This window comes from Gluconobacter sp. ESL1110, assembly GCF_058107395.1.
The window spans coordinates 108,378-163,676 of the sequence record NZ_JBYLUK010000010.1 but is presented as its reverse complement, the minus strand read 5'-3'; the positions used below and the strand labels follow the sequence as shown (position 1 = coordinate 163,676).

Sequence of the window (55,299 nt, the reverse complement as noted above, 5' to 3'; positions counted from 1 at the left end):
CACTGGGCAGATTGGAGATCAGGTCCAGGGGGCTGCTCGTAGGGCTCTGCATTTCAATGTAATTCTGCGTCACGGTCTGTACGGCCCGGGCCGCTGTTTCGACCCGCATCATGCCGCCGCCCGGCTGGTGGCGCGTGCCTGTAACGCTGATGGACTCCTTGCCAGCCTCAACCGTCTGTGTGTTGTGGTGCTTGTGTCTGACGGGTTCTGTCGTTGGCGTAGTTGCCGCCTGGGCAGCCGGCGTCAGGACGGACAGGCTGCTCAGGAATGTTGCTGCTGCGAGAGATTTCTTTCCTTGTCCGAAAAGAGCGTTAAGCGGAACGGATGTTCCGGGACGAATGGAACGCAGGGGAGAGAAAGCGCAGGAAAGCATGTCGAGGACTCGTTTTACGGAACGGCAATGGTTCGATTTCGTTACGAAACAGTTAAGCCAAGATAAAGGAGGCAATGATAAGAACATTCCAAAGAAAAAATTGATAGTTTCAATCTTTGTCAGGAAAATTCTGATGTTCAGGGCGTGCGGCGCTCCAGAAACGACCGTGCCGAGAGGACGCTGATGAACGAGATGATCGCTGTCAGGATCATATAGAGAGCCGGGACATGCGAGAGTCCGGTCCAGGACAGAAGAGCCGCGTTTGTGAGGGGGGCTAGACCGCCGAACAGCACAACACCGAAAGAATATCCCATCGTCAGGCCGCGCCCTCTGCGTTCCCTTGGGAAGAGCTGGCCGATGAAGCCGTCCAGAGCAGCGAAATAAAACAGGCCGCTCAGATTGAACAGAAGGGGCATGAGCAGAACTGTTGCAGGAACAATTTTGATTAACTGGAAGGCGGGAACAGGCAGAAGTGTCAGGAAGGCGCAGGACCATAGCATTGGTCTGACACTGTGTGTTCTGTCAAAACGGTCTGCCAGTTTCCATCGCAGCGGGGTGAAGAGAAGTTGACCACCATATGTGAGTAAAGGGGCCAACGATGTGCTGAGACCGGATAGGCTGTACTGACTGCGGGCATAGTGAGGCATGTAAAGCCCCAGATACGTAATGCCGCTACCAAGCGCGACAGAGCCCATGATGAGGGCTGTCCGGAGAAGTGTATCGGGTTGCAGGAATGGTGTCGGTGCAGAGTAGGGGCGTGCTGGTATTTCGGAGTTTTCCGGCTTCAGCATCATGCGCAGGATCAGGCCGTTTATTCCTGCCATAGCACCCAGACCCGTTGCGATCCTGAAGCCAAACATATCGAATATCGCAGGGGAGAGCGTCAGTTGGAGGGCTAAAACGACGATTGCGGCGCAGAGTGAAGCCGTGATCTGCCCTATAGCCTGCCAGCTTGCGGCCCGGGCTTCATGTCTGGGCGCGTGTTCGATCAGATAGGATGTAGCGCTTCCGAATTCGCCGCCCAGTGAAAAGCCATGAAGCAGTCTTGCCAGGATGATCAGGGCGGGAGCGGCGATACCGATGTCCTGATAGGATGGCGTAAGGGTGATGAGCAGACTGCCTATGGCCATCAGGAGGATGCAGACCATCATTGTGGAGACGCGGCCGCGCCTGTCTGCGTAATTTCCAAGAACCACGGCGCCCAGCGGCCTCGCCAGAAGAGTCAGACCAAATGTGGCGAGGGACAGGCCAATCTGGGACAGGGGCCAGTTGGCTGGGAAGAACGTACGGCCTATTGACGCTGAAAAATACGCATAAATGACGAAGTCATAATACTCGATGATATTGCCGATAATGGAGGCAATCACCGCCTGATTGGGTTTGCGTGATGGCCATGCGCCTTTCATCCGGCGTGCGGACTACTGAGAGACTGAATCAGGAACTGGATGAACGACCGCAGTGTCGGGGCACTGTAGCGCTCCTTGTGATACAGCAGATAAATCGGGCGGGAAGGGAGTGTATACTCTGGGAGCAGAGCCGTGAGCTTGCCCTCCCGGATGTCTTCTCGGACCAGATCGGACGGCAACATGGCAATACCCATGCCTGACAGGGCTGCCCGTCGCATGGCTTGTGTGTTGTTGAACAGCCCTTTGCGCTGCATCTCGATGGCGACATGCCCCTGCGGACCTTCAAAATGCCACTCGCGTCGTGCCCAGTGCCAGGGGGAGGCAGGTGTGTAGGAAAAAGCGAGAGCATCGTGTGCGGCAAGCTGGTGTGGGGACAGAAGCTCTTCGCGTCGGGCGAGATAGGCAGGCGAGGCACAGAGCGTCATCGTGTAATCGGCCAGTCGACGGCAGATCAGGGAAGAGGGTTCCGGCACTCCCAGACGGATGGCAATGTCAAACTTCTCATGGGTCAGATCGACGCTGCGCTCTGTCAGGACAAGGTCCACGTCAACCGCGGGATGTTCGTTCAGATAGGCTGCAATGCAGGGCGTAATGCTTTGCGTGCCGTAAGTGACGGGTGCGGTGATGCGGAGCGTCCCTGCGGGAAGGCTCTGGGCAGCTTCGGCCATACGCTCGGTTTCGTCGAGCATGCTGAGAATTTTCTGGCATTTGGCGAAGTAGACTGACCCAAAGGCCGTCAGGCTCTGGCGTCTGGTTGTGCGGCGCAACAGGCTGGTTCCAAGCCGCTCTTCAAGAAGGCGCACATAGTTTCCCACCATTGTGGGTGAGATGCCGCAACGTTCTGCGGCGGCTGTCATGCTTCCTGTTTCGACGACGGCAATAAAGGTCGTCATGGCCTGGAAAACGTTCATTGCAAACCAAAGATTGATAATGATCGCACTATAACAGCATTTATTGGGAAGATCTAAGACCGTAACGGTTTGATAGAGATCTCTCCGCTCCCAGAAACTAAAGGTTAGCAGTGTTTATGCGTATCAGAAGTGCGGCTCTCTCCCAAAGAAAGGTTTATGCCCGGACCTCTGGTCTTGTGGGACTGCTGGGAGCAACCGCGCTGGGCCTGAGTGCATGCGCGCATCATCTGCCGCCTGTGTCTTCTGTCGCGCAGCCATCCGTCGCCAGCACATTCATGGCTGCGACAGCCAATCCCATGGCGTCCAGAGCGGCTTCGGATGTATTGGCGAAAGGGGGGAGTGCTGTGGATGCCGCCATTGCGGCACAGATGGTTCTGGCTGTGGTGGAACCGCAGGCATCTGGCCTTGGTGGAGGGTCGACCATCCTGTATTGGGATCGGGGTGCAGGGAGCCTGAGTTTTTTTGATGGCCTGGCCAGCGCACCGATGCGGATGCCGCGTGATTTCATGCATGACCAGAATGGCGTTCGTATTCCGGAAGCCAAGCTTCAGCGGAGCGGGCGTGTCGTTGGCGTTCCTGGCACACTGCGGACATTGGCCCTGCTGCATGACCGTTACGGCAAGCTTCCATGGGCGGATCTGTTCCAGCCTGCGATTGCTGCGGCCCGTGATGGTTTTCCGCTGGCAGGCTATCTCCATCTCGTTCTGACCGAGCGCCCTGAACTGGCCCATGAACCACAGTTTTCGGCCTATTTCGATGCAGAGGGACAGCCTCTCCCCAAAGGAACGCTTTTGCATAATGCTGCTCTGGCAGGAACATTGGAGCAGGTGTCCAGGCAGGGAGCCGAGTATTTCTACACGGGTGATTTTGCGAAAAAGCTGTCAGCAGCAGTGGCCAGTGGCCCATACCCCGGCACACTGACCCCGGCAGACCTGAAGGCATACAAGGTTCATGAACGCACGCCGCTGTGCGTGACGGCGTTCAATCGTCGGATCTGTTCTTCCGCTCCGCCTGTTGCCGGTGGATTGTCTGTATTGCAGCAACTGGCCATTCTGGATCGGTTGAAGATTGGCCAGTATGCGCCGGGCAGCGTTGAAGCTGCACATCTGCTTCTGGAAGCCTCCCGTCTGGCTGAGGCTGACCGGCGCAAATATGCCGCTGATCCGGACTATACCCGTGTCGATACGGCTGCGCTTCTTGATCCGTCTTATCTGGATGGCCGCGCAGCGCTGGTCGCGAAGGGACAGGCCGCGGATCGTGTGACGGCAGGGACGCTCAAGGGAACGCTGGCGCTTCTGCCATCCTCCGACCCGATGACCGTGCCAGCCACGACGCATCTTTCCATCCGTGATGCGTCTGGCAATGCGCTCTCTTTCACGACGACGATCAACCTCAATTTCGGTTCGGATATTGTTGTGGATGGCGTGGTGCTGAACAATGCCATTACGAATTTTGCCGGCCATCCTTTTGTGAACGGTTATCCTGCCGCGAATATTGCAGCACCGGGAAAGCGCCCCATCACCACGATGTCGCCGACGATCGTCTTCGGACAAAACGGTCAGCCTGAAGTGATTGTCGGGGCAGGGGGCGGTGCGCGGATCATTGATTCCGTTGTGCAGACGCTGGTGGGGTATCTCGCCTGGGGGCAGAATATCCGTACCGCGATCGAGCAGCCCCGTATCGGTGCCCAGAACCATGCCGAGGAACTTGAACAGGGGACGTCTGCTGCCGGGCTGGCCTCGGCGCTGAGTGCCATGGGACATCACCCCAAAATCGACGTCATGAACGCAGCCGTTCAGGGCATTACCATCAGCCCCGAGGGCCTCAAGGGCTGGGGCGACCCGCACCGTGACGGCGTTGCCGTCGGTCAGTAATATCTGCCTCGATCTGCTGGAGACACTCATGAAGCTTTCATTCCGTTCGGCGCTTTGCGCTGCAACCCTTCTGTCCCTCTCGGCCTGTGCGACACCGTCCCAGCCGGAAAAGCCGCAGGTGGCTGCCGAGGTTGACCGGGATCTTGGGGATGGCGGGGTTAGTGATTTCTACACACCTCCCGCGCAGGTGCCTGCAACGGTTGGTCAGATGATCCGCACGCAGGACATCACAGACCGTCCGCTGCCGGAAAACGCCGCCAAGGCTGTGCGGACGCTTTATACGTCCATCAGTGGCGTGAATGCGCCCGATCCAGTGACGGTTTCCGGACAGATCATTTTCCCGAAAGGGACGCCGCCGAAGGGTGGATGGCCGGTTGTGGCATGGGAACACGGCACAACAGGTATTGCGGATATCTGCGCGCCCTCCTGGAGAGGTTATCTGTCGCGTGACCGGGCTTATCTGGATCACTGGCTGAAGGCTGGTTTCGCGGTCGTCGCCAGTGATTATCAGGGTTTGGGTACGCCGGGCCCGCATCCGTATCTGATGTATCGTCCGGAAGGATACAGTGTTCTGAATGGCCTGCGGGCTGCGCTGATGCAGTACAAGGGAACGCTTCAGAACCGCATCATTCTGGTGGGCCAGTCACAGGGTGGCGGTGCAGCCCTTGGAACGGCGTGGCTGGCTCCGCAATATGCGCCGGATCTGCATGTGCTTGGAACGGTTGCGACCGGCGTTGTGACACAGTTCAAGCTGCCTGAGCATCCGAAGCACACGCCTCTGCCGCGGCTGAATGTAGAGCCGCCCCACATGGCTGCGGCGTTCGGGATCCTGACGATCGAAGGGTCTCGCAAGAGCCTGCATCCTGACGTCGATGTGCGTGCGAACATGACGGAGAAGGGCAAGGACCTGTCTCATCAGGCCCGTCAGTCCTGCCTTGGCGATCTGTTTCGCTATACGGAAGCGCACGATATTACGGAAGATAATGCCTATGCGGGGGATACATCCCGGCTTGAGGCAGATTTCCAGGACGCCTTCACCATTCCTGGTGCTCACATGACCATGCCGGTGTTTGTTGGTACGGGACTTGCGGACAACGAAGCCGGTGTGGCCCAGCAGTATAATGCCGTTGCTGCCATGTGTGATGCCGGGACGAACGTGACGTGGAAGACCTATTCGGGGTTGACCCATAACGGTGCCGTCAATGGTTCAGCCGAAGATTCCGTTCCGTTTGCATTGGCGCTTCTGAAAGGACATCATCCGAAAGGAAACTGCGGGACGATCAAACCCGTTTCCACAGTGGAGAAGGCGCTGCCGGGAATTCGCTGGAACAACTGAGAACTCTGTCGGCATAGACGTTTTCGCCGCAGAGGAGGGAGACGGGTATGTCGACGCTTGAAATCTGTGTTGAAGATGCCGTCGGCCTGCGGACGGCGCAGCGTCCCGGAGTGACGCGCATTGAACTTTGTTCTGCTCTGGCACTTGGTGGCCTGACCCCTTCTGCGGGACTGATGCGTCTGGCAGGCCAGTCCACAGTGCCGGTCTATGCCATGATCCGTCCGAGAGAGGGCGGCTTCGTGTTTACCGCTGAAGAAATCGATCAGATGCTGGCGGATATTGATGCGGCTCGTGCTGCGGGTCTAGCGGGGGTCGTTCTCGGCGCATGTACGAGCGATCGTACCCTTGATGTGCAGACGTTAAAGCTACTGTCTGATGCATGTGGCGGCATGGGACGAACACTTCATCGCGTTTTCGATCTCACCCCTAATCCACTGACGGCAGTTGATCAGGCTGTCGATCTGGGGTTTGAGCGTATTCTGACGTCTGGTCAGGCGGTGATTGCGCCCAAGGGGCAAGCTGTTCTGAAGAACATTGTGAATCATTCGGCTGGCCGTATTGAGATTATGGCGGGCAGCGGTGTGCGTGTCGGGAATGTCCGGGAACTGGTTCAGGAAACGGGCGTCACGGCCATCCATGCGTCGTGTCGAGGGCCATCGGTGGGTCAGGCCTGCCGCGTCTGGGAACTGGGGTTCGGGCGTCTTGCGTCAAGAACCAGCGGTAAGATCATTGACCAAATGCTGGCTATTTTGGCGGAGGATGCCGCCCTTCCCGTGGCATAATGCGCTCAGGGATGTTTTCTAAGGGCTGCCTGAAGCTGGAGCGGAGTGTTGGTCACCAGAATATCAATGGGCAGGGACCGTGCATGCTGTGCGCCATCTTCTGGGGACATGATGTCTGTCACGGCAGTTGGTCCCAGAAGATCCGTTATGATGATGGCTCCGGCCTGATGCGCTGTTCTGAATAAAGACGGTTTTGAGGTCTTCGGAATGTAAGCTGCGAACCGGCGGGGTCCTGCGATTTGGCGGTAAGTTGCGAGGTCATCTGGTGTTGTGACCAGCACGGAGATCAAGGCATCCGGATCAGCTTTGAAGGCCTCGCGAGCCTGTTTCTCCTGAAATGTGAGAACGACCACCCGGTCTGAAAGGTGCTGGCGCCGGACGGGTTTCAGAGCATCAGCAGGAGGAACATCTTTGATATCCAACATCAGAAGGACGTCTGGCGTTCTGGCGGCCCAGTCAAGCACGGCGTCATAGGCCGGAATGTGCTCCTGTGTTGGACCAGATGCGTTTTTCAGGGCCAGTTTTTGAACATCTGCCGGGTTGAGTGCCGCAAGAGAACCATGTCCCGTTGTGGTGCGATCCACGTTCTGGTCGTGCAGCAGGACAATTCGGCCACTGGCATCTGTCGCCAGATCAATTTCCATCATGAACGGACCGACCTGATGTGTGCGGCGCATCTGGCTCAGGCTATTTTCGGTTTCCGATGGATTAGTCCAGCCTCGATGGGCACAGATCAGGGGAGGCGGCGTTGTCAGAACAGCTTGCAAGGACTGAGCCATGGCAGTGGGCACGACTGACAGGGCTGTCAGCGCCACAACTCCGTTGAAGATGACATTTCGGCGCTTCATGACGGAAAACCCTGGTAAAAAGACGTGCCGGAAAGAGAAGTCATGGTTCCCCTGAACGCCCGTTCTGGTCAGGGTCAGTCGGAGCCATTAGAACGTGAGTTAAATAGTCTTAGGGAAAGATCCGGAATGACCTCATCCGTCGTGCTATATGGCATCAAGGCCTGCGATACCATGAAGAAGACGCGCGCATGGTTGGAAGAGCGGGCTATTCCGTACACTTTCCATGACTATAAAAAGGATGGGATTTCGGAAGACATCCTGAACGCCTGGATCTCTCAGGTTGGCTGGACCAGTCTGCTCAACAAGGCTGGTACGACGTTCCGTAAACTGTCTCCTGAACAAAAGGACGATCTGACGGAAGACCGCGCTGTTGCCCTGATGCTGGCACAACCTTCCATGATCAAGCGTCCAGTTCTGACGCGCGACGGAACGGTTCTGCGTATCGGGTTCCGCCCCGTAGATTATGAAGAGACGTTTGAGGCCTGAATCGGGAAAGGTCAGAGCATCAGGTTGAGAGCTCTGATCTTGCGGTGAAGCGTTGAGCGGCTGATCCCCAGTGTGCGTGCGGCAGCACTGATATTGCCTTGTGTGGTTGCTAATGCGGAACGGATGACGTGAACCTCTGCTTTGCGGAAGCTGAGTTCGTCTTCTGAGTCCAGGAAGCTCATAAGAGCGGGCAGATGCTCCAGTTCCCCTTCTGGCCAATGCATCCGTACACGACTGGAATGTGTGGCGCCCCGAACATGTCCGTCCCGGTCCAGGGCCACAAGGGGCGTGGAGCTTTCCGTGGCAAGGCCGAGCGTAATGATGGTGTCGTTCGGAAAGAACTCCCGGAACAGTTTTTCTTCGATCTGACGGGCCGTTGTGATCATGGTTTCCATCAGAAGGCCTGAGAATGGCATGATGTCATTGCCTGCAAATGAGCAGATATTCAGGACACCAGCCAGCTTACCATTGGCATTGTAGAGCGGAGAGGCAATTCCAGTCAGATTGCGGAAGCATAGACGCCAGTGCTGGCTTTGCAACACCATGACCGGCCTTTTCTCCTGCAGGCATGTGCCGATGCTGTTTGTCCCGGCATTTTCCTCATCCCACAGGGCTCCGGCCTGAAAGCCCCAGCGGCGACATCCCGTCAGATCATCCCGACTTGTCTGCCGGGACAACACGACACCATTTGCATCTGCCAGCATGACGGTGAAACCGAGCGCCATGACCAGTGAGTGCAGGCGCTCCATTTCCGGCAGGGCATGCTGGATCAGCAGGCGGGTTCGATTGCTGATGAAGCGGAGTTCAGGCGCGCTGAGAAGGCGTGTTTCCCAACGTTCTGCAGGGTCCAGATTATAATTGGTCGAGCAACGATCCCATGAGTCGGAAAGGCCTGGCTGTGGAGTCATTCTGTTCATGATGGGCCTCCAACATGCCCAACTGTCCCAAAACTGCGACAGGTGCGAGGGATGCAGTCACATTCGGGTGAAAGTTGCGTGATTGAGGATAGCCCCCGGACTGTCCCAGCGGGAACAAGGCAACGAGAGCGTAAGCCTGACCAGATGCTGTTGCTTCCCCAAGAGGTTCCAAATCTGTGAAGGCTCTCACTTTTCTGACGAAACGCTTTGAGCAGGGGGATGGGTTCATGGATGAGAAAAAAGCTTTTCACGGCAATCATCCGGTCAGCAGGCTCAAGCCTGCGAGCCAGTTTTCCTCGCTCGCAAAGCTATTTGGGGCACGGACCATATCCTGCCTCCAGAACAATTAAGAGAGACAAACTATTTCAGAAGAAGTGGTTTTCCATTTTCAGAAGAACAGAGGTGTCATGTCTTCTTCTCTCCAGAGGGTGCTCTCGCCAGTAACCTCTATCCTGCTCGCACTTGTCGGGCTTTTCCTGCTGGGTGGGGGTGGTTACCTGCTCGTACTTGGTGGGTCCTGGTTCTACGCGCTGATGGGCGTTGTCATGCTTGTGGCAGCGGTCGTTGGCCTGAAGAACCCGGCTCAGGCAGGACGCATTTTCGCAGGCCTGCTGCTGGTTGCGACGATCTGGTCCGTCATTGAAGTCGGTTTCAACATCTGGGGCCTTGAAGTCCGTCTGTTCACGCTGATCGGCATTGCCTGCTGGATGATGCTGCCGTGGGTCTGGCGTTCGGGTGCATCCTGGATGTCTGACAAGCGTGAACTCGTTGGTTCTGCTGCTATTGCGGTTGTAGCTCTGGTTGCAAGCTGCTTCACGTCCTATTCCATCGACGGCACGCTTCCGGCTGACCGTATGGCGGCTGCCAATCAGGTCGATGAGACGAGCAAGGGAACGCCTGCGTCCGACTGGCCGGCCTATGGTCGTACGGTTGGCGGTGATCGCTATAGCCCGCTGGGCCAGATCACACCGGCCAATATCAGCAACCTGAAGCGTGCCTGGGTGACCCGCACGGGGGACGTCCAGAAGGCTGACGAAGGGACTGTCGCTGGCCCGGATCAGGGGCATGAGTTCAACCTCGAAGTCACGCCAATCAAGGTCGATGACACCCTGTATCTCTGCACGCCGCACAACTGGGTCATGGCCCTTGATGCTGCAACCGGCAAGGTGAAGTGGAAGTTCGATCCGAAGCCTGCGGCTGAAGATCTGGCGGCCAACGTCTATCTCGCCTGCCGTGGTGTTTCCTACTACAAGGCTCCAGACGACTATACGGCTCCTGATGGCTCCAAAGCCTGCCAGAAGCGTATTTTCTCCCCGGTCGGTGACGTTCGTCTCCTTGCTGTCGATGCGGAAACGGGCAAGCCCTGTGAAGACTTCGGCGAGCATGGTTTCATCTCCCTGCGCCAGTATCTGGGTCATGTGCCGCATGGCTTCCACTTCGTGACGTCTCCGCCGCTGGTGGTGAAGGATCGTGTGGTTCTCGGTGGCTGGATCTTCGATAACCAGGCGAACTTCGAGCCGTCCGGTGCAATCCGTGCGTTCAACCCAATTTCCGGTGAAATCGAGTGGGCCTGGGACGCTGGTCACAACCCGGAAAACTGGAAGCCCGGCCCGAACGACGAGCTGACGCGTGACACCCCGAATGCCTGGGGCGTTTACACGGCAGATCCGGACCTCGGCCTGCTGTATATCCCGACGGGTAACTCTCCGCCGGATAACTGGGGTGGCACACGTCGTCCGTTCGACGATGCAACCTCCAGCGCAACCATTGCTCTCGACATCGAGACGGGTGAGCGTCGCTGGACCTTCCAGACTGTTCATCATGACCTGTGGGACATGGATCTTCCGATCGGTCCGTCCATGGTTGACCTGCCTGGCCAGAACGGTGAATCCATTCCGGCTCTCGTCCAGAGCACGAAGCGTGGTGAGTTCTTTGTTCTGGATCGTCGTACCGGCAAACCGGTTCCGGGTTACCCGGTTGAGGAACGTCCTGTTCCGACCGCTGGTGTTGCACCGGACGACCATGTGACGCCGACGCAGCCTTTCGCTGTCGGTCTGCCGTCCCTGACGCCGCCTGACCTGAAGGAAAGCGACATGTGGGGCGCGACGCTGCTGGATCAGATGATCTGCCGCATCCAGTTCCGTCAGTCCGCTTATGAAGGTCAGTTTACGCCGCCGCATGTTGGTAAGACGACGATCGTCTATCCGGCATTCTATGGTGTGGTTGACTGGCAGGGTGCATCCATCGACCCGCAGCGCAAGCTGCTGATCGCCAATGCCAGCTACCTGCCGTTCCGGATCCGTCTGGAAAAGCGTAATCATGCTGAAGCTTCCGGCATTCTGCCGAAGTGGGATGGCAAGGGTGACAAGCCGGAAGCCAAGGGCGATGCTCTCAGTGTCTCTCCTGACTACGGTACGCCGTACATCGCTTACACCAGCCCATGGCTGAACCCGCTTCAGATCCCTTGCAAGGGCCCGGTCTGGGGTACGGTGACGGCAATTGATCTGGTGACGAAGAAGATCGTCTGGCAGCATCCTGTCGGCACGACGCGCGACACGGGTCCTTTCCGGACGCATAACAACCTTCCACTCCCGACCGGCATGTACAACATCGGCGGCAGTGTGATCACAAAGGGTGGCGTATCCTTCATGGGTGCGACGGCTGATGATTACCTGCGTGCCTTTGATGTCTCGACCGGCAAGGTGATCTGGCGTGACCGTCTGCCGGCTGGTGGACAGGCAACCCCGATGTCCTATCAAATGGGCGGGAAGCAATATGTTGTGATCGCCGCTGGTGGTCATGGGGGTCTTGGCACCCGCAGCGGTGACTATATCATCGCCTACACGATTGACGGACAGCAGGGCGCAGCCGCGAACTGATCTGACCGCGTTACCGTGGAGCGCGTCTCTTAGGGGAGGCGCTCCACATTCAATACTTCTCCAGCGGAAATAAATGTCATGGTTCGCACGATCTGGTCCGGAGGGTGTCTCCGGGCCCTGAGTATCCTATTGCCCGCGTCATCCCTTCTGCCAGCCGTTGCGGCCCATGCAGCCGATATTCCGTTGGCCATCATTGGGCCTCACGAATACGATCTGCCAGTCGATTTCAAGCCGTTCAACGTCCTGGTGCAGTATGGTGACGGGAATGCTGCGGGTAATACCTATGACAGCGGCGGTCGCCGCCAGCCAACTGGTGGAAGTCATACTTGGGCAGGCATGACCAAATATGTGCATTTCCGAAGCTTTGATGCGATCCCGCATGTCGGATTTGCGTTTGAAGTCATTCAGTCGGAAAGTTTTGTGCTGGCGCAGGGCACAAATTATGGAGGTCTGGGTCCAACCATCGTAGGGCCTGCGGTCTGGTTCAAGCCGAACGCGCACAGCACCTTTGGTATCCAGACTTTCATGCAAACGCCGGTCGGCACCCGAGATGCGCTGTCTCCGAACTACTGGTCAAACCTGTCCAGTTTTATGTTCGATTATGAATGGAAGCATTTCAGCTTTGATGGCGATTTAGGTGCAATCGTAGCTTCTACCAAGCATAAGACGGGCGAACACAGCTTCTCGCCGGGGACGGTTTTCCATTCCAACCTGCGCTTTAGCTGGAAAGCGAGCAAGATTGTTGAACCATTCTTCGCGTTTGACTGGCAGAATACTGCCGGAATGCGTGATAATACGGCAAATAGCTGGGTAAGTGAATCCAGTGGTCGTGAAGTGGCGCTTGGCGTGGGTGCTATGGTCAACATTTCCAAGCGCGTGTCACTGACCGGGCGGTATTCACACTCCGTTGACGGTCGAAATGTGCCTGAGACGAATGCTTATTACATGAAGCTTGTTTATCTCTGGTGAGATCTGTTTTTCTGTCCGGCTTTAGAACCGGACAGACGCATGTTTCAAATATGAAGCGCCCGGCGTGCAAGACGGCAGGCGGCCAGATCCCACGCCGCACATCCGACACTTTTGAAAAATACTGGTTCTTCCGGTTTCTTCTCTCCTGTTAGATAAGCCGCCAGAGGCTTGACCTGTCTCCAGTCTTTGCCTGCCTGAAGGATATCACCAGCTTCAGAGGGGGCTCCGATAGGGTCATCCACAATACAGGTGCTTCCGTTGACGATGGTCGGACCAATTTCAATCATTTCAGGCCGATAAGCACCAACGCCAATCACCAGTCGGGTAGAAACCGGAGGCTCATCATAGAGAACGCTCTGACTACTGGTGACGGTTATCACGACATCCGGCTCAAAGGGTTCCAGAGGGGCAACGCGAAGTTGTAGCGCTGGATATGCGTTGCTTTTTATGAGGGTGCTGACGCGCTCAAAAGATCGGCCCTGAATATAAACGATGAGACCCGGATAAAGCGTATTCAGGGCTTCAAGATGGGCTTTGGCCTGTACGCCGGTGCCAATGAGAAGAATTGTTTCCAGCACTAGGGGGCGGAAGCACTCCAGCCCAAGCATAGACATCGCAGCGGTGCGACGTTCTGTTGTGGTAACGCCATCCAGCGAGAAAAGAAAACGCCCGTTAATGGCATCCATGCACGTGACCTGGCCCTGAATGGCCGGAAGGTTCCTCGCTGCATTGTCCGTATAAAGCGTCAGTAATTTCGTCGCGATAATATCTGGTGCGCAGGCGACCATGGACATGACCGCGCCAGTGCGATCAAGCGTTGGGACAACCATACGTTCAGGGCAGGAGATTTGATCGTTATGATAATCCACGACTGCTTGGCGAAGCACTTCCACGAGATGAGAAAATGGAAGCAGCTTGCGTGTTTCAGCGGCGGTCAAAGTCTTCACGGGGCACCTTCCTGTTCTTGCTTGGGAAGGTGCCCGGTTCGGAGTTAAAAATGAAGAGGGTGGGGAAGTCGGTTTGGATCAGGCGGCGATTTTGGGTCGGAAGCGAGCTGTCGAGACATCGCATTCATAGGCTGCAGCAACGGAATGGGGATCAAGCGCCAGTTCGTCCACCGCATCCAGGATACGCTCGACCTTTGCATCATCCATCAGTACGCTGAAGTTCAGGCGCGTCCATCCCGGTTTTTCGATTTCCTGCCCGGAGAGAATGGCCTGACGGATTGCATCTGACGCAGCTTCGTCAATATCCAGCAAACGATGGGCGTAGGGGCCGGCACAGGCGCAGCCGCCGCGGACCTGAATGCCATAACGGTCGGACAGCATCCGCGTGAAAAGCTGCTGGTGGATGAGGCCGCCGGTTACGGTATCGCGGATCTGGAATGAGAAAATCGGCAGGGCTTTTGCCGTAGCGTGACCGAGAATCCTGATATTTGGATTTTTACTCCAGTGCGCGATAGCCCGTGCCCGCAGTTCGGCATTGCGTTCATCCATGAAGCTCTGGCCAATCACATCCTTGACGATGAATGCCAGTGCTGCGCGGATATCGCCAATGACGTCGGGTGTTCCACTTTCTTCAAGAGTGGCCAGACTGTTTGAGTAATCATGGTTCCAGGGAGAAACGAATTTGACCGTCCCCCCACCCGGGAGGACAGGACCACATCGCGTAACGGCGTCATTGCGAACGATCAGAATGCCAGAGGCTGCAGGGCCACCAATGAACTTGTGGCAGGAGACAACAACGGCATCCTTCTCCACGGCTGTTCCGGGTTTCATGTCGATGGGCAGATAGGGGGCGGCACCGGCATAATCCCAGATCGAAAGCGCGCCATGTGTCTTCAGGAGGGCCGTGACAGCGTCCACGTCCGTCATGATGCCGGTGACGTTGGATGCAGCCGAGAACGAACCGACTTTCAGACGCCCTTCGCCGCAGGAGGTCAGGGCTTCTTCAAGAATGGCCAGATCCGGGCCACCTTCTGCGGCTTCCGGGATCTCGATGATTTCGGCACCGCTTTCCCGCCAGGGCAGAATGTTGGAATGGTGCTCGTAGGGGCCGATGAAAATGACCGGGCGATTGCCAGCCGCACAGCGGGCGGGAATTTCCAGAAGATGCACAAGACGGTTCAGACCGGCGGTGGCGCCGTTCCCCATAAAGATGGTTGTGAACCGATCTTCTGGCGCATGGCACAGATGGGCGATCGTGGCGCGGGCTGAATTGCGCATCCGGGTCATGTATGCGCCACACAGTGAAGCTTCAGTGTGGCTGTTGGCGTAGTAAGGGAGGACTTCGTTCATCACGAAGGTTTCGACCTGAACCAGTGCGCGGCCCGATGCCACATAGTCTGCATACAGCATGGACTGCACGCCAAAGGGGCTCATGAACTTCGTGCCATCTCCAAGCACGCCCTTGCGCAGGGCATCTCGTCCTGTTGCGCGTAGGGTTTGCTCGAACTGCGCCAATGCTGTTGCGCTGTTTTCAAGACTGCCGATCGTTTCCATGGTCCCTGATCCTTCCCTAATCCAATAAAAAAATACCTCACCGGAATGGGGAAAAACCGCACCTTTATTGTAGACGGAAAGAGGTTTTTTGTTGTCATTTACATTGATATGAGCAGAATCATCGATCAAACGGACCGTGCCATTCTCCGTATCCTCCAGAAGCAGGGTACACCCTCCCAGCGTGAACTGGCTGAACAGGTCGGCCTGTCACAGAATGCCTGCTGGCGTCGTCTGAACGCCCTGCGGGAGAGCGGAATTATCAGCCACGACACCGTGCGCCTCAATGCGCAGGCGCTGGGGCTAACATTGACGGTTTTTGTGCTGATGAGGACGCGGCACCATTCACGCGAATGGTTTGAAACGTTCCGCAAAGTGGTCGTTTCGATCCCAAACATCGTTGATTTTTACCGGATTGCCGGTGAGTATGATTACCTTCTCAAGGTTGTGGCCTGTGACATGAACGATTTTGATCGTGTCTATCAGCAGATCATCAGCAAGGTCGAGCTGGATGCCATTACCTCATACATGACCATGGAAACCCTGGCGGATAACAGGGATCTTCCGGTCTGATATATTACTGACAGGGATCTTTCATGACTGAACCGGACCAGCTCGCCCAAAGCCTGAGAACACGGCATATTGTCATGATTGCTCTGGGTGGCGTGATCGGTGCGGGTTTTTTCATCGGCTCATCAGCCGCTCTCTCAATGGGTGGTCCGGCGGTCATTGTGTCATATGTTCTGGCGGGACTTCTGGTCTGGCTGGTCAACAGCATGATGCGGGATCTGGCGTCTGTTACGCCAGGGCGTGCGTCGTTTCTCGGGCAGATCCGTCACGCTCTTGGAGATCGTTTTGGTTTCGTGGCGGGTTGGACGTACTGGCTGACGTGGGTGACGGTCATTGGTGTGGAAGCGATTGCTGTCACGTCTATGCTCACACCCTATATTCCCGTTCCCTATGCCGTTCTGGAACTTCTGGTTCTCAGTGCCATGACGGCTGTCAACCTGCTGTCCGTCAAAGGTTATGGCGAATTCGAATACTGGTTTTCAGCCATCAAGGTTCTGGCCATCATCGTATTCAGCGGGATCGGTTTCTGGGCGCTTGGGGTTCATTCCATTCCCGTGAAGGAGAACCTGTTCAGTCATGGCGGTGTTCTGCCGCACGGCCTTCTTGCTCTTCTGGCGGTTATTCCAACCGTATTGTTCTCCATGGGTGGAAGCGAAATCGCGACGGTGGCTGCGGTTGAATCCGACAATACGGAGCGGAATATCGCGCGCGCGACCCGCACCATTCCCTTGCGGATCGGTGTTTTTTATCTCGTCACCATTTCGCTGATCCTGTGCCTCGTCCCATGGACCGATATTGTGCCGGGACAGTCTCCGTTTCTGCTGGTGTTAAACCGGTTTCATGTGCCTTTTGCGGCACTGGCTATGGGGATTGTTATTCTTGTCGCGGCTTTGTCGAGCCTGAACTCCGGGATCTACGTGACATCCCGTATTTTGTATGAGCTTGCAGAGACAGGCGATGCACCATCCACTTTTCTGGTCGTCGAACCTAAAACGCAGCTTCCCCGTCGTGCCCTTCTGGTAAGTGTAGGATCATCCATTTTTGTTGCAGCAACGGCTGTTCTGTCGCCGGGTCTGATCTTTGCTGTTCTTGTCAGCCTGACGGGCGGTTTCATGCTGTTCAATAACGCGCTTCTTGTGTTTGGACGCCTGAAAATCATGCCCCGGAAACCTGCTGGCGCCTATGTTGCCTTGGCTCTGATTGCCATGGCGATTATCGCCATGATGATCCAGCCCGAGACGCGCTCACAGATCGAGATGGGTGCCTTTGCGATTATAGTAATTCTGCTGGCAGAGCGCTTTCTGCCCCGGGCTAAAAGCCTTCAGAACAACGCCCCCTGAGCTGGCGACAATGGAACGTCCGCGCCTGTATCCTTCAAAATCCAGGCGCGAAGAATGGCCAGAATAGCCTGCTGCTCATCCTTGGTCAGAGGCTTGCCGGAGCGGATGCCGTGCCATTTTGAAAGGCAGCCACGGCAGCATGACCCGGTGGCGTGCTGGGCAATGAAAATGGGGTGGCCGCGCATGGGCGTTTGTTTTCCATCCTGCGCAGGGAAAGCCGGAGCAAGTCGATCCCGGATGAATGTCGCGCCATGCTCCATGACGGCATCAAGCCCGCGGCTTTCCAGATATTGCTGCGCCTGTTCATCCAGGTGGAACCGGGCACGGAACCGGGATTTCTGAAGTCTCAGGAGAAGCTCTTCGGGAGAAGAAACGCTCAAGGAGGACCAACCTTCTGAAAATACGCAAAAAAAATGTTGTGAGGGCGCTTTCACCCTCTGTAAGAACATCTGTTCTTACTCCATATGGTGCCGGATGGACGCTTTTCCGAGACGCACCCGAACTGATTCTGCATCTGGCGATATGGCCAGCCTGCCGGTCCTGTCCCCGCTTCAGGTTCAGGATCTGTTCACAGCCCGTCTGGACGAGATTTGTGGCCAGTTCGAAGAGTGGGGCTTTCCGCTTGTTGTTGCCGGACAACTGGGTGATGTCGCACCGAATGCTTACCGGAAATACTATCAGCTTCCCTTAATCGACCCGCAGCTTGGAACCTCTATTTTGCTTGAGGCGACCAAGTCCATTTTGGCCGTGGCAGATGTTCGCGCAGGTGACTATGTACGGGTGACGGGCTTTTTGAGAGCGCGACATCTCAGGGGACAGGTGGCTCTTCGGTTTGAAGCGTTGGCGGTTGACCCTTACGATCCCGGACGACAGAAGGTTGATCGCGCTGAAAAGTCGCTTCTGGATGTTCTTCGGGGATTGAGCTGGGAGTTCCATCCGTATCCTGAGCGGCGGGAGGCAAGGCTTCTGCTGATTCACTCTGCGTCCTCCAATGCTCTTGTGGCGGAAGACTTTCTTCAGGGTCTCGGAGGCGGCTGGCGATCAGAACGTATTCGGTCTTTGCCGGTAGCCATGACGGACCCGCATCGGATTGCTGATGCTATTGGGACGTGTCGGGAAGACATTATTGTTCTGATCCGTGGTGGCGGAGATATGTCAGAATTTGCGGTGTTTGAGCATCCACTCGTTCTGGAAGCACTGGCCACCTGTCAGGCGCACCGGGTTCTGGGTGTGGGACACACCGCCAACCGGACGCTGGCCGAGCGTCTCGTCGACCATGCTGCCACGACGCCGGCTGATGCAGGGCATTATATTCGCAGGATGAGCGGTCGCCTCTGGCAGCAGCAGGAGGAAGCGCGCGCACAGCAGGAAGAAATTGTCGCCCTGCGAGAAAGTGCTGCATCCATGGCGGTGGCGCCACCTGGTCCGGCTCTGGGAACAAGGCTCAGAAATGCTCTGATCTTGCTGGGATTAGGGGTGCTACTTGGTTGGCTGCTCCCAAGGTTTTTCTGATCTTTGGAAAGCCCCATCTGTCTTTGGATAACGCCTGCCTCGAAAGGCCGAGGCAGGCGTGTCAGGCTGTGTGGAGTAGCAGGCGGGAAAACTCTTGCGTTGGCGGTGTTAGCGAACGTCGACCCGAATCACAGGGTGCGTGACTGAACCGTCTGCCACAGCGTGCATTTCGATCTGGATTGGTTGTGCCCCTGCCGTGTTGATCCGATGGGCGACGGGCTGCAGATCTGACTGAGTTGCTTCAGTCATGGCTTTGGCCTGTGCTGCGGGATCGTTCTGTAACGGAACCAGAAGCTGCACGATGAACAGAACGTTTTCCTTACGGGCAAGAGCTGCTTTCACAGCCTTGTCCACGGCAGGGCCATATTCTGCTTCCGGCGTTCCGCCCTCAATCTGCAGGAACGGGGGTTTGGGTTTGGGGGCTGGCGGGGCGGGGGGGATATACGGACGGGGTGGTTTTCCAGCCTGTGGGTTGAACGTGCGCTGATCGATCAGCTGGCAGCCAGCCAGCAGGGGAGTCACCAGCAGGATGCTTCCCGCCAGAAGAAGGGCACGTGGAGCCATGATGCCTCGAAAGGAACGAAAATTGCGGAGAATTGCAGCCATATTGTGCGGGACCGTCGCAGGAACGGACGGTTTGGGCAAGATTAAGCGCATCAAGTTCATGAAAAACTGTGCCAACCCCCTGTTGCTTCTTTGTAGCGATGCTATGGATGATGCCCTTTCGTCAGAATAGCGGAGTAGGCAGGCATGGCGGTAAAAATCGCAATCAACGGTTTCGGACGTATCGGACGTCTCGTTCTGCGCGGCATCATCGAGAGCGGCCGTACGGACGTTGAAGTCGTAGCCATCAACGATCTGGGTTCGGTAGAAGCAAACGCTCACCTGCTGGGTCACGATAGCGTTCATGGTCGCCTGCCGGGCAAGGTCCGCGCGGAAGGCAATACGCTCATCATCGAAGCGAATGGTCGCACTTACGGTCCGATCACGGTGTCTGCCGAGCGCGACCCCTCCAAGGTACCGTTCGAAGGCATTGATGTTGCCATGGAATGCACGGGCCTGTTCACGACGCGTGAAAAGGCTGCTGCCCTGCTCGAAGCTGGCGCAAAGCGCGTGATCGTCTCCGCTCCGGCAACGGATGTGGACGCGACCATCGTCTTCGGTGTGAACGACGACGTTCTGACGCCGGACATGAAGGTGATTTCCAACGCCTCCTGCACCACGAACTGCCTTGCACCTGTTGCGTCCGTTCTGGACGAAGCCTTCGGCATCGAGCGTGGCTACATGGTCACGATCCATTCCTACACAGGTGATCAGCGCACGGTGGATACGCTCCACAAGGATCCGCGTCGTGCCCGCGCTGCGGCTCTGAACATGATCCCGACGTCAACGGGTGCTGCCAAGGCTGTTGGTCTGGTTCTGCCACACCTGAAGGGTAAGCTGGACGGCACGGCCATCCGTGTTCCGACGCCGAACGTCTCTCTCGTTTCCCTCGACTTCGTGCCGAAGACCGTTCCGGCTTCCGCTGAGGCCGTGAATGAAGCCATTCGTGTTGCGTCCGAAGGCAAGCTCAAGGGGATCCTTGAGTACAACACGGACCCGCTGGTGAGCACGGACTTCAACCATTCTCCGGCATCCTCCACGTTCGACGCCACGCAGACGGCTCTGGTCGATGGTGGCCAGCTTGTTCGTATCTGCGCCTGGTATGACAACGAGTGGGGTTTCTCCAACCGTATGGCGGATACGGCCGCCGCTTTCGGGAGCCTCTGAACCATGGTGTTCCGCACGCTCGATAACCTGGAGGCACGCGGTAAGCGCGTGCTCGTCCGGGCTGATCTGAACGTGCCGATGCATGACGGCGTCATCACTGACGCCACGCGCATCGAGCGCGTTGCCCCGACTATCAGCGAACTCGCCGACAAGGGCGCGCGCGTTGTGGTCCTGAGCCATTTCGACCGCCCGAAGGGCAAGGTCGTTCCGAGCATGTCTCTGCACCCAATCGCCGAGAAGCTTGGCGAAGTGCTGGGCAAACCAGTGGCTTTCGTTCCGGAATGTGTTGGTCCAACCGTTGAGGCGGCTGTTGCTGCCCTCAAGGATGGCGACGTGCTGGTTCTGGAAAACACGCGCTTTCACGCGGGTGAGGAAGCCAATGATCCGGCTTTCGCCAAGGCGCTTGCAGAAAATGGCGATATTTTCGTCAATGATGCGTTCTCGGCGGCTCATCGCGCCCACGCCTCCACGGAGGGTGTGGCGCATGATCTGCCGTCCTTCGCCGGGCGTCTGATGCAGGCCGAACTCTCGGCTCTGTCGGCCGCGCTGGAAAACCCGGAACGTCCGGTTGGCGCCATCATTGGTGGCTCCAAGATTTCCACGAAGCTGGATCTGATTGGCAACGTCATCGAGAAGGTGGACACGCTGTTCATCACCGGTGCGATGGCCAACACGTTCCTGGCGGCTGAAGGCATTGCTGTGGGCAAGTCCCTGCAGGAAGCGGACATGCACGAAACAGCCCGCAAGATCGCGCATCTCGCGCAGGAAAAGGGCTGTGAAATCGTTCTGCCGGTTGATGCCGTTGTGGCGCGTGAGTTCAAGGCTGGCGCCGAGAGCGAAGTGTGCCTGATTGGGGAAGTTCCGGCTGATGCCATGATCCTCGATGCCGGTCCGCGCACGGTGGAACTGATCAACGAGCGTCTGGCGACTTTGAAGACGCTGGTTTGGAATGGTCCTCTGGGGGCGTTCGAAATCGCGCCGTTTGATCGCGCAACTGTTGAGGTTGCACAGGAAGCGGCCCGTCTGACACAGGACGGCAAGCTGCGGACTGTCGCAGGTGGTGGTGACACGGTCTCTGCTCTGCGTCATGCCGGTGTGGCTGGCCAGATGAGCTATGTCTCAACGGCTGGCGGTGCGTTTCTGGAGTGGCTGGAAGGCAAAATTCTTCCGGGTATCGAAGTGCTTCGTACGACAGGCCAGCAACTCGGTCTGGACTGATTATCAGAAAGCGGGGAGGGCAACCTTCCCGCTTTTGTGCCTTGGCCTTACGGAAAGAAAACTTCCTCAATTCTGCGGCTGAAAAGCTGCGAAATCGCGAAAGCTAAAGGGAGGCTCGGATCATAGCGCCCTTTTTCGATGGCGTTGATCGTTTGCCTCGAAACCGCCAGCGCTTCGGCCAGCGTTTTCAGCGAAGTCCCAAGCAAAAGTCAGCAGGGCAGTTCCCAGAAAAGACATTGCGATCGCATCCAGCTGAATGCGTCGTTGCAATTCATCCATTCGCCAGATTGTGCGCATGATGGCCCATGCCGCGGTCAGAGCTCCCAGCATGGGTGTAAGCGCCAGGACCGTTCTTGCGGGGAACCCGGGGTGAAATGCGCGTTCCAGATAATTTGCTCCGAACAGCAACACAACATACAGGATCACAGCACTGCCAAGTTCAATGAGATAGCGTCGACCATATAGGATTATTTATCCCTTCTTGTGTAAAGGATACTTTACTTTTTATGTAAGAATGTCAAATAGACTTTACATTAAGAGTTCCAACCTCTCGTACACATCGATCACGTTTTGTGACGTCACGAAACTTTCTAATTTTTCTAATTGTAATTTGAGGCTGCGACTCAGCACACTGATTTCAGCTTTTTGTTCTGCTGGAATCTACCCGATGCGCCTTATATCTGCCTTGTTGAGGTCTTTGCCCGTAGTTGTTCTGGCGACGACCTCTTGCAATGCACTTGCTGCTGAGGCTGCCTCATCGGGTTTATCCAATAAGAAGCCGCTTTCGGCTTTTGCTCATCCTTTTGACGCATCGCTGTCTCAGACGGTATCCGCCGATCCCAGACAGGGCGCGGCCCTCATGAGAGGGCTGCAAAAGCATCGAGCCAGCATGGTAGCGGAGCAGATGTCTTCAAGTTTTGGCGCCGCTCCATTGCCAGACGAAAATATTGAAGGCCCCCGGGATGCGGCTCAGCCGGATGCGTATCTCAAGCCTGATTTTTTTTCGGAGAAGGTTGGTCGCATTGATGATACCGCGGTAGACAATCATGCAGACCAGCATCGGAAAGGCGCAGGTACAGTTGCTGGAGGGCTTGCACTAGCCGTTCCACTCTCACAATAAGCGTCGGCTGAAGTCAGGTGTGCCGGTAGAGGTAGATTGAGCTGTTCGGCCCCTGAAATTTATAGACAAGTTCGTAGCTGGCGTAAATTTCCCTGAAGAGTTCCTTTCGGATGGCCCTGTTTTCGTTCACGGGAAATTCGTCCTGAGTGACAATATATTCAGGGCGCTTTGACAGGACCCGATGTAACTCCAGCATGACATCTATTCCTGTTGCGTGAACTTCAACAGCTTCATGAAAATGTCCGGGGAACGGATGAGTGGTCAGAGGGCACCAATAGGGCGTATCGTAAAGTTCTGGTGGCCCCTGATAGACAAAGACGCATCCAGGAGCCTGCTTCATCACGTTGAGCATAGCCTGAAATGTCTGCCGGTCCCCATGATCCAGCCTGTGCTTCCGCAGACTGTACTGGCCGATCAGTGAAACAACGCAGAGAAGTGCCACGACCCATATCCGACCTGCTTTTTTGTACCAGAGCGGGGCGCAGGTCAGAGCGAGGGGGGCGTAAAGAGGCAGGATATAATGAACATACCACCCTCCGAAGATCACAATGCCCAAGCCGGCAGTGCATGCCCAGAGAGTCAGGTAAAGATACTGAGGCTCTGAAGCTTTTTTGTGCGCCAGAACCCCTGTCACTACAAGACCAGGGATCAGCGGGAGAATATCGACAAGCATCCGTTTTTGAAGATGATGGATTTCTTTGATCGGGACGTGTCCACGAAGGAAAATTGACTCTAGGTTGGCGAAAATCCACTCTGATCGATGTCCAAGCGCTGCATAAAACGTAAAAATTATAGCAGTTGGCAGAATACCTGCCCCCGCCAGAAGGCTGACATCTTTCAGAATCCCGGAGAGGGAACGAGAAGCAAGAAAGCGGTGGAATACACAATAGAGCCCGACGAAAATGCCTTCGAACACTACGGTGTATTTGATCTGCATGGCCAGACCGAAGAGCAGCATTGCAGAAAGAATATCTCGCGTTTGTAGCAGTTGGCCAGGACGCATAAGGCGACGCAGGATAAGCGCGACAGCCCCTGCAACAAGCAGATTGTAGAAAATGGGTGTTTGGCCACCTTCTCCCAAAGAGAGGTTCAGCAGCGCTACATAGAGAAGAGCCGAGACAAAGGCTCCAACCGTTGGAGCTATGGTCTGTCCCATTCGAAACAGCAGCCAGGCCGTTCCCCAGACGGCCATTACGGCGCCCGCCTGATAGGCTATAATTCTGTACGGGCCAAACAGATGGAAGAAAGCATAGAGAAGAAAGATGCCAAACGGTTTTCTATCCCAGATCTGAATGTAGGGGAGGTCTCCATGGAGCAGGCGGCCACCGCCAAAAAGATAAAATTCCTCATCTACGTGGATAAGAGGGTTACCGAAGGTCTGGAGCCGGCTCGCAATAATAAAGGCGAATAGAATAATATTTAATAAAAGTATCTTATAACGGGAAAGCATGGGCCAGAACATTCAGGTTGTGATGTCATTTCAGATTTATCGATATCTCTGTGTCCTTGTATATTTCTTTGTAACTCTCTGTTGAGGCTTGGTTGATCAGATGTGAGAGTGTTTCATGAAATTTTCAAAAATGTATTCTGAACTCCAAACAAAAACGGGCTGCCAGAAGAATATCTGGCAGCCCGTTTGCGGAAGAAATGTAGGATCAGTTCTGAAGACCGTTTTCGCGACGGCGGTGCTCGACCTCAGATGCCATGGCTTTTTGAAGCTTTTCCATGGCCCGGGCTTCAATTTGCCGGATACGTTCACGGGAAACATTGTAGTGGTGTGACAGATCTTCGAGCGTTGATGGCTCTTCCTTCAAACGACGTTCTGCCAGAATGTGACGTTCACGCTCGTTCAGGGTCATCATCGCCTGGTCCAGCAGAGCCTTCCGCCCACTGAATTCCTCAGAAGCCGCGTAAGTCTGTTCCTGGTTTTCCGTGTCGTCTACCAGCCAGTCCTGCCATTCTCCTTCGCCGTCAATGCGCAGAGGAGCGTTCAGGCTATGATCAGGCGCGGACAGGCGCTGGTTCATGGACACAACATCCTGCTCAGGTACGCCGAGAGTTGTTGCGATGGAATTGACCTGCTCTGGCTTGAGATCGCCGTCATCAATGGCCTGCATCTGCCCCTTCAGGCGACGCAGGTTGAAGAACAGCTTCTTCTGCGAGGCAGTTGTGCCCATTTTTACCAATGACCAGCTATGCAGAATGTATTCCTGCATGGCGGCGCGGATCCACCACATGGCGTAAGTGGCAAGACGGAAGCCGCGCTCCGGATCGAAGCGACGGACGGCCTGCATCATGCCGATATTGCCTTCGCTGATCAGTTCATTCACCGGTAATCCGTAGCCGCGATAGCCCATGGCAATCTTGGCGACGAGACGCAGGTGAGATGTGACCAGTCGATGTGCGGCGTTGGTGTCTTCGTTCTTCCGCCAGGCACGGGAGAGATCAAGCTCTTCCTGTGGGGTCAGAAGGGGGAATTTGCGAATCTCCTGAAGATACCGGGTGAGGTTGTTTTCAGGACCTACAGAAATGACAGCTGGAGATGCCATGGTCTTCGACTCCTTTCGCCCGGGGTGTGCCTGGCTCGATGAGGTGATGACTCATACGAACCGGCGGCAGGAAGGTTCCTCACACCCAGGTGACGCATTGGGAAGGACTATCACGTCCCCAGCCGTTTGCCCCCGAATTGGGCGACGTACGGTGGTACGATCCGTTCCGGCGGCGCGTCAGCTCGTCGGATAAGTCAGCTTATGACAGGTATAGCCGAAAAGGTCAAGAATTTTTAAAGGTTGAGCCTGTCAGGCGATTTTTCAAGTCCTGGAAATCCTGAGGAGGCGCAGTTTCGAAAGAAAGGGGCTGTTTCGTCCGGGGATGGATAAAGCCGAGTCGAGCTGCGTGGAGGGCCTGCCTTGGAAAATCCAGAGCAGCATCCTTTGCGTCTTGTGGCAACCCACGGGCCGCGGCGGGGATACGGCGCAGATAAACCGGGTCTCCCAGAAGCGGGTGTCCGGCCTGAGACAGATGCACACGAATCTGGTGCGTCCGTCCGGTGGCCAGCTTACACTCAATCAGGGAAACGCTCGCATGAATGGGCTCCAGCAGTTTGAAGCGCGTCAGTGCGGGCTTTCCGCCGGACTGTACGACCGCCATACGCTTGCGGTCTTTTTTGTCCCGTCCGATTGCTCCGTCGAACTCGCCAGACGCGGGCAGGAGGCCCCAGGCCAGAGCCATATAGGCGCGGTCTATATCTCTCGCTGCGAAGGCTTCAGACAAAGCATTATGCGCCATGGCGTTCTTTGCGACGACCATCAGTCCGGACGTATCTTTATCCAGACGATGTACGATTCCCGGCCGTTTTTCGCCCCCAATGCCTTCGAACCCTTCGCCGCAATGGCCCAGAAGGGCATTGACCAGAGTGCCGGTTTCATTGCCCGGAGCCGGATGCGTGACGAGGCCGGCCTGTTTGTCCAGAACGATCAGATCCCGGTCTTCATAAAGAATCGTGAGGGGTAGATCCTCGGCCATCGGGCGGGCGGGGAGTGGGGTGGGGAAGGATAGGATCAGATCCATTCCTTCACGCAGCGTATCGGAAGGTTCGCGAACGATCTGTCCGTTGCGGGTCAGATGCCCCTCTTCGATAAGGGTCTTGACCCGGGAGCGGGAAATCGTGCCGATGGCGTCAGCAAGGGCGCGGTCAACGCGCTGACCGGCCAGACTGGCATCAACAACAAGGCGGAACGGGGTTTCAGGATCTGACATGAATCAGGGTTTAGCCGAGGATCGGACGGGCAGCGAGTCAGGGGCTTCAAAAGCGTTGTTTGCGGCCGTCATCATTATGGGTGTCATGATTGTCGTGGGGGTTGCCGTCATGATTGGCGTGATTGGCTACCGTGCCATGCATCCGCACCATGGCCCGGCTCTTGAAACGCAGGCCCCAAAGGGGCTGTCTCGTTTGTCTCTGCCGCTAGGGGAGGGGGAGCATATTCTCAGCGTGACGGCGCGCGGGGATGGCATGATGGCTGTGACCCTTGGCAGGCCTGGAGCTGAGCGCGTTCTGCTGTGGAATCCGGAAGCCGGGAATGTGGCGGCGGAGCTTGATTTTGGGTCTGTTGCAGGAGTCCCCTGAACATTCCAGGCGCTGATGCGTTTCCCATGTTCGAGATTATATCGGGACAGAGATTATGGGACGCATCCTTGACGCCGCTTTGGCAACGGCAACTGTTTTCGGCGCGCAGTATTTCGGACGGGAAATCAGCCCTGTCGAAGACGGCTCAACACGACGCTGGTATCATCATCTGAACAAGCCAGCGTTTTCGCCGCCAGCTCCTGTTTACGCTGTCGTCTGGACATTACTTGACGGTCTTCTGGCGTGGTCGGGGTATCGCTTGCTCAGAGCGGAAACGTCTTGCAAGCGGACGCTGGCTCTATGTCTTTGGGCGATCTGTGTTGCGGGTGTTGCAGGGTTTCCGTTTGCCGTCTTCCGTAAACGTCGGCTTGATGCTGGTCTTGCGATCTGTATTGGTTTGGTTGTGACGTCTGGGGCATCAATCTGCACTGCTAGAAAGGTGGATCGTTGTGCTGCAAAGCTTCAGATCCCATTCTTTGTCTGGCTGACATTTGCCGTCTTTGTTCAGGAAGAAGTCTGGCGCCGCAACTGAGCTGCTTCGGTGTTCTTCAGAATGGAATCCATGAGGCCCGGGAAGCGGATCTCCAGTTCTTGAAGGCGCAGGGAATTATGGTGCTGCACACCTTCGATCCGGGTGTGCAGAATGCCGCTCTCCCTTAGGACCTGAAAATGATGGGACATGCTGGATTTAGGGCGTGATCCGATCAGGGCGGCGCAATTCGCTTCGCGCAGCACGTACAGTCGTTGGACAATGTCCAGGCGCACAGGATCTGCCAGGGCGCGCAGGACCGTTATCAGGTCAAGTTTTTCCAGATCAGGCGAGTCATGGCAGGGCATACGGCGTCTTATCCCTTCCTTGTAGAATTGACGCAACACTTCTATAGTTCGATCGTTATCGAACTATAGAAGTTTCGATCAAGGAGTACCCTTTCATGCCCGATCTTTTTGATCCCATTGAACTTGGTGACTTTTCAGCCAAAAATCGCATTTTCATGTCTCCCCTTACGCGGGCTCGTGCGGGTCGTGATGCTGTGCCAACGCCGATCATGGCAAAATATTACGAACAGCGGGCAGGCGCAGGTCTCATCATTTCCGAAGCAACTGGCATTTCCCGGGAAGGACTGGGGTGGCCCTATGCACCGGGGATCTGGTCTGATGAACAGGTTGAGGCTTGGAAGCCGATTACAAAAGCTGTTCATGACAAGGGCGGCCGTATTGTCTGTCAGCTTTGGCATATGGGCCGGATGGTCCATTCGTCAGTGACGGGGTTACAGCCGGTTGCACCTTCTGCCACGACGGCCCCACGTTATGCCCATACATATGATGGAAAGGTGCCATACGAGACAGCCAGAGCTCTGCAACTGGAGGACATTTCGCGGATAGTGTCGGATTATGAAACGGCAGCGCGGAATGCAATCAGAGCGGGCTTTGACGGTATTCAGCTTCATGCGGCCAATGGCTATTTGATTGATGAATTTCTGAGGGATGGGACGAACCATCGCACTGACGAGTATGGCGGCTCGCCTGAAAACCGTATTCGTTTTTTGTCGCAGGTTGTGAGTCGTATTGTCGCGACGATTGGTGCGGAAAAAACCGGTGTTCGCCTTTCTCCCAATGGAGATACACAGGGATGTCTGGACTCAGCGCCTGAAACTGTTTTCGTCCCGGCTGCTGCAGAGCTTGAGCGTTTGGGGGTGGCGTGGCTTGAGCTTCGCGAAGTTGGTCCGGAAGGAACCTTCGGAAGTACGGACCAGCCCAAATTGTCCCCGGAAATTCGGAAGGTATTTCGCCGACCGCTGGTTTTGAATCAGGATTATACTTTCGAAGCCGCACAAGAGGACGTTCAGCAGGGTCGTGCTGATGCAATCGCCTTCGGTCGCAAGTTTATTTCGAATCCTGATCTTCCGATCCGTTTCGCCAAGGGATTACCCTTGCAGCCGGATGATATGGCAACTTGGTACAGCCGTGGAGAGCATGGTTATACGGACTATCCGTTTGCAGACTGACTAAAAAGAATGCCGGAGGATGGGAGACCTCCGGCATGACCGCTCGTGATTGCGGTAATCAGGCTGACAGAGTGATCAGATCTGCTGTCTGTTCGCTCTCGACCAGATATGGGCCTCCAGCGACCACTTCGATGGCCAGCATACCCAGGCTGTTCGGCTGTCTGTCGTTGAGAACGAGCAGGGCGTTCCCGTTCGTCCAGCGACGGCCACCCGCTTCGCGTGCGTACCAGCCATTCTGTGCATGTGCGTCATTCACGGCTGTCAGGCAGACGGAGCGACCAGAGTCATAGAATGTGATGTCTCCGACGCAGATGCCGAGTGTGCGGCGGTCGTCCATGAATGGGCCGATTGTCTCATGCGGAGAACTTGCTCTGGAAACCAAGCGCACAGACCTGACCGAAGCCGGGATCATGAACATGCTCCGGCCACCGACCTCACGTGTCTTGTGTATGACAACGCCCGTATTGGATACCAGATGAAAGTCAGGGTCTGTAACGAGGTTTGCTCGTTGTTCGGCCTGGGAAAGGCCAAGAAGAGGCAGTCTGTCACAGATTTTCTGGAAAAGTGTCTGAACGCTGTCTTGTGAAGTGGAAAGGGGGGCCGCAGCATCCGTGTCCCAGTTCAGCGCCTGACTTCCAAGGTGGATTACTGTTCCGCCCTGACGAAAGGCGTACCGGTTTCCTGTGTCGAGGTACGTTTCCGTCAATACACCGTTTGCCTTGATAATGGCGTGTGCTTCGGTCTCGATGTGGAAATAATCGTACTCGGTGATGCTGTGATCGTAGAAAATGGACTGTCCGTTGACCAGCATTCGTACGGGCGTAAAGGCTCCGTTCAGGAAAAGGCAATGCTCGGCGGTTACGAGCAGGTCACGTGAAGGAACGCCATCTGCAATTGCGTTCTTGATGATCCGTACAGGGTAACCTGCGGTGTCATCAGGCAGATTTGTGTCCACTGTAATGCGAGCTTTACCTGTCCAGACAAGAGGCGCGATCACTTCCTGACCGTTCAGGTATGTTTTGACAAGATCACCTGACTGAAGGTTTTCAATGGCTTTTTCGCCATCGGGAGTCTGGATCATGTTCCCAGCGAGATAGCAGGTGATGACGCCGCCACTTCCGTCGGACTGGGTGAAGGATTTTGAGTAGGAAACAGGCGTTCCGCCGAGCCACTGAGGAATGAGCCCGTAATTCGCTGTCCCTGTTGTTTGGAGATTGAAAGGGTCTCCGGAAAGAGTAATTGTCCGACCAGCTTCAAGAATTCCAAGCAAACTTACGCCGTCGCCAATTGTAGTTGTATTTGTTGCAATGTCGTAAGAGGCTGGAATTGAAGAAGAGTTTGGAAAATCCATCACAAAATTCTTTGGGATGGTCGTTGTGGTGTTCCCGTTTGCATCAACGAATGTAATGGGAAGCTTGAGAACGCCGACACTCAGTCCGGTCGGTTCAATCTTAACCTCTCCGCCTGCAGGCCCTACTTTAATACTGTTCAGGACGTTGGCGCCAATCAGGCTTCCTTGAACATCAAGAATGCCGCCGTTGACAGTAAAAGACGTTCCGACGCCAGCATCTAGCAAGCCGCCGCCCACTTTGGCGGTTGCCCCATTCTGGACTGTGATGGATGAGAGGGCGCTTACGCCAGCAAGTCCGCTTGTTAGATCTACAACAACGTCATCCCCTGAAGGAGTACTACTGTTCTTTGTGACAACAATAGAACTAAGTGCAGAAACTCCAGCTAAAGAAGATAGGTCGCCAGAACTATAGACTGTAGCGACACCTGCATTCACGCTGACCAATGAAGCTGCCATCTTGGACCCCCATATATTTTAATTAACGGATAAGAATCGCATTTAACGTTCTTTACCATTAAAGATATTTTTCACCTTATGGCCTGTAACGATTCGAGTGCAAGGAAAAAATTAACATCAAAATTAATTAGAAATTAACAAAGTTATTATATTAAGGTGTTGAAAAATATGAAATTTATTATGTCTTAAGATTTCTTGGGTTGTTTTTGTGATCTTCACGATCTTGTTATAATGAGGAATTATTCGTTAATAATTTGAGAAATAAGAGATTTGATATTCTCGGGGTATTTTGGGATTACTTTGGATTATTTGGGTTTTTTTACATTTGAATGAATGCATAGCTTTGTCTGTTCGACAGGATCTGGCGCTGGTCGTGAGAGGTTGCTCAAGTCAGTATTCGAGTAAGCATTCGCAGTGATATGTGTTTTGCCGTGCCGTGGTCTGAATATGAAAAACGGCGCCATCTCTCTCGATGGCGCCGTAAAACTGCTTATTCTGCACAAAGGACAGGACGCCGCTTTTGTTCAGACATCCAGCAGGCGGTGTCTGAATGATAATCGGGGCGTGTCATAAGGCGGAAATCATGGCTTATTCCGCAGGGCGAGCCAACTCATACAGAGCAACAGCTGCCGCGTTGGAGACGTTGAGGCTTTCCATATTCCCAGGCATGTAAACACTCGAAATCTCATCGCATGTTTCGCGTGTCAGTCGGCGTAGTCCTGCGCCTTCCGCTCCGAGAACCAGGGCAACCCGCCGCTTTCCAAAGCTTGTGCCATCCAGGCGGGTGCCGCCAGCGTCCAGGCCCACAACCCAGACGTCCTGAGATTGAAGTGTGGCGAGCGCGCGTGACAGATTGACTTCGCGAATGATGGGAACAAGATCTAGCGCGCCTGAGGCGGCCTTGGCCATGGCGCCGCTCTCCTGCGGCGTGTTGCGATCCTGGACCAGGAGGGCGCATGCGCCGAACGCAGCGGCAGAGCGCAGGATTGCGCCAATATTGCGGGGATCTGTAACCTGATCCAGCACAAGGATCGGGCCTGGTCGCTCAAGGGCATCATGGATGGTTGGGGGATCGAGGGGCTCTACGCGCAGGCAGACGCCCTGATGAACCGCATCCCGTTCGCAGAGTCGATCCAGTCGTTCACGTTCCACGGTTTGTGGTTGTGCGCGGGAAGACTGGCTGAATGCAGCGGCAGCTTCGCGCGTGGCAAGAAACTCAAGAATGACGCGGTCCGGATTGTTCAAAGCGGCTTCGACGGCATGGTGACCGTAAATCCAGTAGCCTGAAGCCGGCTTTCCTGAGCGTGAGGCACGTTCGGCATTACCGGAACGCTGTGGGCCTTTGTCCGCATGGCGGGACGGGGCGGCGGAGCGGGGGGAGGGTCGTCTGGACATGAAAAAATCATATAATCGACGATAGGCAATTGACATAGCCGTCTATCCGCCATATTCCAACCCCCGACCCGGAGAGGTGCCCGAGTGGCTAAAGGGGGCGGACTGTAAATCCGCTGGCGTACGCCTACGTTGGTTCGAATCCAACTCTCTCCACCAGGTCTCTCCCATCTAACTGATTGTTTTGACTGTTTTTCCCTAACGGGTCAGTTTGTGCTCATTGTAGCACAGGGCTGTAGCACCGATGGGCATTGGCAGCTTTGTCTATCGTCGTGGTGATACCTATTCGTTCAGGTGTCGCGTGCCAGCGCATTTACGTACGAAGACCACAGCAATCCATAAAAACAGAGTGGTGCCGCTACAGAAAGCGCAGCTACATCAAGCACATATGCCGCATCGCAACCTATTGCGATCAAGGTCACTCTGTCTTTCTGAATTCCTTCAAGTGCCCCGCCGCAAGGGGCAGGTCTTTCGTCAACGCATTCCAGCCTTAAAATTAATGTGAGAAAATTTGTTTCTATTCAAATTTAATACAAAGAATTTCTATATTATCTCTATTCATACGTGAGATAATAATATTTCGTTTTAACTCGCGATGACATTTTCTTACCTCCTGTAACTCAACCAGAGTGCAGGAAAGCAGTTTTCATGTTCAGGAAGGATTCATATCGCTGGCGTCTTCTATGTGGCCCGATACTTGGGGCCTGCTGCACATCGTTGATTTCCTTTTCCGCCGATGCGCGCGAGGGAAATGATACAGATCATGACATCAGTGCTTCGTCTGAAAATGTCATTGTAACGGGCACTCGCACGGCGGTTAAAGCTTCTAGAAGCATGGCGCCCATCGCCATTTTTACGGCCAATGATCTGAGAAAAACCGGGCAGACCAGCCTTCGAAATGCCCTCACAGCGCTTGACCCGTCTATTAATAATACACCTGGATATCCCGGTCAGCTTGGTTTCACGACGAAAACCATGTCCTTGCGAGGGCTGCCTGCTAACGAGACGCTAGTCCTCGTTAATGGTAAGCGTCGGCATATCATGTCCTCCGTATTTTATGGAGGAGCCATGCAAGGGCAGTCACCTGTCGATCTGGACCTGATTCCCTTTTCCTCAGTGGATCACGTCGAAATCCTCAAGGACGGTGCTGCTGCTCAATATGGATCAGATGCTATCGCGGGAGTGATCAACATTATCCTCAAATCTGCCAACCATGGAGGAAGTGCTGAATTAGGGTACAATCAGTATGGTTGGACCGTAGGTCCTTTGGGAGACTACGGGCGTGGGGGTAACCTGAATTATAATCAGGGCTTTAAAATCGGACGTAGCGGGTTTCTGAACATCACGGCAGAATTCGTTGGGAACCAGGCGACCAATACCGCTGGGTATGTTCCCAGAACGCAGGGTGGAAAGGCCGTTCTTCTCTATCCGCTTCTGGCGAATGGGCAGCAGGATCCGCGGGAGAACGGAAATCGGTATCGTCAGATTTCGGGGCAGCCTGAGTCTCAACGGCAGAGCATCGCCTATAATATGGAGGTGCCTCTTTCGGATGCTGCGACATTTTATTCTTATGGGACATATAGTCATCGTACGGTTTTTGCATCCGCCTGGTATCGGCCATCCAACTCCCAGCAGAATATCATGAGCGTTTATCCTGAAGGATACCTGCCGACTGATACGACCGAAGATCATGATTTTCAGATCACAAATGGTGTTCGTGGTCGCGATTTCTTTGGGTGGCAGTGGGATGCGAGCGTTAATTATGGACGCAACCTCAGCAGCATTGGCATTCAGAACACGTTGAATAACTCACTGGGGCCAGACAGCCAGCATAAATTCCACCTTCAATCGCTGGATAATTCTGAATTAACCGCGGATTTCGATATCAAGCGCAGTTTTCGAACGGGTCTGTTTTCCAGTCCACTGCAGGTCGCTGGCGGCGTTGAATATCGTTACAATGAATATGGTGTTTCGGCAGGAGAAACAGCGTCATATGCCGATGGCGGTTACGTTTTTCCGGCAAGCTACGTCTTTCCAAATGCTAGCCCCGCCTTGCCGGGCGCGTCTGGTCTGGGTTTTACGTCGCCATCACAGGCAGGGACGCACTCCCGTATGAACGGGGCGTTTTATCTGGATCTGACCCAGAAATTGACCAAGGATCTAACGGTCAATCTTTCTGGCCGTGATGAACAGTACAGTGATTTCGGTAATACGCTGAGTGGCAAAGTCTCCTCGCGGTATCAGGTTACGCCATGGCTGGCTTTAAGAGGGTCTGCCAGTAATGGATTTCATGCTCCGACACTTCAGCAGCAGTATTTCCAGAGCACAGCGCTTTATTATTCCGTCCTTCCGAGCACCAACCAGCTTGTGCAGTCCTATACGACCTATGCGTCCGTGGATAATCCGGGCGCGCGTGCTCTTGGGGCGACAGCCCTGAAGCCCGAAACATCTCATAACTTCAATGTAGGCTTTGTTCTGACGCCTCTTAAAAACTTGGATGTTTCTCTGGACGCTTACCGTATCGACATTTTCAATCAGATTGTCCCGATTTCCGTGGCGGGATCCGGTGTTGCGGGGGCCAGAGTGCTTGAGATCCTGCATGAGGCGGGTGTTGTACCGAATGATGGTCGTTACTACGGCTATACTTACGAACGAAACGCCGCGCATACGCGGGCGACAGGTCTCGATCTTCAGGCTCATTATCTGACGCGCTTCGGCCGTGCGGGCTCTGTGACATGGAGCCTGATGATGAACCAGCAGCAGCATCAGATCATTCGGGTCAATCCACTCAACGTTAATTTAGGGTCTGGTATTACGGCCCTGTTCCGCAGTCAGATCGGAAACATCACGACGCTTTATCCGCGCAATACTATTCGCCTGAATGCGACATGGAATATTCAGCGCTGGTCCACCACGCTCCGGCTTTCACGCTACTCCGCAACCAAGCTGCTGAGTGATCGAGGGGCTGCTTATGATGAAACTGTTGCTCCGGCGTGGCTGGTGGATTTCGATCTGACCTATCGCTTCCCGAACCGCATCAAAGTGTCTGTTGGCGGGAATAATGTTTTCAATCATCGCCCACAGACCCTGAGTGCAACAGCCCAAAGTGCTGCGTCTCTTCTTCAGGTGAACCCGAATTACAGCTCCGCCGCCATCTATGGTGCGGAGGGAGGATATTACTATGGCAAAGTCGCCTGGAGCTGGTGAACTCATGACACTGACACGTCGACGCAGTCTTATGCTCGGGCTGGGAGGCCTTTCGTTCGCTGCGGTCCACCGGCATGGCATTTCGAGCGCTTACGCCGCGGAACCTTTGCGGATCGGGGATCAGAAGGGAGGGGCACGCTCTCTTCTGAAAGCAGCAGGAATAGGAGAGAACGCTTCGTCACCCCTTCAGTGGAGCCTGTTTGCCGGAGCTCCGATGCTGATACAGGCGTTGACGGCAAAGGCTATTGATGCCGGGGTTATTGGAGATGCGCCGCTGGTCTTTGCCCAGAGTGGGTCTGACGAAATCAGGGCTATCGCCGGTGTGCAAACGGATGGAACGACAACGGCTGTCGTCGTGCAGTCAGACAGTACCGTCCGATCTGTCGCGGATCTGAAAGGAAAGCGTATTGCGACCCTGAAGGGACAGACCGGACATTATCTTGTTCTGGCGGCACTGAAAGCGGCAGGGCTTCAAGCGACCGATGTTCGGTTTGTTTTCATTCCACCTGTAGCGGCAAAACTGGCCTTACAAACGGGCGCCGTAGATGCTTGGGCAACATGGGGGCCATACATTTCGGACGCCAAGGTCTCCAACGGAGCGCGGGAAATTGTGAATGGCGGTCAGCTGATGAGCGGTCTGAGCTACGTCGTTGCCACTCGTGAAGCGCTGAAAAAGAACCCGACCGGCCTGGTGAATTATGTGCAGCAACTCAAGGCCGGGCATCAGTGGATGCAAACCCATACAGACGATTATGCCAAGGTGTGGGCAGAAGAAGTCGGCCTATCCCTTCCTGTAGCGAAGGATGTCGTACGCACGATGCGAGGGACGATTATTCCCCTGACGCCAGACATTGTTGTCAAGCAACAGCAGGTTTCTGACTTTATGACTGAAACGGGAATGATCTCTGGAAAACTGAATGCGCAGGCCGTCATGGATGGTAGTTTCACGTTCTGACAAAAGGGTTGCAGATGTCTTATTCACCAGGGCGCAGCTTCGCACTTGGAGCATATCTGACCGGTTCCGCAACGAACGGAGATGCCTGGCGCGCACCGGGCGAGGATGTTGACGCGGATATCAGTTTTGAACGGTATCGTTCGTATGTGGATCTGCTGGAGCAGGGCCGCTTTGACAGTATCTTTCTGTACGATAACGTGCTGCCTATCCCTGACCCTTCAGCGATTGCTGACACGCCTGCGCTCGCTCGGTGGGACACTTTTACGCTTTTGTCTGCGCTGGCTGTCACATCGCGGCATATCGGCCTGATTGGCACGGCCAGCACAACATTCAATGAGCCATATAATGTGGCCCGGCGTATCGCCTCGCTGGATCGGTTGAGTAATGGACGCGCTGGCTGGAATGTCGTGACTGCAACGGGTGGAGGCGAAAACTTCAATCTGCCACGACATGTCGATCATCAGGAGCGGTATGAGCGCGCACATGAATTTGTGGATGTCGTGACTGGGCTCTGGAAGAGCGTACAACCTGATGCGATCTTGCGGGACAAAGAAAGCGGTCGATGGCTCGACCCAACCAAGGTTCACCCTCTTAATCACAAAGGGCGCTTTTACAGTGTTGCGGGCCCGCTGAATTCACCCCCTCCGGTCCAGAGCCGTCCCGTTCTGGCGCAGGCGGGTGCGTCAGGGGCAGGGAAGGAACTGGCCGCGCGCATTGGTGAAGTCATTTACACGGCAGAATATGATCCTGCTGCGGGACGGGATTACAGGGCAGATGTTCTGGATCGGGCAAGACGCTATGGCCGAACAGACGCGCATTTGCGGATCCTTCCAGGATTGGCGCCTTTTGTGGGGCGCACGGAAGATGAAGCGCGTGGGAAATTCGAAACTTATCTGAGCTATCTGAACCAAGGGGAAGTTCTTAGAAGCTTTTCGGCTTATGCCAGCTTGGGGATTGATCTGTCTCAGTGGCCAGACGGACAACCTATCCGACTAGAAGACGTGAAAGAAACCAACAGCCACAAGAGCCGACAATCTCTTATTGTGGACTGGATCAGGCGAGAAGCTCCTACGACAAAGGATGTCCTCAAAACTTTCACCAAAGGCGGCCATCGTATTCTTGTGGGGACACCTCAGTCCATTGTGGATGACATGGAAGGCTGGTACCGGACGGGAGCTTCAGATGGCTTCAACATCATGTTCACGTCTGCTCCGGATGGTATTCGGGATTTTGTGACATTGGTTGTTCCCGAACTGCAAAAACGTGGACTTCTGCGTCGGGAATATGCTGGTCGTACATTGCGTGAGAATTTGGGGTTGCCGCTTCTTTGAAGTTACAAAATGCCGGGTTCATTGTTTTATAGCGTGCCTTTAGAGCCTGAATCTCACTGTCATAGGTCTGGATAATAGACTGAAACAGGTCCTGCTGGACAGGATGAAGGTCCGAGGTGGAGAGAGCTTCCTGAAACGTCTCAACCGCAGTGTTGAGCGAGGATGTTTCTTCCGGGTGAGACATGGCCAGACTGATGCACTCGAAAAGCTGAGAGGTCAGTCCATACATGGCACAGGCACGGGTTCTGGCAAGATTTCTGTCGAGGGTCTCCAGAGAGTGCCAGATTTCCCGTTTTCCCAGAGCAGGCCGAAAACGAACGGGAATCCCGCGTCTGAAATGGAAACCGGATTGCAGACGAATCAGCACAACAGGGCTCGTTTTGTAGAAGCCCTTTGTAGAAGAACGGGGGCTCCGGGTTGCTGAAAACCATAAAAGCCGTTTATTTTCAATAGCTTATATGTGGTGCGAGCTGCGGGACTCGAACCCTCACGCTCTGTAAAGCACCAAGCAGACAGCCCTCTGAAAACGAACGACAATTTGAGCCGTTACCGTCCTTCGAGGTTGGTAATCCCGTACAACCTGCGGGCAACCCGGTGGAGCAGTCAAGGTTATCGAAAGACATTGCTCTCAGGTCGAAGAATAAAGTAGATACATCGTATAAACTTTTCGCTTTGGAGGCTCCTATGCAGGGTATCGTCAGAAAATGGGGAAACAGCGCTGCTGTCCGTCTTCCAGCCTCTGTGCTGGAGGCTGTCAGTCTAAAGGTTGATCAGGCTGTTGACGTTCGCGAAGAAGACGGACGGATTATCATCGAGCCTGTTCGTGCTACGGCTCTCAGCCTGGAGGCTTTGGTGTCTGGTATTACTGAGAGCAATCGACATGAAGAAGCCAGCTATGGACCTGCTGTGGGTAGTGAAGTCTGGTGAGTGGTCAGAGTAAAGCCTCGTGGGTTCCAGATTGCGGAGAGATTGTCTGGCTTGAGTTTGACCCACAGGCGGGAAGAGAGCAGGCGGGGCACCGTCCTGCTGTTGTGCTCAGTCCTGCCAGCTACAACGCTAAGGCAGGTATGATGCTGTGTTGTCCGACGACCACGAAAATCAAAGCCTACCCGTTTGAAGTAGCCATCGCTGGCAAGACAGCGAGTGTCGCTTTGTCTGACCAGGTGAGAAGCCTTGATTGGCGTGTTCGGAACGCGAAGTTCAAGGGGAACGTGACACCAGAAGAACTGGAAGCCATCCGCCAACGCGTTCGGCTTTTGGTCGGCTGAAAAGCATAGAGTTTTTCTAGGGTTTTGAAGGCGAAAGAACGCGGGAGCCAGCAGTGCTCAATGGCTACCCATTGAGCAGCAGGCAAGGGGGAATGCTTCCCCCGTTGACCCCCTTTATTTATTAGAGTTCTATATTGAAACTTAGATATTTTGTATAATTATTGAATTGATTATGTCGTAAAAATAGTACCAATATAGTACATAATTTATTGGTATTGTGAGGCTATTATTTTTGAGATAATGGCATTTTTGTGTCCACATTGTTTTGTGTGGAGTGATATGGAATCGTAATATGATTAAGAAATCTACATTTGCCATCTTCTCTCTTTTTGCTTTGTCTGCATGCGCAACGCCAGGGGAAGAGGATCGGGCTAATTCGTATACTGCGGATCAGGTAAATTCTCGCCAGGAAGCTAAGGTCGTCAATATTTTGGCTGTATTGCCCGCACGAGTTCAAGTGAGCAATGCGCAGAACCAAAGAGCAGCTCAGATCGGTGGTGCTCTTCTGGGGGCAGGATTGGGTGTAGGGCTTGGAGTAGGAGTAGGCCATTCCGCAGGCTTGGGTGCTTTGGGTGGAGTTGGTGGGACTGCTGCTGGTGCTGGTGCTGGTTCTTTGGTGCCGGGGAAAGTTATGGTCGATGGTGTCTCTCTAACTTATACTCAAGATGGGCATACTTATAATTCTGCTCAAGTTGGAAAAATTTGTGAGTATAAGCCGGGTCAGGCTATTATGGTTATGACTAATGCGAATGTAACTCGCATTCAAGCCAATGCCTCTTGCCCTGTTCAGAAGTCTTAATTTATTATATTTAGGGTTTTCTTGATGCGCACTTTATTTGTTGCTACCGTTTTTTTGGCCTTTCCTGCTGTAGCAATTGCTCAGCCGGCGTTAAGCGATCAGATTAATGCTGTAGCTAATGCTCAGGCACAGGAGGAATCTTCAGAGCGTGCCCAGTATCAAGCGCAACAAGAGGCCTATCAAAGAGCTGCAGCTGCGAGGGAGCGCGCTGTCGAGCGCCAACAAGCGATAGTCAATGCTAACGTGCGTGCTCGTGCAGCTGCAGCCGCAGCTGATAAGAAACGAGATCAAGATTTTGAAGATAAAAATCGTGATTTGGATTTAGAAGAAAGACAGCTGCGCCTTCAGGCTGAAAAGGCGCGCGTTGCTCGCGAAAATGAATTTATTGATCGCGATCTACATAAAGAAGATGCCGAAACAGACGTTATTAAATCTAATGCCGATGTTAATAGAAACATAAGTACTGGTGAAAAAACTTTACTCGAAAAAAATGGTGATAAAGCTGCGCTTGAAGGTCAGGCTGCCGTCAAAAAAGAATCTGGTTGGTTCGGACATTAAGGGTGTTTTCCAAAGGGAGTAATCTCCCTTTTTTATTTTTTGATATGTTTCCATTTAAAAAAACGGGCATAAATTTGGGATATCAAGTCTCAAGAAGGATAAATTTTGATGTTCGGGCTTCTGGTTTTACTACTGTTGGGTGGAATTTTCGGATACGCTATCAAAACATATAATGGTTTGCGCTTCCGATCTGAAGGAGTGAAGCGGTCTAACTCTGATTTAATCGGAATGTTGCGTAAACGCGTTACGTTGGTGAACCAGTTAATAGATATTTGTAAAGGTTATGGTGAGCATGAGAAATTAACTCATATCACGGTTTCTGAAGGTGCCACTAACGTTGCTGAAAGCGCGAGCATAGCACGTGCTGCAAATACTGTTATTGATAGAGTAACTGCAATAGCATCAAATTTTCCTGATTTAAAAGCAAATCGTACTTATGAGAAATTAATGGATCAACTTCATTCTATAGAAGGAGAAATCCAAGAAAAAAGAGAATTATACAATAGAACGGTTGAATTGTATAATACGCAGCGCGCAACGTTCCCTGCAGTGCTCTTCTCCGATACACTAGGATTCCCAGAGGCGCCATATTATCAAACAAATGAGGACGGTTTAGACGCAAAAATTGAATTCAAAACTGACGATGGTGCTATTCTCCGAGAGACGATGAAGCGTATTGGAGACAATGCGACGGAGCGTGGAAAGCTTCTGGCGCAGCGTGCTGGAGCGCAAATTGAAAATTTTAGAGAAGTAAAAAACGCGTCTAATTTTCATGAAAACGACCAAGATAAAGATGATGAGAATTCAAAGTAGAATTAATATTTTTTGTTGAATATTTTGGCTCTTTGAGGGGGTCAACGGGGGATGCAATCCCCCTTGCCAGATGCTGAATGGGTAGCCATTGAGCACTGCTGGCTCCCGCCTAACTCCAGCCTTTTCTGAAAAGATTGTCGGGATAGGAAATGGCTTCAACGGTCTGTTTGAGATTGGCCGTCGTGATCCCGCTGAGATAGGTCGAAGTGCCTTGGCTCTTGTGCGTTGCTTCGTGGCCCAAAAGTCTATCAATCCAGATTTCGCGAATATCGGCTGAAGCGTTCCGTAATTGCGTCGAGACGCTGTGTCGGAACGAATGGAACGTAATTTCCGCAGGGAGTCTAAGACGCGTTTTCATCGTCGAGAACGACCGCCCAAATATCGTGCCCCGAACGCCATCCTTCGACGTGTTGAGGCCGGGAATGAGATAGGGGGCGTTCGTGGTGTCTTTCAGGGTGAGAAGTCCTGCCTCAATGAGTTTTGAGTGCACAGGAACAGTCCGTGTTCCGGCGTCTGTTTTGGGTGACCATCCATTGTCTGTATGAGGCTGGATGACAAAGCAGGGAATACCGTCAATCGTTTGAAGGTCTTCTTTGCGGAGATGGCAGATTTCTCCCAGCCTCATGCCGGAATAAGCCCCTATCATTGTGACAAGCCGGAATGTGCTTTCAGGGACAGAACTGCGAGGCCAGTCTCCTGTCATGAGGGTTTGCAATTCCTGAGTGGTCCAGCTTCTACGAATGGTCTTGGACCCAGTCTCAAAGCTCCATCCGGTCCATGGGTTCTTTGTGACCAGTTCTCGTTGCAATAACTGGTTCCACAGAGCTGAGAGCCGCATCATATGGTTCTTCACGCTCTTGCCGCTCAGAGTAGGGCGTCCGTCCTTTATGGCACGGTCTGCTTCTTCTGTGAGTGTGAGACTGCTTTTCCGCTTTCCGAGGGATGCGGGCAGGGAAAAGAGCAAGTCCCGAAAGGCTCCGGCTTTCTCGCCGCCGATGATGGAGACAGGGGCATCCCCAAAGGCTTGCAGGAACAGCTCGACAGCCCGCTGAGTGGCTTTGCGAGTGTCAGTGCTGGAATGTGGGTTCTCAAGAACAAAGCGCGTCAGAGCCTCAGACAGGAGCAAAGGCTGAGGTTTGCTCTGCATCTTTGGGGCATTCCGCATGTTCTGCGGTCGTTGTCTCGGTCTTGAGACGGACAAAGACATCGCTTCAATGCCTACCGCACTGTCGACCAGGCGATGCATGTCTTTCAGTGCGTCCCGCACGTGCGGGACAGCTTGTCGCTCTTGTCCCCCAGCCAAAGCCCGAAAGGTCTCATCAAAGAGTTCGGTCGTTCTCGCGTGTAGCAAAGAAGCGCGTTTACGGGCTTCATTTTGATAGCCGGTTTTTAAAGAAATCCAGATTTCCCGCTGGTTCAGCGTCGAGCGAAGGGCAGGGGGGACGATTCGGCGAAAGTGGTATGTGGTGCCGCGAATACGGAGCATGAGACGTCCTTCGGTGGGGAAGGACGGTGGAGCAAAGAGTGTCTTTGCCCCATTCAGGCCGAAAAACCGTTCATTTCCGGGAAGTCTGTGGTGCGAGCTGCGGGACTCGAACCCGCACGCCCTTACGGACTCGAGATTTTAAGTCTCGTGCGTCTACCATTCCGCCAAGCTCGCACACGCCTCATGCTGCGCGCAGCAGGGCGGTCCCGTTTTCGCGCAACCAGCGCTCCGCTGCAAGACGTCCTGGGCGACCATTTGAGCAAAAATGATCAACAAGAGCCCAAAAATCGGCACCATGATCAAAATGTCTGAGATGGGCGAGTTCGTGGATGATGACGTAGTCCCGGATTTCAACCGGGGTCATCAGCAGGCGCCAGCTCAGCATGATGCGACCCTGACGGGTGCAACTGCCCCATCGTGTTCGAACGTCTCGTAAATCCAGACGTGAAGGAACAAGTTGCATTCTTTCGCTTTGGCGTTTTACAGCGGTATCCAGACGGTCTTTTGCAAGTTTAAGCAAAAAGTCCCGCACTCTGCGTTCGGTGTGCTCGGCATCTCCGCTAACATGAAGCCCGTCATCGTCCAACCATGTACCCCGACGTGCAGTCGGTTCATGGAGAATGGGGATGAGGTTACCTTCGATCATGATGTCATGCCCGTTTGTCAGAACGGGCTTTTCAGGTAGGGCAGCCAGCGAAGCCGAAATCCAGTCCATATGGTGATGGATGAACTCCAGGCCCTGTTTGCGACTTGTGCGATCAGGCAATGTCACAACGACACTGCCTTGCATGGCATCAATCCGCAGGGTCATGCGGCGGGCACGTTTCGAACGTCGCCAGACAAGGGGGACGGTCGGAGGAAGCATGGAAGGTGTTCTAGCCGGACTGCTTCAAGGACATGCAGGGTGGCGAATTTTCAGGCCACTCTCCAGGCCAGTCCACAATGTAATTTTCTAATGAGCCCGCGTGCCGTTCGCTGATGCAACGACCGCCAGCAGATGCACCGGACGTGTGGACGCTGTCACGAGTGCCGCTGCGAAGGGGGTGCCATTCAGGTAGGTCAAAGCCGTCACGCAGTAATCGGTAAGCGCAGCTTGGGGGCAGCCAGTCGATGTCCGCAAGGAGTTCCGGTGTCAGTGTGATGCAGTCTGGAACTTTGCGATGGCGTTTGAGATAACTCGTGCACCGGCAGGTCTGCGTATCCAGAAGGCGGCAGGCGACCGTTGTATAGACGACCTCTTCCGTGTCTTCATCGCGTAGCTTGTTCAGGCAGCAGCGACCGCATCCATCACACAGGGATTCCCATTGTTCGGGTGTCATATGGTCCAGAGGCGTGGTTTGCCAGAAAAAAGGTACGGACGTCATGGACGATCCAGTATCACACACCCGACTGTCAGGAGAACTGCCATTGTGCAGGACAGAAGTGCGGCAGGGAGCAGAAGGGGCAGCCAGATCAGTCGTACACGCGTTGAGAATTTGGCGCCTAGCCCTATTGCTGCGCGCGTTGTGCCAGCAGGCATACCTAAAAGCGTAGCTCCGAATGGAAGCATAACGGCAGGAGAGATTAAGCCGCCCTGAAGCACATCATAATATCGCCCGGTGAATATCACGCCTGCCTTATGTATCTCAGGAAGGGCGAAGGCGAGGGCGGGCCCTGGCAAGAGAACCAGCAGACCTAACAGCCGTACATGTTTGGCAGGAAGCAGGCGCATCAATAGCGTGATGACGGCGCATCCTAGAAGCAGTCCTGAAAGAATGGGCGCCAGATGAAGGCGGAGGGAGAGGGCCATCATGGCTGCTTGCTGCCATACCAATCCTGGAATCTCTGCTCCAGTTGTTCCCCGTATTTTGTCCAGAATGCTTCGTTGACGGGTAATATTATCCCGTTAGGCGCTACTGCGCTGTCAGGGGTGTCATCCAGATGAAGGGATGTTTTGTTGAGGTGCTCAAGCGTCTTTGTGGCTACTTCGTTTGGCGTGTTGGCAGGAATTGCCCAGTAAAGGGAGGTACGAAGAACGACATCCGGTTGGGCAACAAATAACGAGGACGCCGGGCCAGCCTTCACTTTTGTGCTGACGCTGGAAATTTCTGCCATGGGAGCGCTGGTCATCAACGCGCTGCTTTGTTCCATGATGCGCGCGGCATCGTCTGGCGTTTTCCACCACACGATATAGGGGCGCAGCAGATCCAGCTTATGGAAGGCACGATCCACACCAGCATGCGTGGAGAGTGCTGTGTAGATATCTCTTGGATCGATACCATCAGCAAGAAGCGCGATTTCAAGGGTTGTACGTGCACTCAGGCGAAGGCCGCGTCTGCCAGGATGGCGGGCAACATCCCAGAAATCTTTCCAGCCAGGAGCTGATGGCAGGCGGGATCTGTCCCAAGCGAGGGCAAGTGTGCTCTGGCCTCCAGGAACGCCGCATGATGGGCTGTTCTCAATAGGGCGAACCCAGTTCTTCTGGCAGGCTTCTGAAAGCTGGCTTCCGTTCAACAGGACTGCCGCCCAGTCCGCTCTTGCAGCATGGACGCCAACATCCAGAGTTGTCTTCTGACCATCCCACTCAATCAGTCGTATTGTGCTGTCTGCTCCTGCCAAAGCGTTGGCAGCGACAGTTCCTTCCGGGACACCCCAGCCGGGTGCAGGTGGGGCGGCTGGTTTTGTATTTTTCCGGTGTTTCGCGACGGAGTGTGTTCTGGAATGTTTATGCGCATGAGCCGAGGCTTCGGGTGTTGAGAAAACAGACGTGACGCTTTGGCCAATATGCGAAAAGAATCTTTCCACACTCGCGGATGCACTCTGCGAGGAGCTGGATGTAGTGGCATGGGCAGGCATATTCAGCGGAAGGCACTGAAAAAGCAGAAGACCCGTCAGCAGGCGTGAAGGACGTAAGGCACGACCGAGACCCGCCCGGATACAGACCGGGAGCGTTTGTCGCAAAAGGGAGGCGGGCCGGGACAGATGATGATCCTTAGTTCAGGGAGAAACGAGAGCGGGCCAGAAACCCACCATAAAGCGGCGGCACTTTAATACAGGTCGGGCCGAAGCGGAAAGGCCGTCGCATGTCCCGCGGGCCAGGCTAGTTGGACGGGGGAGCCGGGGCGGGGGAGTTTCTGTGTTTGAAGGGGAGGGCGACGAAGCTCGATTTCGGTGCCGTCCGGGCAACGGACTCGCATTCTTATATGGTCCCCGAGATGCACGGTCTCTGTCAGGGCACCGCGTACAGGCGGCATATCCTCATCTTCCAGTCCAAGAGACTGTGTGCCGAAGAAAGGAGAAATCCGGTCAGGCCGGACGCAGACCAGACAGGCTTGCCCTTCGGCCAATTCGCTTTCGGAGGCCAGGGCTTCAACAATTCCGCCGCACGCAAGTTGGATGCGCGCAATATCATCCCCGATATCGAGCACCTGCCCGGTCAGGCAGTTAGCCTCCCCGAAAAGTGTAGCGACCTCGACGCTTGCCGGACGGTCGTAGAGGTCTGCGGCAGGACCAGACTGAAGGAGCATCTGACTTTGGAAAAACGCAATAGAGCCTCCTGCCCGTAAGGCGTCTTCTTTGCTGGGAACACTCTGAAGGATGCTGAGATCACGGGCGCGCGTCAGTTTTGAAAGCAGGGATGCCATTCGACGCGCTGCCTGTGGATCCAGGGCGGCGAAGGGATTGTCGAGCAGGAGGACCGCGGGGGATGTAACAAGTGCTCTTGCAAGCATGGCCCGCAGTGTTTGTTCTGGTGAAAGGGTGCGAGGTGCTGCTTTCCCCAGGCCATCCAACCCGAGAAGGGACATCATTCTACCCGCGCCAGCGTCAGCTTCTGCGTGTTTTTGCCCCTGAGCGCGGAGTGCGAAAACGATATTGCTCTGCACATCCAGATGGGGAAACAGCGGGTCCCGGGTGCTGATCAACGTCACACCGCGCTGACCAGCCGGGCGTGATGTGATGTCGGTGCCGCATACAAGAACTCGGCCACCCATTGAAGGAGAAAACCCGGCGATCAGATCCAGAATACCGGACAGCACGGCTGTGTCTGTACCATACGCTGTCACCGTCTCGCCTTGAGGAACAGACAGATCGAAGGCTTCCGCCTGTAAACCGGGACGAAGTGCCTCCAGTTGAAGGGCCATCGTTACACGTGGAGCGGCCTGACCTCTGGGGTTGGTAAGTGGAGCGCCGGGTGGGCGGGGCATGCAACCTCTGATAATGGTTTTGCGTTTGAAGTGAGATACAGGGCTTGATTCCCAAGCCCCTACTATATTGCAATGAGGGTTTGAACATGAGCCGTGATACCGTCAAGAAGAACATCGAAGTCGCTGCAGAAACCACGCAGGAGCAGATTGACAGTCTTCGCAAGCAGGTCGAGCAGATCCTGAACGACTATGTTAGCCCTATGCTGCTTCAAGCTGCTGATCGCACAGAGCACGCCGTTGCAAATGCCCGTAAAATCACGGATCATGAAATCGAAAATGTATCGACGCGTGTGCAGTCGCGGCCTATCGCCGCTATTCTGATCTCGGCTGTGGTCGGTTTCCTGGCGGGCCGTTTTTCCAAGTAATCGGCACGTAACCTTTTCAGGCGGGAAGCAGGCGATGTGCGTAGGCCTGCACCCGTCCTGTTTAGAATAAAGGCGAACGATCCTCCATGAAGCCTATCGAACTCGGTCAGGAAGTCCTGTCCGCCCAAGGCCAGATCCTCTCACGTTCCGCGATGCGAATCGGCCGTCGGGTGGCTTGTGCCCTTGTTGCAGTCGTCTTCCTGCTGTTCGCTGCCATTTCTTTTCATGGCTTCCTCTGGGCTTTCTTTATCAGTGTTGCAGGACTGAGCTACGTCAAAGCCAGCCTCTGTGTCATTGGTGTGGATATGCTTTTTGTAGTGATCTTCGCTGCGCTGGCGGCTTGGTCCATCCCTGATGTGGTTGAAATCGAGGCTCGTATCCGTCGTGACCGTAAGCTTGTCGAACTGAAGCAGTCTATTGCAGTCACCGCCGTGACGGGGCTTTTGCTTGGACCGGCAGGACGTTTTACAGGCCGGAAACTCTTTTCACTCATCAGAAGTTTTTTCAGTCATTCCAAATAAGACATTTTATGACTGATTTTTGTCAAAGCCATCTGGCCACCCGTGGGTTAATGGCGTAAGGACTTCGCCTGTGCCGTGATCACGCCCTTGTGGGAGTCGTCACGGACTTGCGAGGAGTCCCGTGGAAAGTTCGTCGAACAGTCCGTTAGTTGGCAGCAAGGTCACAACCTGATGCTTACGGAAGTTAATCTTTTCGGCGTCTTTGTCGCACCCCTTTCAATTTATGCCGTTGCAGCAGTGTTCGTGACATTGCTGTTGAGAAGCATTCTGTGGCGGACCGGCGCCTTAAGCTGGTTCTGGCACGTCGCTCTATTTGAAATAGCGCTCTATGTCTGTGTTCTCTGTCTGCTCATCCTTTACGTCTAGGAGGGGTCGGCTATGAACTGGACCCGCAGTGTGATCCGCGTTCTGCTGACTCTCATCGTTCTGGCGATGGCCATTGGCCTCGGCCGGACCATGTGGGACATTTACGTTCTTGCACCATGGACGCGTGATGGACGTGTCCGTGTGTATGTGGTCGATGCCGCTCCCGAAGTATCCGGGACGGTTGTGTCGGTTCCCGTTGTGGATAACCAGTTTGTACATCGTGGCGATCCGTTGTTCGTACTCGATCCTGTGCGTTTCCGCCTTGATATTGATGCGGCCCGTGCGCGTCTTGCTGGTGCGGAAGAAGACCTGAAGCTTCGCTCCTCCGACGCCAAGCGCCGTATGGGACTGGGTGGCATTGTTTCTGCTGAAGAGCAGGAAGACTTCAACTCGAATGTCGAGACGCAGCGGGCCAAGGTTAATGCGGCGAAAGCTGAACTGAATACGGCTCTGCTCAATCTTCAGCGTTCGACGGTTTATTCACCCGTTGACGGTTATATCACCAACCTGAATCTTCGGGTTGGTGACTATGCCCATGCTGGTCAGCCCGGTCTGGCTGTCATTGACGCGCACAGTTACTGGATCAACGGATACTTTGAAGAAACCAAGATGCATGGCGTGCATGTCGGTGATGAAGCCCGTGTGAAGCTGATGGGATACAAACAGATCCTTCCTGCGCACGTCGTCAGCATTGGTCGTGGTATTAATGACCGTAACGGTGTGTCTGACCGTCTGGGTCTGCCGGACGTGAATCCGATCTTTACCTGGGTCCGACTGGCGCAGCGTATTCCGGTTCGTCTGGAACTGGATAACGTTCCGCCGGAAATCACCCTTGCGGCCGGTATGACCGCGACTGTCACGATCGGCCGCGAAACGCCCGGCGCCCGTGGCAAGCTGACCACCTGGCTGCAGAATCATCTCTGATCATGTCCCGCAAACTCCTTACCCTCGCTCTTAGCACCTGTCTGTCGCTTACGGCCTGCACCGTCGGGCCGAATTTCAAGCCAGACAGGATCAAGGTGCCTGACTCTTTCGTTGAGCAGCCTCACTCGGTGACGGCAGAGGAGATTGCCCGCACGGAAGCGGACATGAAGGACTGGTGGGCGCAATTCCACGATCCTATGCTGAACGAACTGGTCGAGCAGGCGATCAAAGGGAACTACGACCTTCAGATTGCGTCCCAGCATATCGTGTCCGAGCGTGCTGTCCGTCGACAGGCGCAGGCAGCCTGGTATCCGCAGCTTGATGCGGCCATGGGCGGCGGCGATGACCGGTATTCCATCAATGTGGACAACTGGCCGCTCCGTCCTGGTAATCCTGCAAACCGTCCCCAGGCATCTGTCCTGACCTATGGTGCGCGTGCGAGCTGGGAAATTGATCTGTTCGGGCATATTTCCCGTCAGGTGGAAGAGCGCAAGCGGCTGGTTGAAGAGTCCATTGAAAACCGTCGCGCCATTCTGGTTTCGCTGCTGTCTGAACTGGCATCGGATTATGTATCGCTTCGCGGCGTGCAGGAGCGGTTGGCTGTTACGGAACGCAGCATTGATGTGGCGCAGCGCTCGCGTGAATTAACGGAAAAACTTTATACGCACGGTCTCGGCAATACACTGGCTGTGGCACAGGCGCAGACCGAAGAGCATCTCGAACGCTCACGGCTTGCCCCTCTCCATTCTCAGGAAGAGCGACTGATCCATGCGATTTCCGTGCTTCTGGGTGAAATGCCCGGCAAGCTGGAAGAGGAGCTGGATGTTCGCAAACCGCTGCCAACAGTGCCGACGTTCCCTGCGTCCCTGCCGTCGATTGTTCTGGCCAATCGCCCGGATATTCGTGCGGCTGAGGCGCATTATGCTGCTGATACCGCGCAGGTGGGTGTAGCGGTCGCGAACCTCTATCCGAAGTTCATGATCCCGCTGACGTTCAACCCAAATGCCTCTGCGGCTTATCAGGCTTTCCAGATGGGTGGTATGGCCTGGAGCTTCATGATGATGGCGTCTTTGCCTGTCATTCATGGTGGCCGTTATACCGCCGAGATTGCTCAGGCCCGTGCAGAAGCAGAAGCCAGCCGGTTGGTCTATCGCAAGACAGTGCTCAAGGCATTCGAGGAAGTTGAAGACTCACTGGGCGACTGGCGGCATGACGATGAACTGGTCAGTCAGCTTGAAGATGCTGCACGGGATTCCGGTCTGGCCCGTGACAGGGCTCAGAAGCTGTTTGGTGCTGGTCTGACAGGATATCTGAATGTCCTGACCACCGAGCAGACGGCTCTGACCGCGCAGGATCAGGCCGTTGTCGGGCGCACGGCGCGTCTGCGCGATGCTATTGCACTTTATACAGCCATGGGCGCTGGCTGGCAGGGGCGCCAGCTCACGGATACGCGTTTGCCAGTTGAAATCGGGAAGCAGAACGCTCTGGCGCGCGCCTTTACGCGCTGAGTGAAAAACGTGGCGGTGCGTGGTTGTCCGTGGCAGGTTTCGGGGTGTGTCACGCAAGGAGACTGAGATGTATCGTTTCCGTCGCTACCTGTTTCTTCTGGGATTGTTTTCCCTCCCACTTTCGACTGCACTGGCTGAGACGGAAAGTTCTGTTGAGGCGCCGGGGCCGCAGGGTGTACTGGCAGGAACCTTCCTGAATGCGGGAGCGAAAAGGCCGGTTGTTCTTCTCATTCCCGGTTCTGGCGCAACTGATCGCAACGGAGACAGCCTGACCTCCATAAAGCCCGCGACGCTTCGTCTGCTTGCAGAAGAGCTGGCAGAACGTGGGATTTCTTCTGTTCGTATCGACAAGCGGGGTATGTTCGGAAGCGCGCGGGCTATTCCCGATGCCAATAACGTCACAATCCATGAGTACGTCACGGATGTGCAAAGCTGGATAAACACGATCCAGCATCAAACTGGCATTTCGTGTATGTGGGTCGCAGGTCATAGTGAAGGTGCGCTTATTGCCCTCGCTTCAGCATCTTCGGTGAAGCCTCTATGCGGATTGATCCTGCTGTCTGCGCCAGGGCGATCAATAGGAGAAATCCTTCGGAGTCAGCTCCATGCGGCTCCCGGCACACAGAGCCTTCTGCCTCAGATTGATGGGGCGTTGAATGATCTTGAAGCAGGGAAAACTGTTGATCCCCAGACGCTGCATCCGGGCCTGCGCACCCTTTTCCGGTCTAATGTTCAGCATTATCTGATGGATGAAATGCGTTATGACCCAGCAAAATTGGTGGCTGCCTATCAAGGCCCCACGATGCTGGTTCAGGGTGGGCGGGACACGCAGATCAGTCCGACAGCCGATTTTGATCTCCTCAAAGCCGCTGCGCCAAAAGCAGATGCACTGTATCTGCCAGAGGCCAATCATATGCTGAAGGATGTGCAAGGCACCGGCAAAGCGGATTTCATGAAGGCTTATACAGACTCAACTGTGCCTCTGGATCCAAAACTTGTCCCGCATATTGCAGAGTTTGTCCTCAGTCATTGACCCGGAGCGACGGGCGTCACACATCTGGGGTAACGGAGGAACAACACATATGGCACAGGATGGACATCCGGCTGAGGACTACCTCAGCCCCAGGTTGGAAAGCCTGATTGCAGACGGCGTTAAGGCGGGTTTTGCGCGTGACGTTGTGATCGCAGTCCTGATTGACCTGCTGGATGATGGTCCGGCAGATGATGCGGAGGTGAGATGAAAGACCCTTATTCGGTTCTCGGTGTTGCCAAGACAGCGACGGACAAGGAAATCCGCAGCGCGTACCGGAAGCTGGCCAAGCAGTATCACCCTGACCACAATCCTGACAGCAAGGATGCCGAGGAAAAGTTCAAGGCTGTCGGGCAGGCCTATAACATCATCGGAGACAAGGAAAAGCGCGAGCGCTTTGACCGTGGCGAGATTGATGCTGAGGGGCAGGAACGCGGGCCATTTGGTGGCGCAGGGTTCGGTGGTGGGCCGGGCGGCGGCGCGCATGGCTTCCAGGGCAATTTCAGTCAGGAAGACCTGGGGTCGTTCTTCTCCGATATGTTCGGAGGCGGTGGCTTCAGCGGGGATTTTCGTCCCGGGGGCGCTGCCGGGCGGCGGGCCTCAAAAGGATCGGATCGGCGGTTTTCCGTAACCATCAGTTTTGAACAGGCCGTTCTGGGCACATCCCTTGATCTTGCTCTGGGAGAAGGAGGACATACGGAAGTGCGTGTGCCTCCCGGGGTAGAAGACGGGCAGACCTTGCGTGTGCGTGGGAAGGGGGCTCCCGGTCGTCCGGGAATGGATGGACAGCCGGGTGTGCCGGGCGATGCGCTTCTGACCATCAGTGTCACACCTGACAAGCGTTACACCCGCGACGGACGTAATCTGCGAATCACCCAGAATGTGGACCTGCGAACAGCGGTTCTGGGCGGTAAGGTGACGGTGTCGACGCCGAAGGGGGATGTCGCGGTCAAGGTGCCCAAGCATTCTGACAGCGGGAAGGTTCTCCGGCTGGCGGGGCGTGGCGTTGGTGCAGACAAAAAGCATCCGGCAGGTGATCTGTTCGTGACCCTTCAGGTGCATATCGGGACTGTCTCGCCTGAGCTTGAAGCCTTTTTTGCTGCTCAGGAGGTCTGAAAATGGGCATGGTCCGGCGCGCGAAAGCGCGTCTGCCAGACTGGCCATGGCGGCAGATCATTGGCGGTATTTTCGCGATTATTTTTGTCGTGGCTCTAAGCATCATGGGAGCGCATGCGCTCATCCTCGCCGGGGAGTGGCATTTGCCCTAAAGTAAGGCCCGTCTTTGCTTTTGACGGGTATTTCATGGCGTCCTTTTCTTCTTCTCCCGCTGTTCAGGATACCGGGGCGCAACGTCGCCGGGCCTTTACTGTCGTACTGGCAATCGAGTTGTGGGAACGGTTCGGCTATTACGGGATGCAGGCCGTTCTGACGCTGTTCATGGTGCAACAGCTCCGGATGGCAGACACGGCGGCCAATCTGATGATGGGCGCTTTTTCCGCTCTGACGTATATCACACCCGCACTGGGTGGCGTTTTGGGAGACCGTGTTCTGGGAACACGGCGGACCGTCGTCATGGGGACTATTTCCCTAGCTCTTGGTTATGCTTGTCTTGCCGCATCCCTGAACTCCACGACGCTTCTGTTGCTGGCCATGGCTCTGATTTCTACAGGGAATGGTCTGTTCAAGCCCAATGCGGGCAATCTGGTCAGGCGGATTTATGAAGGGGATGATGCCGCGCTGGATGCTGCATTTACGCTCTACTACATGTCCGTAAATGTCGGCTCGACTGTTTCGATGCTGCTGACACCGTGGTTACAGGTCCACTATGGGGCGCCGGTTGCCTTTGCCACATGCTCCGGAGGGCTTGTTGTCGGGCTGCTCTATTATCTGTGGCGGTCCAACTGGCTGGATTATACGGCCAGTCCGATCGAGCAGAAAGGCATTCCGCTCAGTCGGTTTGGGCTGGTAGGACTGGGGTTGCTACTCCTGACGCTTTTTAACGCGTGGATCTTGAGCAGCGATGGTCTTGCAAGAATTTGCGTCATTGTTGCAGGGATTGGCCTGGCCGTTATCTGGGCGGTGTTGTACGGCCGCGCGCCGGCAGAAGAACGTCCCGGCCTGAAACTGACCTATCTGCTCTCCCTGCAGGGGACGATCTATCTGATTTATTATCAGCAGATGATTACGTCTCTCACGCTCTATGCCTTGCGGGATGTGTCCGGTGATTTCAAAATTGCTGGCGTCACGATCCTGCACATGTCCGCCGGACAGTTCCAGGCTCTCAACTCGCTCTGGATCATGGCGCTCAGCCCGATACTGGCCACCGTGTACAATCGCTTCGGTGCACAGGGCCGGGATCTGTCTATCGCCCGCAAGATGTTGATCGGATATGCGATGGTCGCACTGGCCTTTGGTGTCTGGTGGTTTGCAACGGCGGCAACGACGGGCCTTGTTTCTCCATGGATCATGGTTGTGGGCTACGGGCTGCTGTCCTTTGCGGAATTGCTGACCAATGGTCTGGGGCTGGCCATTATCGCCCGTTACGCTCCGGCAAGGCTTGGTGGTTTCATGATGGGCGGCCTTTACCTGCTTTGGGGCATTGCCATGTATGTGGGCAGCGTTATTGCGAATGAGGCTGCCATGCCGGCCGATGTGGCGACATCTGCTGGCAATGTTCTTTATGCGGGTTTGTTCCGGACGCTTTGTGAAATTGCCGTTGCGATTGTCGTGATTCTGGCCTGTATCGAGCCTTTGACGCGGCGTTGGGATCGACAACACATAACTGTGAACAAGAAACTTTCCACGATTTCTTGAACGTGAAACTTTTGTAATTCGGGAGAAAACCTAGGAAAATGATTGGACATCATTTGTCTTAAATCTCCCGAAGGTGCCGATTAGGAAAACAAGCGTCTTCCTCTCTCTATTCCGGACCGGTATCGGCCTGTATTGGACAGTCGTTCACGATTTTCCAGCTACAGGCCACGCGAGAGGGACACGCGAAAAGAAATGCAGAGGTATAGAAGCGGTTTGACGAAGGCTCTGGGGACGGCCTGTCTTTTGAGTACGGCTCTGTCCACATTCCAGATTGCACACGCCGCAACGGCTTCTGCATCTTCTCAAGGATCGGCAGAACTGCCTCGCGCCCATAACAGTGCTGGTCACCCGGTTCTGCGCACGAAATCCATCCAGCCCAGCCCTCTGCTGGTCAAGCCTGCGCCGACGCCTTCACATCTGGCAGCCGCGCAGCCTTCGGATACAACGGAAAGCCGTTTCTTCCCTGCCAGCTTCCACGATTGGTTGACCCAGAGCACCATGACAGGGGACTGGGGCGGCTATCGGACCTGGCTGACGGAAAAAGGTATCAATATCGGCGGGCACTTCCTGCAGGACAGCGCTGGCAACCCTATGGGGGGCAAGGCCAAGACCGTTAGGTATGCGGATGAGTTTGGCCTGAATATTGACCTTGATCTGAAGCGGCTGACTGGCTGGAACCTTGGTCTCTTCCACTTCCTGAGTACGGCCCGACAGGGTCTGGGTATTGGCGCCAAGCTCCCGGCGCTGGATAGCCCTCAGCAGATCTTTGGATCGGGTGAAACCGTCCGCCTGACCCGTCTGTCATGGGAAATGCCGTGGAACCGGTATGTCTCCACGGAAGTCGGTGAAATCAATACCGAGAACGATTTCGAACAGTCCTCCATGTACTGGGGCATGAGCCAGTACTGCCAGTTCGAGTCCAATGCCATCTGTGGTATGCCGCAGTCTGTCGCGATGAACTCGGGTTATGGATATTACCCGACGGCGCATCCGGGGGCGTGGGTGAAGTTCTACCCCGCCGGGAACAATC

Annotated in this window: 56 protein-coding genes, 2 tRNA genes and 2 pseudogenes (2 of these 60 running past the window's edge); 35 read left to right on the top strand and 25 right to left on the bottom strand. The window is 54.9% G+C overall.

Translation table 11 applies throughout. The annotated features are described in order from the left end of the window. From AC3B6F_RS13105 to AC3B6F_RS13095, 3 genes and pseudogenes are all read right to left on the bottom strand, one after another. Positions 1–52, bottom strand: a pseudogene (locus AC3B6F_RS13105) (TonB-dependent receptor plug domain-containing protein) (its annotated part extends 143 nt beyond the left edge of the window); the annotation flags it as partial. A 458-nt stretch (positions 53–510) separates the two neighbouring features. Further along, positions 511–1,779 (bottom strand): MFS transporter, encoded by a 1,269-nt coding sequence (locus tag AC3B6F_RS13100; protein WP_489824687.1) that lies wholly within the window; start codon positions 1,777–1,779, stop codon positions 511–513. Beyond that, entirely contained in the window at positions 1,776–2,672 is an 897-nt protein-coding gene (locus tag AC3B6F_RS13095) for a LysR family transcriptional regulator (protein WP_489824686.1), read from the bottom strand. The genes AC3B6F_RS13100 and AC3B6F_RS13095 overlap by 4 nt, the downstream gene beginning before the upstream one ends. A gap of 134 nt (positions 2,673–2,806) precedes the next feature. Here AC3B6F_RS13095 and ggt point away from each other — a divergent pair, with 134 nt between their 5' ends. Genes ggt through AC3B6F_RS13080 form a run of 3 tightly spaced genes read left to right on the top strand, consistent with a single transcriptional unit; the run spans position 2,807 to position 6,682 of the window. Continuing rightward, positions 2,807–4,564 (top strand): gamma-glutamyltransferase, encoded by a 1,758-nt coding sequence (gene ggt / locus AC3B6F_RS13090; RefSeq protein WP_489824685.1) that lies wholly within the window; start codon positions 2,807–2,809, stop codon positions 4,562–4,564. 28 nt (positions 4,565–4,592) lie between these two features. Continuing rightward, on the top strand, positions 4,593–5,900 hold the full coding sequence (locus tag AC3B6F_RS13085; RefSeq protein ID WP_489824683.1) for a lipase family protein: 1,308 nt from the start codon (positions 4,593–4,595) through the stop codon (positions 5,898–5,900). Positions 5,901–5,947: 47 nt separating this feature from the next. Then, positions 5,948–6,682: a copper homeostasis protein CutC gene (locus tag AC3B6F_RS13080; protein ID WP_489824682.1), complete on the top strand. Its 735-nt coding sequence runs from the start codon at positions 5,948–5,950 to the stop codon at positions 6,680–6,682. Positions 6,683–6,687: 5 nt separating this feature from the next. Here the strand turns inward: AC3B6F_RS13080 and AC3B6F_RS13075 are convergent, their stop codons facing one another. Continuing rightward, positions 6,688–7,530, bottom strand: a complete 843-nt coding sequence (locus AC3B6F_RS13075; RefSeq protein WP_489824680.1) for a glycerophosphodiester phosphodiesterase family protein — start codon at positions 7,528–7,530, stop codon at positions 6,688–6,690. 126 nt (positions 7,531–7,656) lie between these two features. Here AC3B6F_RS13075 and AC3B6F_RS13070 point away from each other — a divergent pair, with 126 nt between their 5' ends. After that, positions 7,657–8,016 carry an ArsC family reductase gene (locus AC3B6F_RS13070; RefSeq protein WP_489824678.1) on the top strand — a complete coding sequence of 120 codons (360 nt, stop codon included), beginning with the start codon at positions 7,657–7,659 and terminating at the stop codon, positions 8,014–8,016. An 11-nt stretch (positions 8,017–8,027) separates the two neighbouring features. On the opposite strand, the gene AC3B6F_RS13065 is transcribed toward AC3B6F_RS13070, so the two are convergent. Next, positions 8,028–8,933 (bottom strand): helix-turn-helix domain-containing protein, encoded by a 906-nt coding sequence (locus tag AC3B6F_RS13065; RefSeq protein ID WP_023943676.1) that lies wholly within the window; start codon positions 8,931–8,933, stop codon positions 8,028–8,030. A 407-nt stretch (positions 8,934–9,340) separates the two neighbouring features. On the opposite strand from AC3B6F_RS13065, the gene AC3B6F_RS13060 reads away from it, so the two are divergent. After that, complete coding sequence (locus AC3B6F_RS13060; RefSeq protein ID WP_026017647.1) at positions 9,341–11,812, top strand: membrane-bound PQQ-dependent dehydrogenase, glucose/quinate/shikimate family; 2,472 nt, start codon at positions 9,341–9,343, stop codon at positions 11,810–11,812. Between the two features lie 78 nt (positions 11,813–11,890). After that, positions 11,891–12,781 (top strand): transporter, encoded by an 891-nt coding sequence (locus AC3B6F_RS13055; protein ID WP_023943672.1) that lies wholly within the window; start codon positions 11,891–11,893, stop codon positions 12,779–12,781. A gap of 44 nt (positions 12,782–12,825) precedes the next feature. On the opposite strand, the gene AC3B6F_RS13050 is transcribed toward AC3B6F_RS13055, so the two are convergent. Both AC3B6F_RS13050 and AC3B6F_RS13045 read right to left on the bottom strand, forming a co-directional pair. Beyond that, on the bottom strand, positions 12,826–13,728 hold the full coding sequence (locus AC3B6F_RS13050; RefSeq protein ID WP_489824676.1) for a delta(1)-pyrroline-2-carboxylate reductase family protein: 903 nt from the start codon (positions 13,726–13,728) through the stop codon (positions 12,826–12,828). A 78-nt stretch (positions 13,729–13,806) separates the two neighbouring features. Continuing rightward, positions 13,807–15,282, bottom strand: a complete 1,476-nt coding sequence (locus tag AC3B6F_RS13045) for an aminotransferase class V-fold PLP-dependent enzyme (protein WP_489824675.1) — start codon at positions 15,280–15,282, stop codon at positions 13,807–13,809. A gap of 108 nt (positions 15,283–15,390) precedes the next feature. On the opposite strand from AC3B6F_RS13045, the gene AC3B6F_RS13040 reads away from it, so the two are divergent. Then, the gene (locus AC3B6F_RS13040; protein WP_010504285.1) at positions 15,391–15,852 is read left to right on the top strand and encodes an Lrp/AsnC family transcriptional regulator; all 462 of its coding nucleotides are present in this window, start codon (positions 15,391–15,393) and stop codon (positions 15,850–15,852) included. 23 nt (positions 15,853–15,875) lie between these two features. After that, the gene (locus AC3B6F_RS13035) at positions 15,876–17,189 is read left to right on the top strand and encodes an amino acid permease (protein ID WP_489824674.1); all 1,314 of its coding nucleotides are present in this window, start codon (positions 15,876–15,878) and stop codon (positions 17,187–17,189) included. Here AC3B6F_RS13035 and AC3B6F_RS13030 read toward each other — a convergent pair. After that, positions 17,171–17,569, bottom strand: a complete 399-nt coding sequence (locus tag AC3B6F_RS13030) for a DUF4186 domain-containing protein (protein WP_489824673.1) — start codon at positions 17,567–17,569, stop codon at positions 17,171–17,173. The two genes, AC3B6F_RS13035 and AC3B6F_RS13030, sit on opposite strands and share 19 nt — an antisense overlap. Before the next feature lie 142 nt (positions 17,570–17,711). On the opposite strand from AC3B6F_RS13030, the gene AC3B6F_RS13025 reads away from it, so the two are divergent. Then, a complete protein-coding gene (locus AC3B6F_RS13025; RefSeq protein WP_489824672.1) occupies positions 17,712–18,701 on the top strand; it encodes an exodeoxyribonuclease VII large subunit in 990 nt (329 codons plus the stop codon). 108 nt (positions 18,702–18,809) lie between these two features. Here AC3B6F_RS13025 and AC3B6F_RS13020 read toward each other — a convergent pair whose 3' ends face one another. Next, entirely contained in the window at positions 18,810–19,265 is a 456-nt protein-coding gene (locus AC3B6F_RS13020; protein ID WP_489824671.1) for a hypothetical protein, read from the bottom strand. Between the two features lie 186 nt (positions 19,266–19,451). Between AC3B6F_RS13020 and gap the strand changes: the two genes are divergently transcribed. Continuing rightward, positions 19,452–20,471 carry a type I glyceraldehyde-3-phosphate dehydrogenase gene (gene gap, locus AC3B6F_RS13015; RefSeq protein ID WP_061932083.1) on the top strand — a complete coding sequence of 340 codons (1,020 nt, stop codon included), beginning with the start codon at positions 19,452–19,454 and terminating at the stop codon, positions 20,469–20,471. 3 nt (positions 20,472–20,474) lie between these two features. After that, positions 20,475–21,689: a phosphoglycerate kinase gene (locus tag AC3B6F_RS13010; RefSeq protein WP_426066857.1), complete on the top strand. Its 1,215-nt coding sequence runs from the start codon at positions 20,475–20,477 to the stop codon at positions 21,687–21,689. A 47-nt stretch (positions 21,690–21,736) separates the two neighbouring features. Here AC3B6F_RS13010 and AC3B6F_RS13005 read toward each other — a convergent pair whose 3' ends face one another. Continuing rightward, positions 21,737–21,838 (bottom strand): helix-turn-helix transcriptional regulator, encoded by a 102-nt coding sequence (locus AC3B6F_RS13005; RefSeq protein ID WP_489824701.1) that lies wholly within the window; start codon positions 21,836–21,838, stop codon positions 21,737–21,739. Then, positions 21,810–22,115 (bottom strand): hypothetical protein, encoded by a 306-nt coding sequence (locus AC3B6F_RS13000; RefSeq protein ID WP_489824669.1) that lies wholly within the window; start codon positions 22,113–22,115, stop codon positions 21,810–21,812. The genes AC3B6F_RS13005 and AC3B6F_RS13000 overlap by 29 nt, the downstream gene beginning before the upstream one ends. A 241-nt stretch (positions 22,116–22,356) precedes the next feature. Here AC3B6F_RS13000 and AC3B6F_RS12995 point away from each other — a divergent pair, with 241 nt between their 5' ends. Continuing rightward, positions 22,357–22,809 (top strand): hypothetical protein, encoded by a 453-nt coding sequence (locus tag AC3B6F_RS12995; RefSeq protein WP_023943651.1) that lies wholly within the window; start codon positions 22,357–22,359, stop codon positions 22,807–22,809. Positions 22,810–22,822: 13 nt separating this feature from the next. Here the strand turns inward: AC3B6F_RS12995 and AC3B6F_RS12990 are convergent, their stop codons facing one another. The 3 genes from AC3B6F_RS12990 to AC3B6F_RS12980 all read right to left on the bottom strand — a co-directional run bounded on the left by AC3B6F_RS12990 (position 22,823) and on the right by AC3B6F_RS12980 (position 26,568). Next, entirely contained in the window at positions 22,823–24,001 is a 1,179-nt protein-coding gene (locus AC3B6F_RS12990; RefSeq protein ID WP_489824668.1) for a hypothetical protein, read from the bottom strand. Positions 24,002–24,464: 463 nt separating this feature from the next. Beyond that, positions 24,465–25,358, bottom strand: coding sequence for an RNA polymerase sigma factor RpoH (gene rpoH, locus AC3B6F_RS12985; RefSeq protein WP_010504308.1), 894 nt, complete (start codon positions 25,356–25,358; stop codon positions 24,465–24,467). Positions 25,359–25,581: 223 nt separating this feature from the next. Continuing rightward, positions 25,582–26,568, bottom strand: coding sequence for an RluA family pseudouridine synthase (locus tag AC3B6F_RS12980; RefSeq protein WP_061932093.1), 987 nt, complete (start codon positions 26,566–26,568; stop codon positions 25,582–25,584). Here AC3B6F_RS12980 and AC3B6F_RS12975 point away from each other — a divergent pair. Next, on the top strand, positions 26,567–26,935 hold the full coding sequence (locus AC3B6F_RS12975) for a hypothetical protein (protein WP_489824666.1): 369 nt from the start codon (positions 26,567–26,569) through the stop codon (positions 26,933–26,935). The genes AC3B6F_RS12980 and AC3B6F_RS12975 overlap by 2 nt on opposite strands. Before the next feature lie 55 nt (positions 26,936–26,990). Next, entirely contained in the window at positions 26,991–27,467 is a 477-nt protein-coding gene (locus AC3B6F_RS12970) for a TspO/MBR family protein (protein WP_023943641.1), read from the top strand. Here AC3B6F_RS12970 and AC3B6F_RS12965 read toward each other — a convergent pair. After that, a complete protein-coding gene (locus tag AC3B6F_RS12965; protein ID WP_489824665.1) occupies positions 27,440–27,772 on the bottom strand; it encodes an ArsR/SmtB family transcription factor in 333 nt (110 codons plus the stop codon). The genes AC3B6F_RS12970 and AC3B6F_RS12965 overlap by 28 nt on opposite strands. Before the next feature lie 95 nt (positions 27,773–27,867). Between AC3B6F_RS12965 and AC3B6F_RS12960 the strand changes: the two genes are divergently transcribed. Then, positions 27,868–28,941, top strand: a complete 1,074-nt coding sequence (locus tag AC3B6F_RS12960) for an alkene reductase (protein WP_489824664.1) — start codon at positions 27,868–27,870, stop codon at positions 28,939–28,941. A gap of 58 nt (positions 28,942–28,999) precedes the next feature. Here AC3B6F_RS12960 and AC3B6F_RS12955 read toward each other — a convergent pair whose 3' ends face one another. Further along, complete coding sequence (locus AC3B6F_RS12955; protein WP_489824663.1) at positions 29,000–30,748, bottom strand: Hint domain-containing protein; 1,749 nt, start codon at positions 30,746–30,748, stop codon at positions 29,000–29,002. Between the two features lie 588 nt (positions 30,749–31,336). Beyond that, positions 31,337–32,143 (bottom strand): 23S rRNA (guanosine(2251)-2'-O)-methyltransferase RlmB, encoded by an 807-nt coding sequence (rlmB, locus tag AC3B6F_RS12950; protein ID WP_489824662.1) that lies wholly within the window; start codon positions 32,141–32,143, stop codon positions 31,337–31,339. 70 nt (positions 32,144–32,213) lie between these two features. On the opposite strand from rlmB, the gene AC3B6F_RS12945 reads away from it, so the two are divergent. The 4 genes from AC3B6F_RS12945 (at position 32,214) to AC3B6F_RS12930 (ending at position 37,633) form a co-directional block, all read left to right on the top strand. Then, positions 32,214–32,299: transfer RNA gene (locus AC3B6F_RS12945), tRNA-Tyr, on the top strand. 489 nt (positions 32,300–32,788) lie between these two features. Further along, the gene (locus AC3B6F_RS12940; protein ID WP_489824661.1) at positions 32,789–35,347 is read left to right on the top strand and encodes a TonB-dependent receptor plug domain-containing protein; all 2,559 of its coding nucleotides are present in this window, start codon (positions 32,789–32,791) and stop codon (positions 35,345–35,347) included. Beyond that, the gene (locus AC3B6F_RS12935; protein ID WP_489824660.1) at positions 35,322–36,302 is read left to right on the top strand and encodes an ABC transporter substrate-binding protein; all 981 of its coding nucleotides are present in this window, start codon (positions 35,322–35,324) and stop codon (positions 36,300–36,302) included. Before AC3B6F_RS12940 ends, AC3B6F_RS12935 begins: the two co-directional genes overlap by 26 nt. 14 nt (positions 36,303–36,316) lie before the next feature. Further along, entirely contained in the window at positions 36,317–37,633 is a 1,317-nt protein-coding gene (locus AC3B6F_RS12930; protein ID WP_489824659.1) for an LLM class flavin-dependent oxidoreductase, read from the top strand. A gap of 244 nt (positions 37,634–37,877) precedes the next feature. On the opposite strand, the pseudogene AC3B6F_RS12925 reads toward AC3B6F_RS12930, so the two are convergent. Further along, positions 37,878–38,000, bottom strand: a pseudogene (locus tag AC3B6F_RS12925) (DUF6538 domain-containing protein); the annotation flags it as partial. 317 nt (positions 38,001–38,317) lie between these two features. Here AC3B6F_RS12925 and AC3B6F_RS12920 point away from each other — a divergent pair. The 5 genes from AC3B6F_RS12920 to AC3B6F_RS12900 all read left to right on the top strand — a co-directional run bounded on the left by AC3B6F_RS12920 (position 38,318) and on the right by AC3B6F_RS12900 (position 41,071). Continuing rightward, positions 38,318–38,560, top strand: coding sequence for an AbrB/MazE/SpoVT family DNA-binding domain-containing protein (locus tag AC3B6F_RS12920; protein WP_489824658.1), 243 nt, complete (start codon positions 38,318–38,320; stop codon positions 38,558–38,560). Continuing rightward, on the top strand, positions 38,557–38,901 hold the full coding sequence (gene mazF, locus AC3B6F_RS12915; RefSeq protein ID WP_489824657.1) for an endoribonuclease MazF: 345 nt from the start codon (positions 38,557–38,559) through the stop codon (positions 38,899–38,901). Before AC3B6F_RS12920 ends, mazF begins: the two co-directional genes overlap by 4 nt. A gap of 292 nt (positions 38,902–39,193) precedes the next feature. Then, positions 39,194–39,700, top strand: a complete 507-nt coding sequence (locus AC3B6F_RS12910) for a hypothetical protein (RefSeq protein ID WP_426066881.1) — start codon at positions 39,194–39,196, stop codon at positions 39,698–39,700. Positions 39,701–39,724: 24 nt separating this feature from the next. Continuing rightward, positions 39,725–40,258 (top strand): DUF5384 family protein, encoded by a 534-nt coding sequence (locus tag AC3B6F_RS12905; protein ID WP_426066882.1) that lies wholly within the window; start codon positions 39,725–39,727, stop codon positions 40,256–40,258. A 108-nt stretch (positions 40,259–40,366) separates the two neighbouring features. Next, on the top strand, positions 40,367–41,071 hold the full coding sequence (locus tag AC3B6F_RS12900; protein WP_426066883.1) for a LemA family protein: 705 nt from the start codon (positions 40,367–40,369) through the stop codon (positions 41,069–41,071). A 109-nt stretch (positions 41,072–41,180) separates the two neighbouring features. Here AC3B6F_RS12900 and AC3B6F_RS12895 read toward each other — a convergent pair whose 3' ends face one another. From AC3B6F_RS12895 to AC3B6F_RS12865, 7 genes are all read right to left on the bottom strand, one after another. Next, on the bottom strand, positions 41,181–42,557 hold the full coding sequence (locus AC3B6F_RS12895; protein WP_489824655.1) for a DUF6538 domain-containing protein: 1,377 nt from the start codon (positions 42,555–42,557) through the stop codon (positions 41,181–41,183). A gap of 88 nt (positions 42,558–42,645) precedes the next feature. After that, positions 42,646–42,731 (bottom strand) — tRNA-Leu (locus AC3B6F_RS12890). A 7-nt stretch (positions 42,732–42,738) separates the two neighbouring features. Further along, on the bottom strand, positions 42,739–43,422 hold the full coding sequence (locus AC3B6F_RS12885; RefSeq protein WP_489824654.1) for a M48 family metallopeptidase: 684 nt from the start codon (positions 43,420–43,422) through the stop codon (positions 42,739–42,741). A gap of 10 nt (positions 43,423–43,432) precedes the next feature. Further along, positions 43,433–43,921 carry a YcgN family cysteine cluster protein gene (locus tag AC3B6F_RS12880; protein WP_489824653.1) on the bottom strand — a complete coding sequence of 163 codons (489 nt, stop codon included), beginning with the start codon at positions 43,919–43,921 and terminating at the stop codon, positions 43,433–43,435. Further along, a complete protein-coding gene (locus AC3B6F_RS12875) occupies positions 43,918–44,349 on the bottom strand; it encodes a hypothetical protein (RefSeq protein WP_489824651.1) in 432 nt (143 codons plus the stop codon). The genes AC3B6F_RS12880 and AC3B6F_RS12875 overlap by 4 nt, the downstream gene beginning before the upstream one ends. Beyond that, a complete protein-coding gene (locus tag AC3B6F_RS12870) occupies positions 44,346–45,341 on the bottom strand; it encodes an extracellular solute-binding protein (protein ID WP_489824650.1) in 996 nt (331 codons plus the stop codon). Before AC3B6F_RS12870 ends, AC3B6F_RS12875 begins: the two co-directional genes overlap by 4 nt. Positions 45,342–45,583: 242 nt before the next feature. Beyond that, positions 45,584–46,741 carry an ABC transporter ATP-binding protein gene (locus tag AC3B6F_RS12865; RefSeq protein ID WP_489824649.1) on the bottom strand — a complete coding sequence of 386 codons (1,158 nt, stop codon included), beginning with the start codon at positions 46,739–46,741 and terminating at the stop codon, positions 45,584–45,586. 86 nt (positions 46,742–46,827) lie between these two features. Here AC3B6F_RS12865 and AC3B6F_RS12860 point away from each other — a divergent pair, with 86 nt between their 5' ends. From AC3B6F_RS12860 to AC3B6F_RS12810, 11 genes are all read left to right on the top strand, one after another. Beyond that, positions 46,828–47,106, top strand: coding sequence for a hypothetical protein (locus tag AC3B6F_RS12860; protein WP_010505724.1), 279 nt, complete (start codon positions 46,828–46,830; stop codon positions 47,104–47,106). 86 nt (positions 47,107–47,192) lie between these two features. Beyond that, entirely contained in the window at positions 47,193–47,627 is a 435-nt protein-coding gene (locus AC3B6F_RS12855) for a hypothetical protein (protein WP_010505726.1), read from the top strand. Between the two features lie 171 nt (positions 47,628–47,798). Beyond that, the gene (locus AC3B6F_RS12850) at positions 47,799–47,993 is read left to right on the top strand and encodes a DUF1656 domain-containing protein (RefSeq protein WP_007284708.1); all 195 of its coding nucleotides are present in this window, start codon (positions 47,799–47,801) and stop codon (positions 47,991–47,993) included. 12 nt (positions 47,994–48,005) lie between these two features. Continuing rightward, entirely contained in the window at positions 48,006–48,917 is a 912-nt protein-coding gene (locus tag AC3B6F_RS12845) for an HlyD family secretion protein (RefSeq protein ID WP_023942144.1), read from the top strand. A gap of 2 nt (positions 48,918–48,919) precedes the next feature. Further along, a complete protein-coding gene (locus AC3B6F_RS12840; RefSeq protein WP_023943584.1) occupies positions 48,920–50,425 on the top strand; it encodes an efflux transporter outer membrane subunit in 1,506 nt (501 codons plus the stop codon). A gap of 67 nt (positions 50,426–50,492) precedes the next feature. Further along, positions 50,493–51,458 (top strand): alpha/beta hydrolase, encoded by a 966-nt coding sequence (locus AC3B6F_RS12835; RefSeq protein ID WP_489824647.1) that lies wholly within the window; start codon positions 50,493–50,495, stop codon positions 51,456–51,458. A gap of 49 nt (positions 51,459–51,507) precedes the next feature. After that, on the top strand, positions 51,508–51,666 hold the full coding sequence (locus tag AC3B6F_RS12830; RefSeq protein ID WP_023943580.1) for a hypothetical protein: 159 nt from the start codon (positions 51,508–51,510) through the stop codon (positions 51,664–51,666). Next, positions 51,663–52,571, top strand: a complete 909-nt coding sequence (locus AC3B6F_RS12825) for a DnaJ C-terminal domain-containing protein (protein WP_010504586.1) — start codon at positions 51,663–51,665, stop codon at positions 52,569–52,571. The genes AC3B6F_RS12830 and AC3B6F_RS12825 overlap by 4 nt, the downstream gene beginning before the upstream one ends. Before the next feature lie 2 nt (positions 52,572–52,573). Next, complete coding sequence (locus tag AC3B6F_RS12820) at positions 52,574–52,723, top strand: hypothetical protein (protein ID WP_169925623.1); 150 nt, start codon at positions 52,574–52,576, stop codon at positions 52,721–52,723. A 34-nt stretch (positions 52,724–52,757) separates the two neighbouring features. After that, complete coding sequence (locus AC3B6F_RS12815) at positions 52,758–54,269, top strand: peptide MFS transporter (RefSeq protein WP_010504588.1); 1,512 nt, start codon at positions 52,758–52,760, stop codon at positions 54,267–54,269. Between the two features lie 192 nt (positions 54,270–54,461). Then, a protein-coding gene (locus tag AC3B6F_RS12810) for a carbohydrate porin (protein ID WP_489824646.1) crosses the window boundary here: on the top strand, positions 54,462–55,299 show its 5' portion. It continues 710 nt past the right edge of the window; 838 of the gene's 1,548 nt are visible here — the first part of the coding sequence; its start codon is at positions 54,462–54,464; the stop codon falls past the right edge of the window.

What these genes read in the sequence shown, in the direction of transcription:
- AC3B6F_RS13100 (WP_489824687.1), bottom strand. Translation starts at nt 1,779, where the DNA reads ATGAAAGGCGCATGGCCATCACGCAAACCCAATCAGGCGGTGATTGCC.
- AC3B6F_RS13095 (WP_489824686.1), bottom strand. Translation starts at nt 2,672, where the DNA reads ATGACGACCTTTATTGCCGTCGTCGAAACAGGAAGCATGACAGCCGCC.
- ggt (WP_489824685.1), top strand. Translation starts at nt 2,807, where the DNA reads ATGCGTATCAGAAGTGCGGCTCTCTCCCAAAGAAAGGTTTATGCCCGG.
- AC3B6F_RS13085 (WP_489824683.1), top strand. Translation starts at nt 4,593, where the DNA reads ATGAAGCTTTCATTCCGTTCGGCGCTTTGCGCTGCAACCCTTCTGTCC.
- AC3B6F_RS13080 (WP_489824682.1), top strand. Translation starts at nt 5,948, where the DNA reads ATGTCGACGCTTGAAATCTGTGTTGAAGATGCCGTCGGCCTGCGGACG.
- AC3B6F_RS13075 (WP_489824680.1), bottom strand. Translation starts at nt 7,530, where the DNA reads ATGAAGCGCCGAAATGTCATCTTCAACGGAGTTGTGGCGCTGACAGCC.
- AC3B6F_RS13070 (WP_489824678.1), top strand. Translation starts at nt 7,657, where the DNA reads ATGACCTCATCCGTCGTGCTATATGGCATCAAGGCCTGCGATACCATG.
- AC3B6F_RS13065 (WP_023943676.1), bottom strand. Translation starts at nt 8,933, where the DNA reads ATGAACAGAATGACTCCACAGCCAGGCCTTTCCGACTCATGGGATCGT.
- AC3B6F_RS13060 (WP_026017647.1), top strand. Translation starts at nt 9,341, where the DNA reads ATGTCTTCTTCTCTCCAGAGGGTGCTCTCGCCAGTAACCTCTATCCTG.
- AC3B6F_RS13055 (WP_023943672.1), top strand. Translation starts at nt 11,891, where the DNA reads ATGGTTCGCACGATCTGGTCCGGAGGGTGTCTCCGGGCCCTGAGTATC.
- AC3B6F_RS13045 (WP_489824675.1), bottom strand. Translation starts at nt 15,282, where the DNA reads ATGGAAACGATCGGCAGTCTTGAAAACAGCGCAACAGCATTGGCGCAG.
- AC3B6F_RS13040 (WP_010504285.1), top strand. Translation starts at nt 15,391, where the DNA reads ATGAGCAGAATCATCGATCAAACGGACCGTGCCATTCTCCGTATCCTC.
- AC3B6F_RS13035 (WP_489824674.1), top strand. Translation starts at nt 15,876, where the DNA reads ATGACTGAACCGGACCAGCTCGCCCAAAGCCTGAGAACACGGCATATT.
- AC3B6F_RS13025 (WP_489824672.1), top strand. Translation starts at nt 17,712, where the DNA reads ATGGCCAGCCTGCCGGTCCTGTCCCCGCTTCAGGTTCAGGATCTGTTC.
- AC3B6F_RS13020 (WP_489824671.1), bottom strand. Translation starts at nt 19,265, where the DNA reads ATGGCTCCACGTGCCCTTCTTCTGGCGGGAAGCATCCTGCTGGTGACT.
- gap (WP_061932083.1), top strand. Translation starts at nt 19,452, where the DNA reads ATGGCGGTAAAAATCGCAATCAACGGTTTCGGACGTATCGGACGTCTC.
- AC3B6F_RS13010 (WP_426066857.1), top strand. Translation starts at nt 20,475, where the DNA reads ATGGTGTTCCGCACGCTCGATAACCTGGAGGCACGCGGTAAGCGCGTG.
- AC3B6F_RS12995 (WP_023943651.1), top strand. Translation starts at nt 22,357, where the DNA reads ATGCGCCTTATATCTGCCTTGTTGAGGTCTTTGCCCGTAGTTGTTCTG.
- AC3B6F_RS12990 (WP_489824668.1), bottom strand. Translation starts at nt 24,001, where the DNA reads ATGGCCGTCTGGGGAACGGCCTGGCTGCTGTTTCGAATGGGACAGACC.
- rpoH (WP_010504308.1), bottom strand. Translation starts at nt 25,358, where the DNA reads ATGGCATCTCCAGCTGTCATTTCTGTAGGTCCTGAAAACAACCTCACC.
- AC3B6F_RS12975 (WP_489824666.1), top strand. Translation starts at nt 26,567, where the DNA reads ATGAATCAGGGTTTAGCCGAGGATCGGACGGGCAGCGAGTCAGGGGCT.
- AC3B6F_RS12980 (WP_061932093.1), bottom strand. Translation starts at nt 26,568, where the DNA reads ATGTCAGATCCTGAAACCCCGTTCCGCCTTGTTGTTGATGCCAGTCTG.
- AC3B6F_RS12970 (WP_023943641.1), top strand. Translation starts at nt 26,991, where the DNA reads ATGGGACGCATCCTTGACGCCGCTTTGGCAACGGCAACTGTTTTCGGC.
- AC3B6F_RS12965 (WP_489824665.1), bottom strand. Translation starts at nt 27,772, where the DNA reads ATGCCCTGCCATGACTCGCCTGATCTGGAAAAACTTGACCTGATAACG.
- AC3B6F_RS12960 (WP_489824664.1), top strand. Translation starts at nt 27,868, where the DNA reads ATGCCCGATCTTTTTGATCCCATTGAACTTGGTGACTTTTCAGCCAAA.
- AC3B6F_RS12955 (WP_489824663.1), bottom strand. Translation starts at nt 30,748, where the DNA reads ATGGCAGCTTCATTGGTCAGCGTGAATGCAGGTGTCGCTACAGTCTAT.
- rlmB (WP_489824662.1), bottom strand. Translation starts at nt 32,143, where the DNA reads ATGTCCAGACGACCCTCCCCCCGCTCCGCCGCCCCGTCCCGCCATGCG.
- AC3B6F_RS12940 (WP_489824661.1), top strand. Translation starts at nt 32,789, where the DNA reads ATGTTCAGGAAGGATTCATATCGCTGGCGTCTTCTATGTGGCCCGATA.
- AC3B6F_RS12935 (WP_489824660.1), top strand. Translation starts at nt 35,322, where the DNA reads ATGGCAAAGTCGCCTGGAGCTGGTGAACTCATGACACTGACACGTCGA.
- AC3B6F_RS12930 (WP_489824659.1), top strand. Translation starts at nt 36,317, where the DNA reads ATGTCTTATTCACCAGGGCGCAGCTTCGCACTTGGAGCATATCTGACC.
- AC3B6F_RS12920 (WP_489824658.1), top strand. Translation starts at nt 38,318, where the DNA reads ATGCAGGGTATCGTCAGAAAATGGGGAAACAGCGCTGCTGTCCGTCTT.
- AC3B6F_RS12910 (WP_426066881.1), top strand. Translation starts at nt 39,194, where the DNA reads ATGATTAAGAAATCTACATTTGCCATCTTCTCTCTTTTTGCTTTGTCT.
- AC3B6F_RS12905 (WP_426066882.1), top strand. Translation starts at nt 39,725, where the DNA reads ATGCGCACTTTATTTGTTGCTACCGTTTTTTTGGCCTTTCCTGCTGTA.
- AC3B6F_RS12900 (WP_426066883.1), top strand. Translation starts at nt 40,367, where the DNA reads ATGTTCGGGCTTCTGGTTTTACTACTGTTGGGTGGAATTTTCGGATAC.
- AC3B6F_RS12895 (WP_489824655.1), bottom strand. Translation starts at nt 42,557, where the DNA reads ATGCTCCGTATTCGCGGCACCACATACCACTTTCGCCGAATCGTCCCC.
- AC3B6F_RS12885 (WP_489824654.1), bottom strand. Translation starts at nt 43,422, where the DNA reads ATGCTTCCTCCGACCGTCCCCCTTGTCTGGCGACGTTCGAAACGTGCC.
- AC3B6F_RS12880 (WP_489824653.1), bottom strand. Translation starts at nt 43,921, where the DNA reads ATGACGTCCGTACCTTTTTTCTGGCAAACCACGCCTCTGGACCATATG.
- AC3B6F_RS12875 (WP_489824651.1), bottom strand. Translation starts at nt 44,349, where the DNA reads ATGATGGCCCTCTCCCTCCGCCTTCATCTGGCGCCCATTCTTTCAGGA.
- AC3B6F_RS12865 (WP_489824649.1), bottom strand. Translation starts at nt 46,741, where the DNA reads ATGCCCCGCCCACCCGGCGCTCCACTTACCAACCCCAGAGGTCAGGCC.
- AC3B6F_RS12860 (WP_010505724.1), top strand. Translation starts at nt 46,828, where the DNA reads ATGAGCCGTGATACCGTCAAGAAGAACATCGAAGTCGCTGCAGAAACC.
- AC3B6F_RS12855 (WP_010505726.1), top strand. Translation starts at nt 47,193, where the DNA reads ATGAAGCCTATCGAACTCGGTCAGGAAGTCCTGTCCGCCCAAGGCCAG.
- AC3B6F_RS12850 (WP_007284708.1), top strand. Translation starts at nt 47,799, where the DNA reads ATGCTTACGGAAGTTAATCTTTTCGGCGTCTTTGTCGCACCCCTTTCA.
- AC3B6F_RS12845 (WP_023942144.1), top strand. Translation starts at nt 48,006, where the DNA reads ATGAACTGGACCCGCAGTGTGATCCGCGTTCTGCTGACTCTCATCGTT.
- AC3B6F_RS12840 (WP_023943584.1), top strand. Translation starts at nt 48,920, where the DNA reads ATGTCCCGCAAACTCCTTACCCTCGCTCTTAGCACCTGTCTGTCGCTT.
- AC3B6F_RS12835 (WP_489824647.1), top strand. Translation starts at nt 50,493, where the DNA reads ATGTATCGTTTCCGTCGCTACCTGTTTCTTCTGGGATTGTTTTCCCTC.
- AC3B6F_RS12830 (WP_023943580.1), top strand. Translation starts at nt 51,508, where the DNA reads ATGGCACAGGATGGACATCCGGCTGAGGACTACCTCAGCCCCAGGTTG.
- AC3B6F_RS12825 (WP_010504586.1), top strand. Translation starts at nt 51,663, where the DNA reads ATGAAAGACCCTTATTCGGTTCTCGGTGTTGCCAAGACAGCGACGGAC.
- AC3B6F_RS12820 (WP_169925623.1), top strand. Translation starts at nt 52,574, where the DNA reads ATGGGCATGGTCCGGCGCGCGAAAGCGCGTCTGCCAGACTGGCCATGG.
- AC3B6F_RS12815 (WP_010504588.1), top strand. Translation starts at nt 52,758, where the DNA reads ATGGCGTCCTTTTCTTCTTCTCCCGCTGTTCAGGATACCGGGGCGCAA.